63 protein-coding genes and 1 pseudogene (2 of these 64 cut by a window edge) are annotated in these 54,452 nt (G+C 65.3%); 32 read left to right on the top strand and 32 right to left on the bottom strand.

Going from position 1 to position 54,452, the window contains the following annotated elements; translation table 11 throughout:
• Both IWX64_RS09945 and IWX64_RS09950 read left to right on the top strand, forming a co-directional pair.
• Window positions 1–243, top strand: the final stretch of a protein-coding gene (locus tag IWX64_RS09945) for a nucleoside deaminase (protein WP_245345508.1). It extends 249 nt beyond the left edge of the window; 243 of the gene's 492 nt are visible here — the last part of the coding sequence; the start codon falls outside the window, past its left edge; it ends in the stop codon at window positions 241–243.
• A gap of 233 nt (window positions 244–476) precedes the next feature.
• Window positions 477–1,322 carry a hypothetical protein gene (locus tag IWX64_RS09950; RefSeq protein WP_196866974.1) on the top strand — a complete coding sequence of 282 codons (846 nt, stop codon included), beginning with the start codon at window positions 477–479 and terminating at the stop codon, window positions 1,320–1,322.
• Window position 1,323: 1 nt separating this feature from the next.
• Here IWX64_RS09950 and IWX64_RS09955 read toward each other — a convergent pair whose 3' ends face one another.
• Window positions 1,324–2,127, bottom strand: coding sequence for an MBL fold metallo-hydrolase (locus tag IWX64_RS09955; protein ID WP_196866975.1), 804 nt, complete (start codon window positions 2,125–2,127; stop codon window positions 1,324–1,326).
• A 59-nt stretch (window positions 2,128–2,186) separates the two neighbouring features.
• On the opposite strand from IWX64_RS09955, the gene IWX64_RS09960 reads away from it, so the two are divergent.
• From IWX64_RS09960 to IWX64_RS09995, 8 genes are all read left to right on the top strand, one after another.
• Entirely contained in the window at window positions 2,187–2,828 is a 642-nt protein-coding gene (locus IWX64_RS09960) for an NUDIX hydrolase (protein ID WP_196866976.1), read from the top strand.
• A 109-nt stretch (window positions 2,829–2,937) separates the two neighbouring features.
• Complete coding sequence (locus tag IWX64_RS09965; RefSeq protein ID WP_196866977.1) at window positions 2,938–3,192, top strand: hypothetical protein; 255 nt, start codon at window positions 2,938–2,940, stop codon at window positions 3,190–3,192.
• The gene (locus IWX64_RS09970; RefSeq protein ID WP_196866978.1) at window positions 3,189–3,488 is read left to right on the top strand and encodes a hypothetical protein; all 300 of its coding nucleotides are present in this window, start codon (window positions 3,189–3,191) and stop codon (window positions 3,486–3,488) included. Before IWX64_RS09965 ends, IWX64_RS09970 begins: the two co-directional genes overlap by 4 nt.
• 16 nt (window positions 3,489–3,504) lie before the next feature.
• On the top strand, window positions 3,505–3,747 hold the full coding sequence (locus tag IWX64_RS09975; protein ID WP_196866979.1) for a hypothetical protein: 243 nt from the start codon (window positions 3,505–3,507) through the stop codon (window positions 3,745–3,747).
• Between the two features lie 8 nt (window positions 3,748–3,755).
• The gene (locus IWX64_RS09980; RefSeq protein WP_196866980.1) at window positions 3,756–3,923 is read left to right on the top strand and encodes a hypothetical protein; all 168 of its coding nucleotides are present in this window, start codon (window positions 3,756–3,758) and stop codon (window positions 3,921–3,923) included.
• A gap of 187 nt (window positions 3,924–4,110) precedes the next feature.
• Complete coding sequence (locus tag IWX64_RS09985) at window positions 4,111–5,286, top strand: LolA family protein (protein ID WP_196866981.1); 1,176 nt, start codon at window positions 4,111–4,113, stop codon at window positions 5,284–5,286.
• 14 nt (window positions 5,287–5,300) lie between these two features.
• Window positions 5,301–6,263 carry an ABC transporter ATP-binding protein gene (locus IWX64_RS09990; RefSeq protein ID WP_196867045.1) on the top strand — a complete coding sequence of 321 codons (963 nt, stop codon included), beginning with the start codon at window positions 5,301–5,303 and terminating at the stop codon, window positions 6,261–6,263.
• On the top strand, window positions 6,253–7,110 hold the full coding sequence (locus IWX64_RS09995) for an ABC transporter permease (protein ID WP_442859047.1): 858 nt from the start codon (window positions 6,253–6,255) through the stop codon (window positions 7,108–7,110). Before IWX64_RS09990 ends, IWX64_RS09995 begins: the two co-directional genes overlap by 11 nt.
• Before the next feature lie 74 nt (window positions 7,111–7,184).
• Here the strand turns inward: IWX64_RS09995 and IWX64_RS10000 are convergent.
• Window positions 7,185–7,483 (bottom strand): annotated as a pseudogene (locus tag IWX64_RS10000) (malate synthase A); the annotation flags it as partial.
• Window positions 7,484–7,581: 98 nt separating this feature from the next.
• Between IWX64_RS10000 and IWX64_RS10005 the strand changes: the two are divergent.
• The 5 genes from IWX64_RS10005 (at window position 7,582) to IWX64_RS10025 (ending at window position 11,850) form a co-directional block, all read left to right on the top strand.
• Window positions 7,582–8,343: an IclR family transcriptional regulator gene (locus IWX64_RS10005; RefSeq protein ID WP_196866983.1), complete on the top strand. Its 762-nt coding sequence runs from the start codon at window positions 7,582–7,584 to the stop codon at window positions 8,341–8,343.
• Window positions 8,344–8,406: 63 nt separating this feature from the next.
• On the top strand, window positions 8,407–9,009 hold the full coding sequence (locus IWX64_RS10010; protein WP_196866984.1) for a GNAT family N-acetyltransferase: 603 nt from the start codon (window positions 8,407–8,409) through the stop codon (window positions 9,007–9,009).
• A gap of 187 nt (window positions 9,010–9,196) precedes the next feature.
• Window positions 9,197–10,216 carry a PHP domain-containing protein gene (locus tag IWX64_RS10015; RefSeq protein WP_196866985.1) on the top strand — a complete coding sequence of 340 codons (1,020 nt, stop codon included), beginning with the start codon at window positions 9,197–9,199 and terminating at the stop codon, window positions 10,214–10,216.
• Window positions 10,217–10,261: 45 nt separating this feature from the next.
• Complete coding sequence (locus IWX64_RS10020) at window positions 10,262–11,023, top strand: SDR family oxidoreductase (RefSeq protein ID WP_196866986.1); 762 nt, start codon at window positions 10,262–10,264, stop codon at window positions 11,021–11,023.
• 419 nt (window positions 11,024–11,442) lie between these two features.
• Window positions 11,443–11,850, top strand: a complete 408-nt coding sequence (locus IWX64_RS10025; protein ID WP_196866987.1) for a helix-turn-helix domain-containing protein — start codon at window positions 11,443–11,445, stop codon at window positions 11,848–11,850.
• A 12-nt stretch (window positions 11,851–11,862) separates the two neighbouring features.
• Here the strand turns inward: IWX64_RS10025 and IWX64_RS10030 are convergent, their stop codons facing one another.
• Window positions 11,863–13,074 (bottom strand): PucR family transcriptional regulator, encoded by a 1,212-nt coding sequence (locus IWX64_RS10030; protein ID WP_196866988.1) that lies wholly within the window; start codon window positions 13,072–13,074, stop codon window positions 11,863–11,865.
• Window positions 13,075–13,354: 280 nt separating this feature from the next.
• Here IWX64_RS10030 and ald point away from each other — a divergent pair, with 280 nt between their 5' ends.
• Window positions 13,355–14,467, top strand: a complete 1,113-nt coding sequence (gene ald / locus IWX64_RS10035) for an alanine dehydrogenase (protein WP_196866989.1) — start codon at window positions 13,355–13,357, stop codon at window positions 14,465–14,467.
• Window position 14,468: 1 nt separating this feature from the next.
• Here the strand turns inward: ald and IWX64_RS10040 are convergent, their stop codons facing one another.
• From IWX64_RS10040 to IWX64_RS10055, 4 genes are all read right to left on the bottom strand, one after another.
• On the bottom strand, window positions 14,469–15,488 hold the full coding sequence (locus IWX64_RS10040; protein WP_196866990.1) for a Gfo/Idh/MocA family protein: 1,020 nt from the start codon (window positions 15,486–15,488) through the stop codon (window positions 14,469–14,471).
• 66 nt (window positions 15,489–15,554) lie between these two features.
• The gene (locus IWX64_RS10045) at window positions 15,555–15,746 is read right to left on the bottom strand and encodes a hypothetical protein (protein ID WP_171584765.1); all 192 of its coding nucleotides are present in this window, start codon (window positions 15,744–15,746) and stop codon (window positions 15,555–15,557) included.
• Window positions 15,747–15,797: 51 nt separating this feature from the next.
• A complete protein-coding gene (locus tag IWX64_RS10050) occupies window positions 15,798–16,832 on the bottom strand; it encodes a lantibiotic dehydratase C-terminal domain-containing protein (RefSeq protein ID WP_196866991.1) in 1,035 nt (344 codons plus the stop codon).
• 87 nt (window positions 16,833–16,919) lie between these two features.
• Complete coding sequence (locus IWX64_RS10055) at window positions 16,920–17,123, bottom strand: hypothetical protein (RefSeq protein ID WP_196866992.1); 204 nt, start codon at window positions 17,121–17,123, stop codon at window positions 16,920–16,922.
• 380 nt (window positions 17,124–17,503) lie between these two features.
• Here IWX64_RS10055 and IWX64_RS10060 point away from each other — a divergent pair, with 380 nt between their 5' ends.
• Both IWX64_RS10060 and IWX64_RS10065 read left to right on the top strand, forming a co-directional pair.
• Window positions 17,504–18,472: a helix-turn-helix transcriptional regulator gene (locus tag IWX64_RS10060; protein WP_196866993.1), complete on the top strand. Its 969-nt coding sequence runs from the start codon at window positions 17,504–17,506 to the stop codon at window positions 18,470–18,472.
• Window positions 18,473–18,519: 47 nt separating this feature from the next.
• Window positions 18,520–19,815: an aminotransferase-like domain-containing protein gene (locus IWX64_RS10065; protein WP_312883892.1), complete on the top strand. Its 1,296-nt coding sequence runs from the start codon at window positions 18,520–18,522 to the stop codon at window positions 19,813–19,815.
• A gap of 7 nt (window positions 19,816–19,822) precedes the next feature.
• On the opposite strand, the gene IWX64_RS10070 is transcribed toward IWX64_RS10065, so the two are convergent.
• From IWX64_RS10070 to IWX64_RS10090, 5 genes are all read right to left on the bottom strand, one after another.
• On the bottom strand, window positions 19,823–20,059 hold the full coding sequence (locus IWX64_RS10070) for a hypothetical protein (RefSeq protein WP_196866994.1): 237 nt from the start codon (window positions 20,057–20,059) through the stop codon (window positions 19,823–19,825).
• A gap of 28 nt (window positions 20,060–20,087) precedes the next feature.
• The gene (locus IWX64_RS10075) at window positions 20,088–21,440 is read right to left on the bottom strand and encodes a dihydrolipoamide acetyltransferase family protein (RefSeq protein WP_196866995.1); all 1,353 of its coding nucleotides are present in this window, start codon (window positions 21,438–21,440) and stop codon (window positions 20,088–20,090) included.
• 9 nt (window positions 21,441–21,449) lie between these two features.
• Complete coding sequence (locus IWX64_RS10080) at window positions 21,450–22,424, bottom strand: alpha-ketoacid dehydrogenase subunit beta (protein WP_196866996.1); 975 nt, start codon at window positions 22,422–22,424, stop codon at window positions 21,450–21,452.
• Window positions 22,425–23,597, bottom strand: coding sequence for a thiamine pyrophosphate-dependent dehydrogenase E1 component subunit alpha (locus IWX64_RS10085; RefSeq protein ID WP_196866997.1), 1,173 nt, complete (start codon window positions 23,595–23,597; stop codon window positions 22,425–22,427).
• A 118-nt stretch (window positions 23,598–23,715) separates the two neighbouring features.
• The gene (locus IWX64_RS10090; protein WP_196866998.1) at window positions 23,716–24,855 is read right to left on the bottom strand and encodes a histidinol-phosphate transaminase; all 1,140 of its coding nucleotides are present in this window, start codon (window positions 24,853–24,855) and stop codon (window positions 23,716–23,718) included.
• A 51-nt stretch (window positions 24,856–24,906) separates the two neighbouring features.
• Between IWX64_RS10090 and IWX64_RS10095 the strand changes: the two genes are divergently transcribed.
• Entirely contained in the window at window positions 24,907–25,299 is a 393-nt protein-coding gene (locus IWX64_RS10095; protein WP_196866999.1) for a phage holin family protein, read from the top strand.
• A gap of 35 nt (window positions 25,300–25,334) precedes the next feature.
• On the opposite strand, the gene IWX64_RS10100 is transcribed toward IWX64_RS10095, so the two are convergent.
• Window positions 25,335–26,585, bottom strand: a complete 1,251-nt coding sequence (locus IWX64_RS10100) for a hypothetical protein (protein WP_196867000.1) — start codon at window positions 26,583–26,585, stop codon at window positions 25,335–25,337.
• Between the two features lie 8 nt (window positions 26,586–26,593).
• Window positions 26,594–26,890, bottom strand: a complete 297-nt coding sequence (locus IWX64_RS10105; protein WP_196867001.1) for a hypothetical protein — start codon at window positions 26,888–26,890, stop codon at window positions 26,594–26,596.
• Between the two features lie 175 nt (window positions 26,891–27,065).
• Between IWX64_RS10105 and purB the strand changes: the two genes are divergently transcribed.
• Entirely contained in the window at window positions 27,066–28,496 is a 1,431-nt protein-coding gene (gene purB, locus IWX64_RS10110; protein ID WP_196867002.1) for an adenylosuccinate lyase, read from the top strand.
• Between the two features lie 102 nt (window positions 28,497–28,598).
• Window positions 28,599–29,519 carry an AEC family transporter gene (locus IWX64_RS10115; RefSeq protein ID WP_196867003.1) on the top strand — a complete coding sequence of 307 codons (921 nt, stop codon included), beginning with the start codon at window positions 28,599–28,601 and terminating at the stop codon, window positions 29,517–29,519.
• Window positions 29,520–29,527: 8 nt separating this feature from the next.
• On the opposite strand, the gene IWX64_RS10120 is transcribed toward IWX64_RS10115, so the two are convergent.
• The 6 genes from IWX64_RS10120 to IWX64_RS10145 all read right to left on the bottom strand — a co-directional run bounded on the left by IWX64_RS10120 (window position 29,528) and on the right by IWX64_RS10145 (window position 35,149).
• A complete protein-coding gene (locus IWX64_RS10120) occupies window positions 29,528–30,037 on the bottom strand; it encodes a 2'-5' RNA ligase family protein (RefSeq protein WP_196867004.1) in 510 nt (169 codons plus the stop codon).
• A gap of 9 nt (window positions 30,038–30,046) precedes the next feature.
• Window positions 30,047–30,961 carry an FHA domain-containing protein gene (locus IWX64_RS10125; RefSeq protein ID WP_196867005.1) on the bottom strand — a complete coding sequence of 305 codons (915 nt, stop codon included), beginning with the start codon at window positions 30,959–30,961 and terminating at the stop codon, window positions 30,047–30,049.
• Window positions 30,962–30,964: 3 nt separating this feature from the next.
• Window positions 30,965–31,216 (bottom strand): hypothetical protein, encoded by a 252-nt coding sequence (locus tag IWX64_RS10130; protein ID WP_196867006.1) that lies wholly within the window; start codon window positions 31,214–31,216, stop codon window positions 30,965–30,967.
• 157 nt (window positions 31,217–31,373) lie between these two features.
• On the bottom strand, window positions 31,374–31,769 hold the full coding sequence (locus tag IWX64_RS10135) for a phage holin family protein (RefSeq protein ID WP_196867007.1): 396 nt from the start codon (window positions 31,767–31,769) through the stop codon (window positions 31,374–31,376).
• A gap of 113 nt (window positions 31,770–31,882) precedes the next feature.
• The gene (locus IWX64_RS10140) at window positions 31,883–33,601 is read right to left on the bottom strand and encodes an alpha/beta-hydrolase family protein (protein WP_196867008.1); all 1,719 of its coding nucleotides are present in this window, start codon (window positions 33,599–33,601) and stop codon (window positions 31,883–31,885) included.
• 90 nt (window positions 33,602–33,691) lie between these two features.
• On the bottom strand, window positions 33,692–35,149 hold the full coding sequence (locus IWX64_RS10145) for a cryptochrome/photolyase family protein (protein WP_196867009.1): 1,458 nt from the start codon (window positions 35,147–35,149) through the stop codon (window positions 33,692–33,694).
• 93 nt (window positions 35,150–35,242) lie between these two features.
• On the opposite strand from IWX64_RS10145, the gene IWX64_RS10150 reads away from it, so the two are divergent.
• A complete protein-coding gene (locus IWX64_RS10150; protein ID WP_196867010.1) occupies window positions 35,243–36,298 on the top strand; it encodes a lactonase family protein in 1,056 nt (351 codons plus the stop codon).
• A gap of 87 nt (window positions 36,299–36,385) precedes the next feature.
• Here the strand turns inward: IWX64_RS10150 and IWX64_RS10155 are convergent, their stop codons facing one another.
• Window positions 36,386–36,940: a dihydrofolate reductase family protein gene (locus tag IWX64_RS10155; protein WP_196867011.1), complete on the bottom strand. Its 555-nt coding sequence runs from the start codon at window positions 36,938–36,940 to the stop codon at window positions 36,386–36,388.
• 53 nt (window positions 36,941–36,993) lie between these two features.
• Complete coding sequence (locus IWX64_RS10160; RefSeq protein ID WP_196867012.1) at window positions 36,994–37,362, bottom strand: ArsR/SmtB family transcription factor; 369 nt, start codon at window positions 37,360–37,362, stop codon at window positions 36,994–36,996.
• A 109-nt stretch (window positions 37,363–37,471) separates the two neighbouring features.
• Between IWX64_RS10160 and arsB the strand changes: the two genes are divergently transcribed.
• Genes arsB through IWX64_RS10180 form a run of 4 tightly spaced genes read left to right on the top strand, consistent with a single transcriptional unit; the run spans window position 37,472 to window position 41,033 of the window.
• A complete protein-coding gene (arsB, locus tag IWX64_RS10165) occupies window positions 37,472–38,572 on the top strand; it encodes an ACR3 family arsenite efflux transporter (RefSeq protein ID WP_196867013.1) in 1,101 nt (366 codons plus the stop codon).
• Window positions 38,565–38,978, top strand: a complete 414-nt coding sequence (locus IWX64_RS10170) for an arsenate reductase ArsC (RefSeq protein WP_196867014.1) — start codon at window positions 38,565–38,567, stop codon at window positions 38,976–38,978. Before arsB ends, IWX64_RS10170 begins: the two co-directional genes overlap by 8 nt.
• The gene (locus IWX64_RS10175; RefSeq protein WP_196867015.1) at window positions 38,975–40,339 is read left to right on the top strand and encodes an NAD(P)-binding domain-containing protein; all 1,365 of its coding nucleotides are present in this window, start codon (window positions 38,975–38,977) and stop codon (window positions 40,337–40,339) included. The genes IWX64_RS10170 and IWX64_RS10175 overlap by 4 nt, the downstream gene beginning before the upstream one ends.
• A 46-nt stretch (window positions 40,340–40,385) precedes the next feature.
• Window positions 40,386–41,033, top strand: coding sequence for an arsenate reductase ArsC (locus tag IWX64_RS10180; RefSeq protein WP_196867016.1), 648 nt, complete (start codon window positions 40,386–40,388; stop codon window positions 41,031–41,033).
• 5 nt (window positions 41,034–41,038) lie between these two features.
• Here IWX64_RS10180 and IWX64_RS10185 read toward each other — a convergent pair whose 3' ends face one another.
• Window positions 41,039–41,587: a TetR/AcrR family transcriptional regulator gene (locus IWX64_RS10185; protein WP_196867017.1), complete on the bottom strand. Its 549-nt coding sequence runs from the start codon at window positions 41,585–41,587 to the stop codon at window positions 41,039–41,041.
• A gap of 61 nt (window positions 41,588–41,648) precedes the next feature.
• On the opposite strand from IWX64_RS10185, the gene IWX64_RS10190 reads away from it, so the two are divergent.
• Window positions 41,649–43,196, top strand: coding sequence for an MFS transporter (locus IWX64_RS10190; RefSeq protein WP_196867018.1), 1,548 nt, complete (start codon window positions 41,649–41,651; stop codon window positions 43,194–43,196).
• A gap of 54 nt (window positions 43,197–43,250) precedes the next feature.
• Here IWX64_RS10190 and IWX64_RS10195 read toward each other — a convergent pair whose 3' ends face one another.
• Both IWX64_RS10195 and IWX64_RS10200 read right to left on the bottom strand, forming a co-directional pair.
• A complete protein-coding gene (locus IWX64_RS10195; RefSeq protein ID WP_196867019.1) occupies window positions 43,251–43,895 on the bottom strand; it encodes a DUF3105 domain-containing protein in 645 nt (214 codons plus the stop codon).
• Between the two features lie 52 nt (window positions 43,896–43,947).
• Window positions 43,948–44,586, bottom strand: coding sequence for a DUF305 domain-containing protein (locus IWX64_RS10200; RefSeq protein WP_196867020.1), 639 nt, complete (start codon window positions 44,584–44,586; stop codon window positions 43,948–43,950).
• A 150-nt stretch (window positions 44,587–44,736) separates the two neighbouring features.
• On the opposite strand from IWX64_RS10200, the gene IWX64_RS10205 reads away from it, so the two are divergent.
• The 3 genes from IWX64_RS10205 to IWX64_RS10215 are packed head-to-tail and all read left to right on the top strand — an operon-like array spanning window position 44,737 to window position 47,630.
• On the top strand, window positions 44,737–45,048 hold the full coding sequence (locus tag IWX64_RS10205) for a metal-sensitive transcriptional regulator (protein ID WP_196867021.1): 312 nt from the start codon (window positions 44,737–44,739) through the stop codon (window positions 45,046–45,048).
• A 29-nt stretch (window positions 45,049–45,077) separates the two neighbouring features.
• A complete protein-coding gene (locus IWX64_RS10210) occupies window positions 45,078–45,302 on the top strand; it encodes a heavy-metal-associated domain-containing protein (RefSeq protein WP_196867022.1) in 225 nt (74 codons plus the stop codon).
• 36 nt (window positions 45,303–45,338) lie between these two features.
• Window positions 45,339–47,630 carry a heavy metal translocating P-type ATPase gene (locus tag IWX64_RS10215; RefSeq protein WP_196867023.1) on the top strand — a complete coding sequence of 764 codons (2,292 nt, stop codon included), beginning with the start codon at window positions 45,339–45,341 and terminating at the stop codon, window positions 47,628–47,630.
• Window positions 47,631–47,634: 4 nt separating this feature from the next.
• On the opposite strand, the gene IWX64_RS10220 is transcribed toward IWX64_RS10215, so the two are convergent.
• Window positions 47,635–48,225, bottom strand: coding sequence for a hypothetical protein (locus tag IWX64_RS10220; RefSeq protein ID WP_196867024.1), 591 nt, complete (start codon window positions 48,223–48,225; stop codon window positions 47,635–47,637).
• Between the two features lie 57 nt (window positions 48,226–48,282).
• Complete coding sequence (locus IWX64_RS10225) at window positions 48,283–49,251, bottom strand: EamA family transporter (protein ID WP_196867025.1); 969 nt, start codon at window positions 49,249–49,251, stop codon at window positions 48,283–48,285.
• A gap of 86 nt (window positions 49,252–49,337) precedes the next feature.
• Here IWX64_RS10225 and IWX64_RS10230 point away from each other — a divergent pair, with 86 nt between their 5' ends.
• Window positions 49,338–49,883 carry a CGNR zinc finger domain-containing protein gene (locus IWX64_RS10230; RefSeq protein WP_196867026.1) on the top strand — a complete coding sequence of 182 codons (546 nt, stop codon included), beginning with the start codon at window positions 49,338–49,340 and terminating at the stop codon, window positions 49,881–49,883.
• Window positions 49,884–50,073: 190 nt separating this feature from the next.
• Here the strand turns inward: IWX64_RS10230 and IWX64_RS10235 are convergent, their stop codons facing one another.
• The 3 genes from IWX64_RS10235 to IWX64_RS10245 all read right to left on the bottom strand — a co-directional run bounded on the left by IWX64_RS10235 (window position 50,074) and on the right by IWX64_RS10245 (window position 52,538).
• On the bottom strand, window positions 50,074–50,412 hold the full coding sequence (locus tag IWX64_RS10235) for a hypothetical protein (protein WP_196867027.1): 339 nt from the start codon (window positions 50,410–50,412) through the stop codon (window positions 50,074–50,076).
• 60 nt (window positions 50,413–50,472) lie between these two features.
• Window positions 50,473–51,087 carry a hypothetical protein gene (locus IWX64_RS10240; protein ID WP_196867028.1) on the bottom strand — a complete coding sequence of 205 codons (615 nt, stop codon included), beginning with the start codon at window positions 51,085–51,087 and terminating at the stop codon, window positions 50,473–50,475.
• A gap of 113 nt (window positions 51,088–51,200) precedes the next feature.
• On the bottom strand, window positions 51,201–52,538 hold the full coding sequence (locus IWX64_RS10245) for an MATE family efflux transporter (RefSeq protein WP_196867029.1): 1,338 nt from the start codon (window positions 52,536–52,538) through the stop codon (window positions 51,201–51,203).
• A 124-nt stretch (window positions 52,539–52,662) separates the two neighbouring features.
• On the opposite strand from IWX64_RS10245, the gene IWX64_RS10250 reads away from it, so the two are divergent.
• Window positions 52,663–53,019 (top strand): hypothetical protein, encoded by a 357-nt coding sequence (locus IWX64_RS10250; RefSeq protein WP_196867030.1) that lies wholly within the window; start codon window positions 52,663–52,665, stop codon window positions 53,017–53,019.
• On the opposite strand, the gene IWX64_RS10255 is transcribed toward IWX64_RS10250, so the two are convergent.
• Both IWX64_RS10255 and IWX64_RS10260 read right to left on the bottom strand, forming a co-directional pair.
• Complete coding sequence (locus IWX64_RS10255) at window positions 53,016–53,663, bottom strand: TetR/AcrR family transcriptional regulator (protein WP_196867031.1); 648 nt, start codon at window positions 53,661–53,663, stop codon at window positions 53,016–53,018. The genes IWX64_RS10250 and IWX64_RS10255 overlap by 4 nt on opposite strands.
• 43 nt (window positions 53,664–53,706) lie before the next feature.
• On the bottom strand, window positions 53,707–54,452 hold the 3' portion of the coding sequence (locus IWX64_RS10260) for a DUF4031 domain-containing protein (protein WP_196867032.1). The gene runs 166 nt beyond the window's last position; the window shows 746 of its 912 coding nt (coding positions 167–912); its start codon lies beyond the right edge, outside the window; it ends in the stop codon at window positions 53,707–53,709.

Raw genomic sequence — 54,452 nt, forward strand, 5'->3', positions numbered from 1 at the left:
CCATGCCCGATGTGCCTGTCGGCGGCCCTCTGGGCGCGGGTGGGGACGGTCGTCTACGCGGCGGACCGATTCGATGCGGAACAGGCCGGCTTCGACGACGCAATTTTCTACAACTTCTTTGCCACTCCCGTGGAGGAACGATCAATGCCGGTGCGGCACTTCGTTCCGGCAACGGGATCATCGATTCCCGCAACGGCGCCGTTCGATGCGTGGCGGAGCCTCACCGCACGGGTGGACTACTGACCCGTGGGCTGCTGGTCATGATCGGCAGGGTGGTGTTTTATGCGGCGCGGAAGGGACTGAGCAGAAGACCCTAGTCCCAGCCGGTCGCGGACCCTATCCGCGCGTCTGCACCCGCGCGGGGCACCATAACGTGTCGTCAGGTCGATGGTGGGCGGGTTCTCATGTCTGTCTCATCCAAGGTCATTACGCTGGTTTTGGCGCAACACGGCGTATTACCGGAGCGGAGAGAAGCTATGAGTCGTTCCCTGGACAGGACCAGACCCACCGGGATGGATGAACCGGCCGATTCAGACGTCTCAGCCGATACTTCCCAGCCGACCGGCACGTCGCCGGACAATGCCTGGGTCCGCATCCGGCTCATCAAGTCGACGCTGATCCTTGCGATCCCCGTAGCCACCCTGAGTTTCCTTAGCGGTGTGCTTTGGCTCGCAATCCACCGGTCGACCCCCGAGAACTTCGACCGGATCCATTTCTGGTTCTACTTCTTCGATGTGGGCAGGGAAATCAACGTACCCACCTGGTTCAGTGCAGGGCTCTGGATTCTTACCGGGGTGGTGGCCGGGTACTTCGCGCGGAAAGCATCGAGATTCCGGAAGTCCTGGTGGCTGTTCGCCAGCGTCTGCGTCTTCTTCTCCGTCGACGAGACCCTTGAACTCCACGAGCGGCTGGATCTGATCGGTGGTCGCATCGCCCTGTTGCTGCCGTTCGAGGTGGGCTTCACCTGGGTGATTCCCGGGATCGTGATTGCCGCAGTGCTTGTCCTTCTCCTCCTTCGCCTCGTGCTGTCCCTCCCACCGGCCGTCTGTAACGGCATCATTGGTGCCGGCGTCACCTTCGTCGCCGGTGCCGTTGTTGTCGAAACCCTGGGCGGCTATTGGCTGGATGCGAACGGCATGACCTGGCACTTTTTCCTTCTGGTGCTTGTCGAGGAAACGCTGGAAATGGCCGGGGTGGCACTGTGCCTCGCCTCGCTCTTGCACCTGCTGGAGTACCGGCGGGTGGACGGTGGCACCGCCTACCGCATGGCGGAGCGCATCCCTGACCCGACCCGACCTCGGACACGCGCCGTCCGGGAGTGAGCTAGCCCGTGGTCTGCAGGTAATCCAGTTGGGCAGCCACCGAAGCCTCAGCGGCACGCCGCACCGAGCTGTCGACGTCGGCATAGACCAGGTCGGTGACCTGCTCCACCGATGCATCAGCCCCGACCGCCGTGAGGGCGGCACGGATCTGGTCCAGCCGCTCCCGCCGATGCAGCACATACGCCCGCGAGATCACTGCCAGGTCCGGGAGCATCGGTCCGTGACCGGGAAGCACCGCGGCAGGGCCCAACCCGGCGAGCCGCTCCAAGGAGGCCAGATAGGGACCAAGGCGCCCGTCGGGGTAGTCAATAATGGTGGTTCCCCGGCCCAGGATCGTGTCACCGGTGAGGACGGAACCGGCGTCGCCGTCGTCGGGCAGGAAAAAGCACACAGAGTCCGAGGTGTGGCCCGGAGTGGCAATCACCCGGAGCCGCACACCCGCGGCGAGGATCTCCTCGCCATCGGCCAGCGGAGGTCCACCATGGCAGTGCACGGGGTCCAGCGCCCGCACCGGCGCACCGGTCAACTGGTGAAAGCGTTCGCTCGACGCCGTGTGATCGTGGTGCCGGTGCGTGATCAGGACCAGTTCCACCCGACCGGTGCCGGCGAGCCCAGCCAGATGGTCGTCGTCCAACGGGCCTGGGTCCACCACCACGACGGGCCGCTCAGCCGGGTGATCTACCGCCGTCGCCGCGATGAGATAGGAATTGGTGCCCTCCAGGCTCATGGGGCCGGGGTTGGGCGCCAGCCGGTATCGGGTCTGTGGGCTGCTGGAAACCAGTCCGGAGGGTGTGGGGTTGGGCATGGGTCTACCCTAGCGAGGTGTTCCGTCCCCTGGCGGCCCGGTCGGATAGAGTGCGCAGCATGAGCAGTCCCTACCGCGGCACATTCGCAGTTCCACGACTGGCGGTCAGCGTCCTGATGGTGCGCGGGAAGGAGATCTTCATCCAGAACCGTTCGCACACCATGGATTTTGCCGCCGGTGCCGTGGTGTTTCCCGGTGGCCGGGTGGACGACGTCGACCGCGTCACCGCGCAGGCCAGGCCCGCGCCGTCGTCGCTCCTGTCAGCCCACGCCCGGTGCTGGGCGGAAACCAGTATCGCTGCCGATGGCAGCGGCGACCCGGCTGCCGGGGCGGGGGTGCTGTTGGCGGCCGCGGTCCGGGAAGTGTGGGAGGAAACCGGGGCCGTCTTGTCCCCCCAGGACCTGACGCCGTGGGCCAACTGGATCACGCCCGCCAGTTACGGCAAGCGTTTCGACACTTACTTTTACCTGGCCGTGCTCGCGCCCTCGCTAGTTCCCCAGCATCAGACCACTGAGGCGGATTCGTCCCACTGGTCGTCGGTGGAAAGTATTCTTGTGGGTGCTGCCGCGGGGACGCTGGAGCTGATGCGGCCCACCGAAGCGTTGCTGCAGGAGTTGGCCGACCTCCCCGGAAGCCTGTCACAGGCACTTGGGCCGATCCTGCGGGCGCCCCGCCGGATCACGCCGGTGGGAACGCTCTAACGCTGTCCATCGAGCGGTCCTACTCGGCAGTCCCACCAATGTCTGGCGTGCAGGCAGTACTCTCTGAGGAAGGTCGCCGTCTGAAACGGCGCTTTAATGGGGGAAATCAATGAACTGGATCCGCACACACCGGTGGTTCACGGGAGGGCTGGGTGCCGCCGTCGTCGGGCTGGCCCTGTTGGTCACCGCCGCGATGACCCAACCACCGGTGGAGTTTGGCTGGTTTGCGTATGCACCGCTGGCTGATGGGGTGTTTCTGCCGGGCCCCACTGCCGGGGAAATTTTCGGTATCGGCCTGGCGTCGCTGGGACTCATCGTCATCGCCGGGTCGCTGGGATACCTTCGCGGGCGGCGGACGCCATGACCTCGATCACCCTCCGTCCAGTGGCCGTATGGCTCCTCGGCCTGTCGGCTGTGCTGATCCTCGGAGGTGTGTCGCTGCTGGTCGGTACCCACCCGATCACGCTGGCACTCCCGACGTCCGACGATGTTGCGGTGAGCATCGCGTACTCGTCAGACCTGGAGATAGCGTTCGACGGCGAATCGTGGGTAACTGATCAGCTCGCCGTGTGGGGCGGGGTGCTGCTGGTCGGAGGGCTCATGGTAAGCGCGGCGGCCGCCGGGCTTCGGTGGGGACGGACGGCATCCGGTCATGGGTGAGGTGAAACGTGCCCGGATGAATCAACCGTTAGCAGTCCTGCTGGTGGGGGTTGGCTTGTTGGTGGCCGGGTTGCTCCTTGCGGGCATGCCTGGCCTGATGGTGGCCGATGCTGCTCCACCTCCAGGCAGTCTTGGCCACACTGCTGGTGGGCTGGCCCTCGGGCCGCTTGGCATTGCACTGCTCACCAGCGGGGTCGCACTTGGCGGGGGCGTGGTGGGCTATTTGTTCGGATCACGGCAGCGGACCGCTGAGGGGTAGGGTCCCCCGTGAGTTGGGGTGAGGTCAGACGTCGGGCCGCCGGCGGTGCTGACACCGGCGTCGCGATGAGCCCAGTCGAAAAAACGGGTGCAACGCTTCCCCTGACGCTGGGCGCTGTTGGCGCCGTTGCCGTTGGTGCAGTCATGCTGGCGCGGTCCCGCACGCGGACGGCCTGACCGCACCTGACGGCCTAACCAGGCGCCGCCCAGGAATGGGTCGGTGTCCCTCGGAACGCTGGGTCCTGCGGGGCGCGTCCGCTCATGCGCCATTTACGCAATTGCGCCGGGAAACTCAGATCAAATTCTCAGGAAACCGGAGTAGCCTCCAGATATAGCCGCGTGAGCTGAATCAGGGAGATAGACGATGAACCGTACCTGGCGAAACTGGGCACCAGCCGTAGCGATCACCGCCGTCGTCGGAGCGGGGGCTCTGGTTGTCCCCCTGACCGCAAACGCGGCCGTGGACCTCCCTGATCTCACTGCTGCCGAAGTCCTTGAACTTGCGGCCAGCACATCGGTTGACACACTCTCCGGCACCATCGAGCAAACCTCCGATCTTGGTCTCCCCGATCTGTCCCTTCTGGGTGGGGCCGGCGGCGGCGCGAACGGGGCCATGGGCGGCACCAGTCCTGCGCCCGGGTCCACAGCTGACGTCGACACCCCGTCAACGCCCGAGGCCTCAGTCCTGGAGTTGCTCACCGCCCCCCACACTGCCCGCATCTACCAGGCTGGCCCGTCGAAGGTCCGCATCCAGGTGCTCGACGACATGGCCGAGCGGAATGTGATCCTCAACGGCACCGACCTGTGGTTCTACGACTCCGAAGACAACGCGGCCGTCCACGCCTCGCTGCCTGACCGGACGCTCACCAGCGAGGACCTCGAATATCTCGAAGGCCTTCCGGACGTTCCGACTCCGGATGAGCTAGCTGCACAGTTCCTGGAGAAGGCGGACCCGACCACGAAGGTTTCGGTCGGACCGGACCGGTCGGTGGCAGGCCGTGCGGCATACCAACTGATCCTGACACCCAGCGCCAGTGACACCCTGATCGAGTCCATCACCGTAGACGTCGACGGCGAGACGGGCCTTGTGCTGGCGATTAGTGTCGCTGCGGCTGACAGTACCGCGCCGGCGTTCAGCGTGTCCTATACCGACATCAGCTTTGACTCCCCACCCGCCGGAATCTTCGATTTCACACCGCCGGCCGGGGCCACCGTCACCGAGGCTCCGGAACACACCACGGAAGGTCGTCACGGTGCCGCGGAATCCACCGCTGTGGCCCCCGTGAAAGACCCGGCGAAGAACCCGGCCGAACCCACGGTCACCGGCACCGGCTGGGGGTCAGTGCTGGAGTTCCCGGCAGAAAGTTTCCCGGCGGACGGCGGTGAGCTGACCACCATGATCGACCAGTTGGGTACTCCCGTCGAGGGCGGTCTCCTGCTACAAACCCGCCTACTGAACGTCCTGATCACCGACGACGGGAGGGTCCTGGTCGGGTCGGTTCCCGCCGACCGGCTCCAGGCAGTTGCCCACGGCGAGTGAGCGAACCAACGCTGATGGAGGGCCCGGTCGTTCAGACCCGGGGGCTCACCAAACGATTCGGTGGGCAGAACGTTCTGGACGGTATCGACCTGACCGTCCCGCGGGGCTCAGTCTTCGGTTTCCTCGGACCCAACGGGTCAGGAAAGACCACCACCATCCGCATCCTATTGGGCTTGGCCACTGCCACGTCGGGTGAGGTAGAGGTGCTGGGGCGCAGCATTCCCAAGCACCTCCCCGAGGTCCTCCCCCGGGTTGGGGCGCTGGTGGAGGGCCCTGGCTTCTACCCCTTCCTGTCGGGACGGGCCAACCTGCACCGTCTCGACGCAGCGGACCGCTTCGTTGACCCGTCGACCCGCCGCTCCCGGACCGACCGGGCCCTCGAACGAGTGGGGCTATCCCAGGCGGCGGACAAGAAGGTGGGGGCCTATTCGCTGGGGATGAAGCAGCGTCTCGGCATCGCCAATGCACTCCTGACCCACCGTGACCTCATTGTGCTCGATGAACCCACCAATGGTCTCGATCCACAGGGCACCCGCGAGGTACGCCACCTGGTGCACTCCCTAACCGCTGAGGGCACCACCGTCTTCGTGTCGAGTCATCTGCTGGCGGAGGTGGAACAGATTTGCTCGCATGTGGCGGTCCTCCGGGCGGGCCGGCTGGTCGCGCAGGGAGCACTCAGCGAACTGCGGGCCACCGGGCAGACCCGGGTTGAGGTTCTCACCCCCGACGTCGATAGCTGCCTCGCTGTCCTGAAGCGCCTGGGGTTGGCGCCGCAAAGATCGGCGCCGGTCCACTACACGCCGCACGCCGGAACTGAAGCAGTCAGCGCACCGCTCCCGGACCAGATGCCCCCACACACCATCGTTGCGGCCCTGGTTGCCGCGGAGGTGCGGGTGACAGGGTTCACCGTCGACCAGATGGGGCTCGAGGAACTCTTCGTGGCCCTCACCGGAGAGGGTTTTGATGTTGTCCAATGACACAGAAGTGCGCAGCACCGGGCGGGGACCGGCGTCCGGGTTAGTATTTCTGGCGTCGGAACTTTCCCTGCTCTTCCGCCGACGACGGACCTGGGCGCTGCTGCTTGCCCTCGCCGCAATTCCGGTTTTGATTGCCGTGGCGGTGCGGCTGACATCAGGTCCACCCAGCGGCCGTGGGCCCGCCTTCCTTGACCAGATCACCCAAAACGGGCTGTTCGTAGCGGTCGCGGCGATCACCGTCGCCATCCCTCTGTTCCTGCCGCTGACGGTGGGCGTGGTGGCGGGAGATACCGTCGCCGGCGAAGCCAGTACCGGCACCCTGCGCTACCTCCTGGTCGCGCCGGTGGGGCGCGGGCGGCTCTTGCTGGTGAAATTCGTGGGGACGGTGGTGTTCTGTCTCGCAGCAACCCTCGCCGTCGTTCTCGCGGGTACCCTCATCGGGGCAGCGCTCTTCCCGGTCGGTCCCGTGACCCTGCTCTCGGGGGACACCGTTGGTGTTGCAGAATCGCTCCTGCGGTCAGCCCTGATCTGCGCGTACGTCACGGTTTCCCTGACCGGATTGTGCGCCGTCGGACTGTTCATCTCCACGCTCACCGATGTGCCAGTGGGGGCGATGGCGGCGACGGTGGTGATCTCGGTTGTTTCCCAGGTGATGGGACAGCTTCCCCAGCTGGAATGGCTTCACCCTTGGCTTCTGAGCCAGTATTGGTTCGGATTTGCGGACCTGCTTCGGCAACCGATCGAATGGTCTTCCTTCGCTTCCAACGCCCTCCTCCAGTCGGGCTACGTGCTGGTCTTCGGTGCACTCGCCTACGGCCGGTTCACTACGCGTGACGTTCTCGCCTGAGCAACCCATGGCGCACGAAACAGGCGGCGCCTGCAGCAATTTTGCTGCCGGCGCCGCCTGTTCGGCTTGGTCGGTTAGTCCACCAGTTCGTAGGCCGGCAGGGTGAGGAAGTCCGTGTACTCCTCGGAGATGCAGATGTCGGCGATCAGGCGGCTCGCTGGCTCGTAGAACCTGGCGAACGCCTCCTCACCGACCTCACCGCGAAGCCGCTCGGTCTCCTCAGCGAGGATGCCGGTGACCAGCTCGGGGGTCACAGTGTTCCCGGTGTCGCTCAGGTGCACCTTGTTGCGGATCTGCTGCCAGACCTGGGACCGCGAGATCTCCGCTGTTGCTGCGTCCTCCATCTGACAGATGGAATCGCAACCTTATTGGATTCCTGATTCCACTCAGTGGAAAATGAGATAATCAGAGAAATGTTTCCACCTCGAGCGTCAAGCCTGCTGATGGAACCTCGAGAGCTGGGAGTGTTGCATGGCCGAGAAAGCGACTGGCGGCGGCGTACAGTCCGTGGAGCGGGTCTTCGAACTGCTCGAACTCATCACTGACGCCGGTGGCGAGGTATCCCTGAGCGAACTCTCCTCCTCCACGGACCTCCCACTGCCAACCATCCACCGCCTCCTGCGCACCCTGGTCTCCAAGGGGTATGCCCGCCAGCTCCCGAACCGCCGGTACGCGCTGGGCCCCCGACTCATCCGACTTGGTGAAGGGGCCAACAAACAGCTCGGCGCCCTGGCCCGGCCGCAACTGAAGCACCTCGTCGACAGCCTGGGAGAGACCTCCAACATGGCGGTCCTTGACTCGGATATGGTCATCTACATTGCCCAGGTGCCTTCACCGCACTCCATGCGCATGTTCACTGAGGTCGGCCGTCGCGCCCACACCCATGACACCGGCGTCGGGAAGGCAATCCTGGCGCAACTGAGCAACGACGCCGTCCGGAGCATCGTTGCCCGCGCCGGGATGCCGACCCCCACCGAGAAGAGCATCAAGACCATCGACGACCTGCTCAAGGAGTTGGACCTCATCCGCGAACGCGGCTACTCGATCGATGAGCAGGAGCAGGAACTCGGTGTCAGGTGTTTCGCGATGGCCGTGCCCAACGCCCCGACCCCGAGCGCCATCTCGGTGTCCGGACCGGTCTCCCGCGTTGATGAGCGTTTTGCCGAGAAGGCAGTGCCACTGCTGCGCGAAGCGGTCCGCTCCATTGCCGAAGAGCTCAACCTCACCTCCTGATCCGTATCGCGGCCCGCAGCCGCACAGTACCCGGGGAATCCGCCCGGGAGTATCATCCTCGGCATGGACCTTGAGGTGCACCCCGCAACGGCTGAACGTTTCGACGACGTCGCGTCCCTGCTCCGCCCGCGTCGTAAGGACGCAGCAGCCTGCTGGTGCCTCGCCTTCCGGCTGACCTCCGGCGAGTTCAACTCCCTGACTCCGGCACAGCAACCCGAGCGGTTGCGGGAACTTTGCCGTCACACCCCACCACCGGGGGTCATCGCCTATCTGGAGGACAAGCCCGTCGGCTGGTGCGGACTGGGTCCGCGGTCCGGGATGGAACGCCTGATGCGCTCCCGCACCATTCCGCTGGTGGACGAGGTTCCGGTGTGGAGCATCGTGTGCTTCGTGGTGAAAACTGGCCACCGCCGCCAGGGGATCGGGCACGCACTCCTGGCGGGGGTAATTGACTATGCCAGGGCCAGCGGCGCACCATCGCTGGAGGCCTACCCGGTCGATCCCGTGGGTGCGCGTATCAGCCCCACCCTTGCGTTCGTCGGCACCACCGGCATGTTCGAAAGCGCCGGGTTCCAGCGCATCCTCAAGACCGAGGCACGCAGCGGCGGTTTGCCGCGGTGGCTGATGCGCCTCGACCTGCGGTCGGCCATCGAAGGGGCAGGCTAACAACCCGGGCCGGTCCCCAAGGAGCTGGTCAACGATCAGGCAGAACGGGCAGCCCACCGGGTCGAGGTGGATCGGAGCCGTGGGTGTGAACCGCATGGTGCCTCCTGTCGTCGGAGGTTTTGGTGCAGATCCTCGCCGGTTTCCGCCCCCATCGGCTCTTCCCTCCGGGATGAAAGTAAGGTGAAGTATGGATGCCGTCGAAGCACTCAACGAAATTGCCTTCTGGCTCGAACGCGAGACCGCGCCCACGTTCAAGGTCAAGGCGTTCCGCAACGCAGCCGCCATCCTGATCGACCTCTCCCCCGACGAGCTTGCAGTCAGGGCCAAGGATGGCCGGCTCAAGCGGATGAAAGGCATCGGAGCCCGCACCTTCGAAGTGGTCTCCCAAGCCGTCGATGGGCAAGTTCCTGACTACCTCGCCGAACTCCGCGAGCACGCTGCCCAGCCCCTCGCGACGGGTGGCCAGGAGCTCCTGAAGGCGCTCCGCGGCGACCTGCACAGCCATAGCAACTGGTCCGACGGCGGCAGCCCCATCCCACTGATGGTGCAGGCCGCCCGCACGCTGGGCCACCAGTACCTGGCCCTGACCGACCACTCCCCCAACCTCACCATCGCCAATGGGTTGAGCGCCGGACGGCTCGTGGAGCAGTTGGAGGTGGTCGCGAAGATCAATGACGACGGCGGCGATGGCTTCACGCTCCTGGCCGGCATCGAGGTCGACATCCTCGAGGACGGCACCCTCGACCAGGCCCCCGAACTGCTCGGCCGGCTCGACGTCGTCGTCGCGAGTGTGCACTCCAAGCTCCGCGCGGACCGGGCCACGATGACCCGTCGGATGCTGGGCGGCGTTCGCCAGCCACAGACGAACATCCTGGGACACTGCACCGGCCGCCTGGTGCAGGGGGCGAGGGGGACGCGGCCACCGTCGGACTTTGACGCCGCCGCTGTCTTCGCCGCCTGCGTCGAGAACGACGTCGCGGTGGAGATCAACTCTCGGCCCGAGCGTCAGGATCCCCCCGATGACCTGATCCGGCTGGCCCTGGACGCGGGCTGCCTGTTCAGCATCGACAGCGACGCCCACGCACCGGGTCAGCTGGACTTCCTGCAGTATGGAGCTGAGCGGGCCGCCGCGAACGGCGTTCCGACCGACCGGATCATCACCACCTGGCCCAAAGACCAGTTGCTCAGCTGGCTGCAGGGCAGCTGAGGTGACCATGCCGCCCCAGACCAGACACGACAGCAGGGAACCGAAATGAATGCAGCACCGAACCCACCGGCCGCCGCGGTGGTGACGGGTGCCGGCTCAGGGATTGGTCGTGCCGTCACCCACCAGTTCCTGGCGGCGGGGTTCGACGTCGTCCTCGCGGGTAGGAGGCGGGAAGCGCTTGAGGCCACCGCCGGCGATCACCCTCGCGCCCACGTTGTCCCCACCGATGTGACCCAACCCGCCGACGTCGAGCGCTTGTTCGCGTTTGTGGGCAACGAACTGGGCTCCTTGGGCGTGCTCTTCAACAATGCAGGGGTGTTTGGGCCGGCCGGTGCGGTCGACGAAGTGTCGCCGGCGGACTGGGCGGACACGGTGGCGGTCAACCTCACCGGGGCGTTCCTGTGCGCTGCCGCTGCCGTCCGCCTGATGAAAAGCCAGCAGCCGCAAGGCGGACGCATCATCAACAACGGGTCGGTCTCCGCGCACTCGCCGCGTCCCCTCTCGGCCGCGTACACCACCACCAAACACGCGATCACCGGCCTGACGAAGTCGATCGAACTGGACGGACGGCCCTTCCGCATTACCTGCGGTCAGATCGACATCGGGAACGCCCACACGCAGCTCATGGAGACCATCGGCGTCAACGGCGGGGCCCTGCAAGCAGATGGATCCCGGCGCCCGGAACCGACATTTCCGGTAGAGGAAGCAGCCCGCGCGGTGCTCATGATGGCCCAACTGCCCTCATCGGCGTCAGTTGGCTCCCTGCTGATCACTGCCAGCGGCATGCCTTTCATCGGGCGAGGCTGATCCGGGCGGACGAGGAGCTCAGGTGTACCAGAACCAGTTCGGCGGGCTCCAGAACGACGGAACCTCGTGCCCGTTGAACCTGCCGCACACCGAGCAGGAGTAATTTACCGACGCCGCAAGTTGTTCGTTGGCCCCCGCTGGAATCCTGGCAGGAACGAAGTCCTCATAGATGAGGTACTCGTCTGTATCGCAGGCGCTGCACCACGGCGAGCCTGGTTGAGGTCGTACGGATCGAAGATTGCCATCGAAATCACCACTCCAGCCAGCTGTTTGTGCAGCTTATTTTTTCAGTTTCCCTTGTGAGTGCCCCCCACCCTAGTCCTGTCCCGCGAAACAGGGAAGGGAATCAATTAGCCGCCGCTAACATATTGAATTCGGTTGAAACTTCCACTGTGGGCAGTTCTTGGCACAATAGGAGAATGCATAACCGGATTCCACTTTTCACACCTGCCCTCGCCAGCGTCGAGGCCGCGACGCTCCGGCGTGCACTGACCGACCGTGAAGACGTCACCGTCTTTGTCGACGGCACCGCGATGAGGCTGCCCGCCGGGGCCCGGGACGCGGTGGTCGGTCTTCTGCGGCGACTGGCCGACGGCGACGCCGTCACCGTCAGCTCGGCCGTCGAAACCCTGACCACCTCCCAGGCCGCGGCCGCAGCCGGAATTTCACCTACCTACCTACGGAATCTCACTGACGCGGGTGTTATTCCAGTGGAATATCGCGGCACTCACCGGAGGATTAGGTCACAGGATGTGGCCACGTGGCTCGCCTCGCAAAAAAGGGAAGACAAAATCGATTCAGCCGATAAAGGGAAGATTGCAGAATAGTTCCGGCAATAGTTAGATTCGTGGCCGTCTGGCCCATTTTCTGGCTTTCAGCGCCAGGTGAAGTTCCAGTCGCACATGGCCGGTGAGTGGGTCGGCGCCAATAATGGCCCGGATCCGCGCCAGCCGGTTGTACACACTGCTGCGGTGCAGGTGGAGCTGCGAGGCAACGTCCTGGACGGAGCCATTCTTGTCATACAGCAGTTCCAGCACCGGCAGCAGCTCTGCGTTGCGGTCCTGCTCCTCGATCTCGGCGAAGTACACCGAATTGGCTGCCGTGACTTTCCAGCCGCCCGCGGCAAGGAACTGATAGCTGCCGGTGGCCCGGTAGTGGGTGACGGGGCCGAGTCCCTCGTCCACCGCCGATGCCTGGACGGCATGACGGGCCTGGCCGAACGCCTTCGGGAGGTCCCGCAGATCGAGGAACTGCTCGCTCAACCCCAGGAGCGCGACGCCGGCCCGGTCGCCCTCGCGTTTGGCGTGTTCGCTGTCATACCGCCGGAGGATATCGGTGTAACCCCCGCCCGCCAGGCCACCGGTGAGGAGAAGTACGGCGGCCACCGGGGTGCCGGCGCTGAACAGCACCGAACCAACCCCCACCGTGGCCTGGAGAGCGGCACTCCGGTGTGTGAGCATGCTCGCCTGCGGGTCGGCTGGTTCCGGGATGTCTTTCCGCGCGAACAGCACCGCAACCTGCCAGGGCGCCGTGTTGTGCAGCTCAGCCCACCCCGCAAGGTCGTCGGTGGCCGCTGAGGTTCCGTCGCAGGCGGCGAGAAAGATGCCCTCCCGCTTTCTGCGATGTTCAGACGCGGCGGTATTGCCCTCCAGGAGCAGCGTGGCGAGGTGGTCCAGATCCCCGCGCACCTTCGGGAGCTGCCGCAGGATGTCGTCGGGCAGCTCTTCGTTCGCCTCCTGCTGCACCCACAGGTAGCCCACCCGGAATCCCCGGACCAGCAGTGGAACGCACACCCGCCCGAGCATCCCCAGCGAGGGGTTGGCAGGGAGGACCACCGGGCGCACGGCCGATGAGATCCCGTGCTGCAATTGCCACTGGCTGACGTCGTCCGGCACCTTCTTGCTGAGCAGGAAGTTCACGCGCACCCGGTCGGCCGCCGACTGGTGGCTGCTGTAGGCCAGCAGCACACCGTCAAGATCTTCCAGCGACAGGCCCCGCCCCAGCCGCGACGCAATTGCCTCTACGGCTGAATCCACTCCGCCTGATTGCATCGCTCCATGCTACGGGTGACGCTCTCGGGACGACAATTGATGCGCAAAGGGTCGACAGTTGTCGACTTCGAGGTTACCGGGTCATGTGCTAGTGAACTGGGTCACAACCGCCCAATGGTCGCGCAGGCGCCGGATACGGCCGCCACGGGGCTCTCCGGCAGGAGGCTCGGCGATGCAGAACCATGCCCTGTCCCCTGTCCAGGGACCGGGCAGCGTCCGTAGGCTAGGGGCAGGTCCGACAGGGCCCCACCCGCACCATCGAAAGTGAACGGAGAATCCCGTGATCGTCGGCGTTCCAAAAGAAGTCAAGAACAACGAGTTCCGCGTAGCCATCACCGCTTCCGGGGTGCATGAGTTACGCACTACCGGTCACACTGTCCTGGTGGAGCAGGACGCAGGGGTGGGCTCAAACATCACCGACGACGAGTACGTGGCAGCGGGCGCCGAGATTGTCTCCTCAGCTGATGAACTGTGGTCCCGCTCGGACATGGTGCTCAAGGTCAAGGAGCCGATCGCCGAGGAATACCACCGGTTCCGCGACGGGCTGATCCTCTTCACCTACCTGCATCTTGCCGCCGAACCAGAACTAACCAGGGCCCTGCTGGATACCGGCGTCACCGCGATCGCCTATGAAACCGTGCAGGAGGGCCGCTCCCTTCCGCTCCTCGCCCCCATGTCCGAGGTTGCCGGCCGCCTGTCCGTCCAGGTGGGTGCGCAGGTGATGACTGCCCCTGCGGGTGGGCCGGGACTGCTTTTGGGCGGGGTTCCCGGGGTTCGTCCCGCGAAGGTAGTGGTACTCGGTGCCGGGGTTGCTGGAACGAATGCCGCCGCTATGGCCGTTGGAACGGGAGCCGAGGTCACCGTCCTGGACATCAACATCGGGCGGCTTCGCGAGCTCGATGCGCTTTATGCCGGACGGATCAAGACGATCGCGTCGAACGCGTTCGAGATTGAGCGGGCAGTCCTCGATGCTGACCTGGTGATTGGCTCGGTGCTGATTCCCGGAGCCAGGGCGCCCAAGCTGGTGACCAACCAGCTGGTTTCGCGGATGAAGCCGGGAAGCGTGCTGGTCGACATCGCCGTCGACCAGGGCGGTTGCTTTGAGGATTCCCACGTCACAACCCATCAGGATCCGACCTTCACCGTGCACAATTCGTTGTTCTACTGTGTCGGAAATATGCCCGGTGCGGTGCCCAACACCTCAACCTACGCGCTGACCAACGTTACGCTGCGCTATGCGGTGGCACTTGCCAACCGGGGCGTGCGCGGCGCCTTCGAAGCCGATGCCGCGCTGGCACAGGGACTGAACATTGCGGGGGGACAGGTGGCTCACCACTCAGTCTCCGAAGCGCATGGGCTAGCCCTGACTGCCGACTGGCGGGACCTGGTCTAGCTCATTCCTGGTGGGTGGCTTCAATGATCCGCAGGGCGGCGAGGCTGTCCTGCGGATCTACCGGCACCGGAGATCCGTGGAGCACCGCGGAGGCCATCAGCTCATAGAACGTGGGGTATTGACCCTTCTCGGTGCGCACCTTGGTGGCGTCGGCGTCGAAGCCGAGCAGCCCCCACGCCAGCTCATCCTCCACCCCAAACAAAGGGTCGGAGGGCAGCATCCCCGCGACGACTGACGGCTCCTGCACGTCCACTCCCCATTTGGAGTACGCCGACTGTGATCCGACCACCCTGAAGCGTGGCGCCGCCTGAGGCGCCAGCGCGTTCATCCACAGGTGGCTGATGGTCCCGTTGGTGTGGCGCAGGGCGAGGAAGGCGTCGTCGTCCGGGCCGCCGTCGCCCCGGTGGGCGGCGAGTTCCGCGTACTGCAGTTCCGCCGGGCCAAACAGTGCCAGTGCCTGGTCGATCAGGTGTGGCCCCAGATCGTAGAGAATCCCCCCGCCGTCGCTCGCTGGGGCACCCTTCCACGGTTTGGAGAGCACCGGTTTGAAGGATTCCATCCGGGATTCGAACCGGCGGATGCTGCCCAGCAGACCCTCATCGATCAGTTTTTGGACAGTCAGGAAATCCCCGTCCCAGCGTCGGTTCTGGAAGACTGTCAGGACGCTCCCGCGCGATCGGGCCAATTCGATCAACCGGACGCCGTCCGCGGCGTCAATCACAAAAGGTTTGTCGACGACGACGGCGAGGCCGGCGTTCAACGCCTCAGTCGCCAGGAGGGCATGGGTTCCGGGTGGTGTGCTGATCACCGCCAGCTCAAGTTCGCCGGCCCGGGCGAACGCCTCCTGCGCTGTCGACACCACCAGGACGCCCGGATACAGCACCTCGGCCTCAGCCTTCCTGGCGGGGTTGGACGTGACGATGACGTCAAGAGAGTAGTTCGGATCGGCGTGGATGAAAGGGGCGTGGAATGCGCGCCCTCCGAGACCGTAGCCGAACACTGCAGTGCGGATTGTCGTCATGCGCCCAGCATACTGGTCACCGCATGGGGGCTGCCGCCGAGGCGGGCCCCATGCGGGGGTGTTTCCTCAGGCCCAGAGACTGTCAGCCCAGGCAGCGTCGCGCAGGTAGTCACGGGCAGGGCCAACCTCCCACAGTTCCCCCCGTGAGGCGAGAACGCCCAGATCCCGCATGTCCTCGAGGGTGTCCGGCGAACATCCCAAGGCTTCGCTGAGTTCCCGTTCGTCTGTGGCCAAGATGACATCGTTGCTTGCCGCCATGGTGTTCAAATCCTTCCTCGGTAACCTTGGGTGGTTGGGTACTCATCGCGCCTAGTTCTGGTCGTAGGAAGAGGCCTCCCGCTCGATGCTCCAGGAGCGGGCGTACAGACCGAGCACTCCCTCTTCGCGGGTGGTGAAACCCAGCCGGTTCAGGGTCGTATGCGCCTGGTAGACGGTGAGGTGTTGTGCGCTGCGGCTGACCCGCATCTTGTCGGCACGGTACAGGTAATTGTCGATTGCCCGAGCGTATCGGCGACGCCAGTTCTGTGCTGCCGACTCCGAGGCCGTCGCCGCCATCAGGCCGTGGAACGCGGGCACCCGGGCTGCAACCTGTGCCGACAACGCGTCCCTGACACCGCCCGCACGCGGCCCCAGGTCATTGGTGCACGTCCGTAGATGGCTGTCCCAGTAGAAGTCCCACGAGATGCGGCGGCGATCGGGCCACCCAGCCGACCGGGGACCCTTCATCATGGCGCGTGCCGAATCGAACAGGATCAGTGCCCCGAACGCTGAGCGGCTCTGCATCTTGGGGAAGCGTTTCGTGGCCCAGGCGGCGAGTTCCGAGGACAGCTCGAAGACTTCTTCGGCCAAGTGGAGCCCGTCGACACCCCCGTATTTCACCAGCTCGGCTTCGAGCCGCGGCTCGACGTCGATGGCTGCGACCTGCGAGGGAAGGGTTCCGGCGGGGCGGGAAAAGTGCTGGCGAACCCTCAGCTCAGATAGGACGCCGGCTGGGCCGGGCCCCGGGTGGCTGCGCAGTGGCCCATTGTCCGGTGCGTGGTTCACGCGGCCATCGGTACCCGCGGGCCTGCCATGCTGCAGTGCGGTGAGGAAGGACTGAAGTTGTGCGGTGACCGCGGGGCAGGCAAGGACGTGAAACTTCACCTGGGCACCGGCTGGTTCCTCACAGCGTGTGAAGAACCAGCGACTGGCACCCAGTTTTTGAGCCTGCGCCGCCAGTGGGGTAACCAGGTCTCCAATGATGCCGTCCGCTACATCGAAGCCACCGGTAAAAACGGAAAGGTGCCACCATTGAGCGCTGTCTGCTGTTCGTGAGGCGATGCGAACTGCTGTCAGCTGGCTCATGGCCCTTTCCTTCCGGATATATGGTCACCGCCACTGGGGCGAGTCTGTTGTGCTGTCGCGCCGATCAGATCCGGCGTGAACAGCGAGCTATTTGGGCCACTCCCAGTTGCTGGCCACCACGGTTTTGGGCCATTCCCAGTTGGCTGCGACGACCGTCTTCGGCCATTCCCAGTTGGCCGCGACGACCGTCTTCGGCCATTCCCAGTTGGCCGCACTCAGTGTTGGGCTTGCGGGCGCGACGACGCCGATGATGACAAGAAGTCCAGCTGCGGTCCCGATAATCTTCTTCACGAGATTCCCCTCCGAGTGGCTGCAAATGGTGCTGAACCGGCAAGGTGTAGCCGGTATCCCTACAATGCGGCGATCGCTCCGTCCCTGTCCAGCCGGATAACCACCCTGTTCCGGACATGGCCTAAAGCGGACTGGACGCGGTCTGGAGGCTTTGGCCTGCCGTCTCCGAAGGCTCCTGGAAACCGGCTCCGACATGGGAATCCGTTACATTTCACCGGTTTTCACGACAGCACGGAGCAATGATGTCATTAAGTGGACATGGCATGATTTACCCGGGTCATTTTTGGGTAAATGAGCCGGCATGGACGACAAATCGTTCGACGGTGAAACGTGTCTGTAGGCTACAGACAGGCGTGCCGCCATGCCGGGGAGGAAAGTTCATGCTTGACGGAATATGCCTGGAACTCTATCGCTACGCCGTCGCCCATCCGGGATGGACACGGCAGCAAGTTTCCGAGGCCCTCGGCTACACCCTGCGGGACATCGACGCAGCCATGGAGCAACTGACCCAGCGCAAGCTGCTCAGTGTCCACGCCTCGGACCCCGACGCCTACGTCGCGGTTTCACCTGATGTTGCGCTGGCTGACCTGGTGGACGCGGACGAGCGCCTGGTACAGGACCTCAGAAGCAGGATCAGCACCAAACGCCGGGAGCTATCCGGTTTGGTCCCGCTCTATCTGGAAGCCCGCAAGGAAGTGATTTCCAGCGCTTCGGTGGAGGTCCTGGAAGATCCGCATCTGATCCAGCGCGTCCTCATCGAGTACGGTCGAGACGTTTCGGAGCAGGTCCTGATGGCCGTTCCGGGCCAGGGCGCCAATGCGGACTTCCAGGAGGAGAACGTCCGGAAAGATCTCGACCTGCTGAAGCAGGGGGTAAGCCGGAGAAATCTCTACGATCTCAGTACCCGCGACCACATGCCGACCCGCAAGGCCGTCAAGCTGATCGCGGCAGCGGGTGGCCAGTTCAGGACACTCCCCTCCGTCCCTTTCCGGATGCTGATCTTCGACCGGAAGCTGGCTGTCGTGGCACGCCAGCTGAACAGCACTGACAAGGCGGCGATGATGATCCGGGATCCCAGCCTGGTCAGTGTTTTCATCAAGGTGTTCAATTCGACCTGGGAGTTCGCTGACCCGTTTGTGGCCGAGGAAGCAACCACCTCGGCGCTCAGTGGAACCCAGCAGGCCATCATCGTAGGACTGGCTGCCGGGTATTCGGACGAAGTCATTGCCCGACGGTTGGATCTCAGTGTGCGGACCTGTCGACGGCACATCGCGTGGATGCTCGAAACGCTCAAGGCCGACAGCCGCTTCCAGGCTGGGGCCAAAGCAAGGGACGCGGGCTGGATCTAAGGCAACACTCGTTGCTCATTGGTTAACCGCTGGCTTAGACTACGTGAGTGAACTCACAGGCAAAACTTGATCCGTCGTCCCTGCCCGCCGAAACCGAGGCGGCGCTCGTTCGTGCAGTCGACTCGGCTCACCGCCACGAGGCGTTGTTCTCCGATCGGGCTGCCAACATCAAGCAGTCGGCGGTGCGGGATGTCTTCGACATTTCCATCCGGCCGGGCCTGGTATCGCTTGCCGGAGGCAGCCCTTACCTGCGGTCCCTGCCACTGCAGGAGCTGGGCAACACGGCCCAGCGGATCATCGCCGAGCAGGGCCTCGAAGCCCTGCAGTACGGCGGCGGGCAGGGGATGGAGAAACTCCGCCAACAGATCTGCGAGGTCATGGCCGCGGAGGGGATCACTGGTGCTGACCCCGACGACGTGGTCATCACTACCGGATCGCAGTCGGCGCAAGACGTCGCCGCCAAGGTCTTCTGCAATCCCGGCGACGTCATCCTCTGCGAGGATCCCACCTACGTGGGTGCGCTGAACACCTTCGAGGCGTACCAGGTGGACGTCCAGGCGGTCGCGATGGACGACGACGGGCTGGTCCCCGAGGAACTGCAGAAACGGATTGCCGAGCTCCAGGCCGAGGGCCGCAAAATCAAGGCGCTTTACACGATCCCCAGCTTCAACAACCCCAGTGGCATCACCCTCGCGGCAGACCGCCGGCAGGTCATTGTCGACATCTGTACCGCCAACAACATCCTGATCCTGGAAGACAATCCCTACGGGATGTTGCGCTTTGACGGGAAACCGTTGACTCCCCTGCGGGAGGGAAACCCTGACGACGTCATCTACCTGGGGTCCTTCTCCAAGATTTTCGCGCCGGGTGTTCGGCTGGGATGGGCGCTGGTGCCCAAGCATTTGCACCGACGTTTCTATCTGGCCTGCGAGGCAGTCGTGTTGTGCCCGTCTCCCCTGACCCAGATGCTGGTCTCGGCCTACCTCAGCGACTACGACTGGCTGGGACACCTGGAAAACACGCGGGCGCTCTACAGCGAGCGGTGCTCCACGATGCTGGCCGCCCTGGAGCAGCACCTGCCCGAATCGGTGACGTGGACCCGCCCGGACGGTGGATTCTTCATCTGGGTCACCCTCCCCGAGGGCATCGACACCTACCCACTGCTCTACAAGGCGATCGATGCAGGAGTGGTGTTTATCCCCGGTGCCGCGTTCACGCCCTCCGATGAGCCGTCCAACAAGCTGCGGCTCGCCTTCAGCGCCGTTTCCAGCGAGGACATCGTCACGGGGATCGACAGGCTTGCCCCGATCCTGCAGGAAGCAATCGAGGCGAACCGTGCGTAAACGGAAGCTAGCGGTCCCGGGAACGCAGGCGATCCAGGACCACCGAGACGGCCAACAACAGGACGGCAAGAATCAGCAGCCGGACAACAAAATTCAGTTCGGGGAAGAGGAACTGCAGCAGGGTTGACCCAAGGAAGGCTGCCAGCAGCATCGGCAGCAACCGCTTCAGGTAGGAGCCGGTGGATGTCGGGGCGCTGGCGCGGTCGTGGTCGGGGCGCCGACTCGGTCTGGGATTATTTGTCATCAGGGTTTCCAGCCTAGGTGACAAAACGTCAGTCGAGCAGCAATGCGGGCTCCTCCAGGATGGATGCGACGTCGGCCATGAACCGCGCGCTGAGATCGCCGTCGACCACCCGATGGTCGAATGACCCGCCCAGCGTGGTGATCCACCGCGGGATGACCTCGCCGTCGAGCACCCAGGGTTTCTGTTTGATCGTCCCGAACGCCACGATGGCAACCTCGCCGGGATTGATGATCGGCGTCCCGGTGTCGATGCCGAGGGCTCCGATGTTCGTGACCGTCAGTGACCCACCCTGCATCTGCGCCGGCTGGGTTTTCCCCGCCCGGGCCGTAGTGGCCAGCTCGTTGAGCGCCACGGCGAGCTCCTTCAGGGTCAGATCCTGGGCGTCCTTGATGTTCGGGACCATCAGACCCCGGGGGGTCGCGGCGGCAATGCCCAGGTTCATGAAGTGCTTGACCAGGATTTCGTCACCAGCCCAGGTGGCGTTGACCGACGGGTTGCGGGCGGCGGCCCAGATCACCGCCTTGCAGAGAATGAGGAGGGGCGAGACCTTGATGCCCTCGAAGTCGCGTGATGCCTTGAGCCGTTTCACGAATTCCATGGTGCGGGAAGCGTCGACATCCACGAAGATACTGACGTGGGGTGCCGAGAAGGCGCTCTCCACCATTGCTTTCGCTGTTGCCTTGCGGACCCCCTTCACCGGCAGCCGTTCGATCCGCTGGTCCTGTGGTTTCTGCGGCGCACCCCAGAACGTGTTGGCACCATCCTGTTCGGCGTCGCGCTGCGCCTGATAGCTCAGGAGGTCACGCTTGGTCACCTCGCCGGAGCGCCCGGTCCCCTCAACATCGGCAAGATTGATGCCCAGGTCACGGGCGGCCTTCCGGACCGGCGGTTTGGCGAGGACCCGCGGGGTCGGGCCCACTTCGGCAGCTGGCGCGGTCGACGCCCGCTGAGGTGCCGCAGCAGGTTCGGTTGCGGGCCGTCGCGACCTCCGCTTCACCGAGTCGGCCTTCGGGCCGGTTCCGACGAGCGGGCCAGCAGCAGGTGCTTCCCGGGAGTCCAGGGGCTCGTCGGCGGTCGACGGGTTGGTGGCCGGCGGGGTGGCGAGCTCACCGGGCATCTGGGGCGCTGGGACGTCGTCGTCACCGTCGGCGACGGAGATGATCGGCGTGCCGACCTCAATGGTCTCCCCCTCGGCGACGAGCAATTCGGCGACGACGCCGGCGTAGGGAGACGAGAGCTCAACCAGTGACTTGGCGGTCTCGATCTCCACAATGATGTCGTTGACCGCAACTACAGTGCCGGTCCGGACCACCCAGCGCACAATCTCCGCTTCGGTGAGACCCTCTCCGACGTCGGGGAGGTTGAATGTGTTCAGTGTCATGGGGTTCCTCTAGTAGGCCAGGGCTCGGTCGAGGGATTCGAGGATGCGGTCGATATCCGGAAGGTAGTGATCTTCCATCCGGGCGACCGGGTAGGGCAGGTGGAATCCACCCACGCGCATGACGGGAGCCTGCAGCGACAGGAAGGCCCGTTCCGACACCCGTGCGGCCAGCTCACCGCCGATTCCCCCGAAGGTAGGTGCCTCATGAGCGATGATCAATCGTCCGGTCTTCTGCACCGACGCAGTCACGGTGTCGAAGTCCATGGGAGAGACCGACCGGAGGTCAATGACCTCGACACTGGTGCCGTCCTCGGCGGCAGCGTTCGCGGCCGCAAGGGCAACCGGTACGAGTGGTCCGTACGCCACCAGGGTGGCGTCAGTGCCTGCGCGGAGCACGTGGGCGGTGAACGGATTGCCCGGGGGTGTGGTGAGATCGACCTCGCCCTTCAGCCAGTAACGCCGTTTGGGCTCGAAAACGATGACGGGGTCGTCACAGTCGATGGCCTGCTGGATCATCCAGTAGGCATCCTGAGGGTTGGAGGGGGTGATGATGCGCAGCCCGGCCGTATGGGCGAACAACGCTTCAGGGGATTCGGAGTGGTGCTCGACGCTTCCGATGCCACCCCCATACGGGATCCTGATCACGACCGGAACCCGCAGCATTCCGTCGCTGCGGGCGTGCATCTTCGCCAGCTGGGTGGTGATCTGGTTGAAGCCGGGAAAGACGAACCCGTCGAACTGGATCTCACAGACTGGCCGGTAACCTCGCAGGGCCAAGCCGATGGCCGTCCCGATAATGCCTGACTCGCCGAGCGGTGTGTCGACAACGCGGTCGGCGCCGAATTCCGCCTTCAGCCCCTCGGTGACCCGATAGACACCGCCGAGCGCGCCGATGTCCTCACCCATCAGCAAGGTGGCGGGTGAGTCCTTCAGCGCGGCTCGGAGGCCCGCATTGATCGCCTTGGCGATGGTCATCACCGGCATCTATTTGCCCCCTTCGTCCGCCGGTACAAAACCGGCCTCATAATCCTGCCACTGCCGCAGCTCCTCCTGGACCAGCGGATGGGGCTCGGCATAGGCGGTGCCGAACCGGTGACTCAGATCCGGGGCCTCCATCGCCAGCACAGCCTTCCGGAGCCGGCCCGCCTGCTCCGTCGCCTCCCCTTCCAGGTCGGTGAAGAAGGAATCTGGGATCCCGGTGGCCCTGAGGTGGCTCTCCAGCCTGCGCAGCGGATCGCGGGGCGCCCAGGACTCCTCCTCAGCGGAGGCCCGGTACTTGGTGGGGTCATCGGCGGTGGTGTGGGCGCTCATGCGATAGGTGAAGGCCTCGATCAGCACCGGGCCGTTGCCGCGCCGGGCATGGTCCAGCGCCCACGCGGTGACAGCGTTGACGGCCAGGATGTCGTTGCCGTCGACGCGGATACCCGGAAAGCCGTAACCCGCCGCCCGCTCGGAGAGGGGTACCCGGGTCTGGACCTCCGAAGGCACCGAAATGGCCCAGTGGTTGTTCTGGCAGAAGAACACCACCGGCGCGTTGAATGAGGCAGCGAACACCATTGCCTCGTGGACGTCGCCTTCCGAGCTGGCACCGTCGCCGAAGTAGGCGACCGTCGCTGCTGCCTCGGCCCCCGGGTCGGTGGCGCGGTCACGCTGGATGCCCATCGCGTAGCCGACCGCGTGGAGGGTCTGCGCGGCAAGGACCAGGGTGTAGAGCTGGAAGTTGTGTTCCCGCGGGTCCCAACCTCCATTGGTGGTCCCCCGGAAGAGACGCAGGATGTCGGGGAGGTCAACCCCCCGGGTCAGGGCGACGCCGTGTTCCCGGTAGGTGGGGAAAGCGTAGTCTGCGGCTTGCATCGCCCGCCCGGACCCAATCTGGGCGGCCTCCTGGCCGGTGAGGGGCACCCAGAGGGCGAGCTGCCCCTGACGCTGCAGGGCTGTGGACTCCTGGTCAAAACGCCGGATCAGGAACATGTCCCGATACAGACTGGGGTAGATTTCCGGGTGCGGGGCGAAGTCGCTGAAACGATCATCCGGGACGAGGTGCCCGTCCTCGGTGAGCAACTGGACCATCGCCGGCTGATCCCGCCGGGATCCGGTCACTGCCCCCGGGGCCCGCCCGGGCTCAAGCCCGGCGGCTGTTGATCGCGCAACGTCCATATGTGCTCCCTCAGCGTCTTTATATACCTCAAATGGAATGTTTCCGGGCACATGCCATCCTGCGCATGTACCTCGTCCACCCTAGCGACGTGATCGTGCGCAACCCATTTATGACGTTCTACGAAACCCCTGGGCCGAACGGATAGGTGGCACACAGCTGGAGGAAGCGGGTGTTTGCCTCCGGCTCGCCGATGCTCACCCGGGCGCCTTCGGCGCCGAAGGCCCGCACCGAAAGCGCCTGCTGCTCCGCCAGCGCCCCAAATCCGGCGGTATTCTCCCCCAGGGCGAGCCAGACGAAGTTCCCCTCAGCGTTCGGGACCGTCCACCCCAGTGAACGTAGGCCGTCGACGACCCGCGTACGTTCATCGACAATTCCCTGCACGCGGTCCTTGACCTCGTCGAAGTGCTCGAGGGAGGTGACCGCTGCCTGTTCGGCGATCTGGGACACCGCGAACGGCACGGCACTGACCCTCAGGTGCTGGGTCAGCTCTGGCTGCGAGACGGAGTAGCCCACGCGCAGACCGGCAAGGCCGTGTGCCTTCGAGAAGGTGCGCAAAACCACCACGTTCTGATACTCCCGGTACATCGCCAGCCCGTCCACGGCCTCCGGATCGCGGACAAACTCCTGGTAAGCCTCATCGATGACCACAACGATGTGTCCGGGCACCCGACGCAGGAAGTCGCTCACGTCGGCCTGCAAGAGGGCCGGCCCGGTGGGATTATTGGGGGTGCAAAGCAGGATTACCCGCGTCCGGTCGGTGATTGCCGCCAGCATCGCGTCGAGGTCGTGGGTGCTGTCCTGCCGCAGCGGGATCTGGACCCCGACTGCCCCGGCCAGGCCCACGCAGATGGGGTAGGCCTCAAAGGACCGCCAGGGGTAAATCACTTCGTCAGCGGCGTCGTAGTCATTCTGCCCGGCGAAGGTGGCGAGGATCTGGTTGAGTGCCCCCAGGCTGCCGGCGCCCGTCACGATGTCCTCGGCGGGAACCGAGAGGAATTCGGCAAGTGCGGTGCGCAGGGCCGTCGTCATCGGGTCCGGATACCGGTTGATGTGGGTCTGGGAGGCAATGGTCGCCAACACCGAGGGCAGAGGCGGCAGCGGGTTTTCGTTGGAGGACAGTTTGTAGCTCTGCAGGCCCTCCACCACAACGGGTGGCTTGCCGGCGGCGTACCGGGGGAGGCGTCCCAGCACACTGCGGGGATGGACGGAAAGTTCCTGTGCCCCGGCGTCGTCGCCCTGGCGCTCTGGTGTTGTCATGGTCCCAGCTTATCGCTGGGCTTGCATCACGCCGTATGACAGCATGGGGTGATGCTGAAGTTCGTTGTCCGGATTCTGATCAATGCGCTGGCACTTTTTGTCGCGGCCTGGCTCCTCCCGGGGATTGCGGTCGGTTCCACGACCGCCGGTGAAGACACCACGGCGGTAGTCCTTTCCTACCTGTTTGTCGGCCTGGTGTTCGGAATCGTGAATGCACTCGTGCGTCCGATCGTCGCCCTCCTGTCCCTGCCCCTCACCATCCTCACCCTGGGTCTGTTTACCATCGTGATCAACGCTGGCATGCTGATGCTCACGGCGTGGCTGACCTCCTTCACGCCGATCCAGTTCTCGGTTGATGACTTCTTCTGGTCTGCCATCCTCGGGTCGCTCATCATCAGCGTGGTATCGATGGTCGCCGGATCACTCACGGGAACACGGCGGTAGGCGCCAGGGCTCCGCTTACCCCTCAGCGGGCCCAGTCATTCCTGCACCCGCTGGTCTGGCGGAGCAGTCTGATCACGGCGCGGCACTCGCCGTACCCGGAACACGTGGCGCTGAGCTGATGCCCGCCCGCCTACCGTACTTCCCAATACACCCAGGGTCGCGACAAGGGATGGGTGCACGCTGGCATCTGCAGTCTCAGCGCCGGCGAGGTAGGTCGAGAGCTTGTGCGCCGGGCCGAGCCCCTTTTCGCTGGCAGGAACCTCGTCGGCGGGCTCTGCCAGCGTTACGGTAACCCTGTTGCGCTCGTCGGGGTTGGCTGTGCCGTCCACCTGATGGACCCAGTCATCCGCATGTTCAAGGTGCAGGTATGTGCCGTCACCACTGGCTTCCCGTCCGGTGGGTGAGCCGGCGGTAAGAACCAGCTCCATCGAGTAGTCCTCGGCCACCTGCGGATGCCGGGCAATGTTGGCGGCATGCATTCCCCCCTGGCTGTACCCGACCATCATGACCCGATCCCCGTGGGAGGCGCCCGACTCCGCGAGCGCCCGATGGACAGCATCGGCGACGAACGTGCTGTCGTAGTGGACCGCCTCGACGATGCCGGTCGGATCGAACGGGTTGTCAGTGGCGGCAGCCGTTGTTCCCTGGGTGCCCGGGAGTACCACCACGAAGACCGGACCGTCGGGGCGTTGCACCTTGAGCACCTCGAAGACACCGGGGCCCTCTGCGTCCAGCGAACCGATCCGCTGCAGCATACCGGCTGCGGTCCCGTCCACGGTGGCGGTTGTGCCTGCAGGGACCCGGTCCAGACTAAGCGGCACGGGTTCCGCGAAATGGCCGGCATTGGCGGTCCCGATGAGCCTGCGCAGGTCATGTTCGATCAATCCTGCCCCCGCATGCGCGGCAGCGGCCGCCACCTGAGCCATCGCCTCGGCTGCCTCGTAGGCCAATCTGCAGTAGTCGATCCGGTGGGCAGAGTCCCGTAATTCGGCGTCGCAGCGGGAAAGCGCGGAGCGCGCCCCGTCGAGGGCGTCCACGGCGGCATGCCCGGCGCCATCGGCCGCCGCCTCGAATGACTTGAGGAGCATCTGCAGCCGCCATTGCAATTCGCCACACTGGTGCAGGATCTCGCGCAGTTCATCCGCCAGGGCCCCGAGAAGGTCCGCCCCGTGGCCAAGTTCGCTCCACTGGAAGCGGATGCTTCCCACCCCACCGCGCACCGCAATACCTCCGGGGCCGTGACCCGGGGGAAAGGGGATAGGGGTCAGATCAGGGGTCGCGGTCATGGGCTGTGTTACTCAAGAAACTGGCGGTACTCGTGAGTGCGGAGGGTCACGGCGAACGCGGCGACCCTCGCTGCGGACTCCCGGAGCTGCTCGCTGGCCAGCCGCACGCCGCCCACCTGCCCCGTCAGGTAGGCGCTGAAGTTCCGGCCAGCTGGCGACTCCCAGTCGAGGGTGGTCACCGTGGCCATGCGTGACGCCACCTCATCGACAGCCTCTGCATATAACAGCACCTGTGAGCTGATCGAGGCGGCGGCCGAGCTGTCCACAGCCCAGGGTTCGCACGACCAGTCCGCCGGGTAACTCACCGGTCCGTCCTCCCTCTCCCCTGATGCCCCATCGCTTCCTTCGCACGGTAGTGCCCGGTGGGCGCGACCGGCACCAGCAGAGTGCCCATTGTGGGCAGGGACAGTGCCGCCTGCGGTTGGGGAGGAGTTGTCACACGGGAGACCGATTCCCACGGATCATGGAATGATCGATGGTATGGCTGATACCGCACCCCCAAGGGTGAACCTCGCGTCGACATCCACCCCGTCGGGCCTTCCCCTGGCACTCGGCCCACTGGACGGCCGGTACAGCGGTGCAGTCGCCCCGCTGGTCGACTACCTCTCGGAAGCCGCCCTCAACCGGGACCGCGTCCATGTGGAGGTGGAGTGGCTGATTCACCTGAGCCGTCACGCCGTGCTGCCAGGGACAACTGCGCTGAGCGAGGACCAGGAAACGGCTCTGCGCACCATCGTCACCGCATTTGACGGCGGGTCGGTGGCGGAACTGGCGGAGCTTGAACGCGTCACCGTCCACGACGTCAAGGCGGTCGAATACTTCATTGGACGCCGGCTCTCCGAGATCGGCATCGCCCAGCTGAAACCGCTGGTGCACTTCGGGTGCACCTCGGAGGACATCAACAACCTGTCCTACGCGGTGGGCGTGAAGGGCGCCGTCGAGAAGGTCTGGCTTCCAGCCGCCCGCTCACTGACCCAACAGATCTCGGACATGGCCCGTGAGTCCGCGGCCGTACCGATGCTGTCACGGACCCACGGACAGCCGGCCACCCCCACCACGCTCGGCAAGGAACTCGCCGTCGTCGCCCACCGGCTGGACCGGCAGCTCCGGCGCATTGAACGCACCGAGTATTTGGGAAAGATTAACGGTGCGACCGGCACCTTCGCCGCCCACTACGCCTCGGTCCCGGATGCCGACTGGCAGAAAGTGTCCCGGGACTTCGTGGAAGGGCTGGGACTGACGTGGAACCCGCTGACGACCCAGATCGAATCGCACGACTGGCAGGCCGAGTTGTACGCCGATATGGCACGGTTCAACCGGATTCTGCATAATTTCTGCACCGATGTTTGGAGCTACATTTCGATAGGGTATTTCGCCCAGGTTCCTGTGGAGGGAGCTACCGGCTCCTCGACCATGCCCCACAAGGTGAATCCGATCCGTTTCGAGAACGCCGAGGCGAACCTGGAGATCTCCTGCTCGCTCCTGGACGTGCTGGGTGCAACCCTCGTAACCTCGCGGTGGCAGCGTGACCTCACCGATTCGTCGTCGCAGCGCAATATCGGGGTGGCGTTTGGCCACTCACTGTTGGCCCTGTCGAACGTGGCGAAGGGCCTGGAACGGCTCGACGTCGCCGGAGCGGTGCTCGCAGCTGACCTCGACTCGAACTGGGAGGTGCTGGGCGAGGCAGTCCAAATGGTGATGCGGGCGGAGGGGCTAGCCGGTGTGCCGGGGATGGACGATCCCTATGAGCGGCTGAAGGAACTGACCCGCGGGCAACGGGTGGATGCGGCTCGGATGCGCGAGTTCGTTGCTGGCCTGGGGCTCTCCCCGGCTGCTGAGGCACGGCTGATGGCGCTCACACCGTCCACCTATACCGGAATTGCGGAGCGGCTCGTCGACCATCTTGGCTAGCGCGAACGCCACGATCGCCTCACGGACGCGGACGACGACGGCGCGAAGCTCCCGGTTGCGGGGCGTGCGTCACCCGGAATGCATGTGTGGCTGGAGGAAGTGTTGAGCGGCGTACTGGCAGGTTTCGCGATCGTCGGTGCCGTGATCATGGCCGGCTATATCGCTGCCCGCCTGCGGATCGGCGGTCCGGAGACGGTCAAGGCACTCACCCAGACGGCCTTCTTCATCACCAACCCGGCGCTTCTCTTCACCATCCTGGCTCGGGCTGACCTCACCGCCGTCGTGTCCGCGTACCTGCCGATCGCCCTGATTACCGCTGTCTTCGCCGCGCTCCTGTACGTAGTTGTCAGTCGGATCTGGTTCCGCCGTCCTGCCGCGGAGACCGTGATCGGTGCCATGGGCGGGTCGATCGTCAACGCCAACAACATTGGCATTCCCATCGCCGTCTACGCACTCGGCAACGCCACGGCGGTGGCCCCTGTCCTGCTGGTGCAGTTGCTTATCCTCACCCCGCTGTACCTGACCATCCTCGATCTCTCCTCGGGGCGGAAACCATCGGTGGCCAACATCCTCACCCAGCCGTTCCGCAACCCGATGATCATCGCATCGTTCCTCGGCCTGGCCGTGGGCTGGGCCCAGCTCGACGTACCGCAGCTGATCTGGGAACCGTTGGAACTGCTCGGTGGTGCGGCAGTACCCCTGGTGCTGCTGGCGTTTGGCATGTCGTTGCGCGGTAGCCGGCCGTTGCGGGCCAGCGAGGGCCGCACCGAGGTCATCGTGGCCACGGTGATCAAGGTTTTCATCATGCCCGCGTCGGCCTACCTGCTTAGCAAGTTCGCCTTCCGGCTGGATGACGAACTGGTGTTCGGTGCCGTGGTGATGGCGGCACTGCCGGCAGCCCAAAACGTGTTCCTGTTCGCCGGCCGCTACAACCGGGGGCTTACGGTCGCCCGGGACGTGATCCTGATTTCCTCGATGTTGTCGGTGCCGGCCCTGATCGTCATCGCCTGGCTCCTCACCTAGGGGGCCGATCAGCCCAGCGCCGTGACAGTTTTTGCGCGGCTGTCCCACCGCCGCATCGCCACCAGCTGCCCCTCCAACATCGTCGTGGACAGGACCGCGAGCGCGTCGGCGAGGCGCTCCGGCGGCACAGCGTTGGCGAGGGTGATGTGCGGGACCCATACGTCCGGCAGTGTGGTGCCTGCGGGAGCATCGATCTGGCCGACGTCGTGCACGCGGCGGTGCAGCGCCAACAGGTCAGCGCCGCACACCACCTGGCGGGCCAGGACGTATCCTCTCCGGCCAGCGTTGAAAAGCAGGATACCGGAGCACCCGAAGGTCAGCGGAAACCCCGACCCCTCACCCACCCGGTCATCCCGGTCGGCGGTGATGGCCGGGGCTGCCACCAGGGTGATATGCGGCCGGTTATGCGGGGAGGTGTGGGACGCCCGGCTGGGCAGGCCAGCCGCGAGAAGGGCGTCCCAGTCATGACGGACGAGCTGCTCCGAGGCGTCGTCAAGGAGCAGCTCGATGCTATCCACCGGGCCGGCTCAGCGCGGGCGGCGGCGGAAGTCCCCGACGCCTTCCGAACCGTCCCCCTCGGAGCGTCCGGTCCGTGGATCAAATTGCGGCCGCTGGTACGCCAGCTCGCCACCGCTTCGGCCGCCGAACGGCCGACCATGATCGGCGTACTCCTCGCGGAAGTATGCGAGGCACCAGGGCCCGAGTTGAATCCGCGCGCCGGTCCGGAGCACCGACGGCCCGGCAGGGTTGATCCCGCCGCTGACGGGTCCGTGCGGAATCAGCACGTACTCGTCGTCGTCGTTGTGGACCACCTCGGCGTGCAGTTCCTCCAGCCCGGGCAGAAGCAGGTCGACGTCATCGGCGCTGCCGATCCTGGTGGTAGCGGGCAGGAGATTGAACTCGCGGGGCACCTGGCCGTTCCAGCTCGCGGAGTCCTGAACGAAGATCAGCCGGGCCCGCCCACTCCCGGGGGTGTGGTGGGTGGTGGTGACCTTCCGACGGATCATCCGGTTGACAGTGGGCACCAGCGGAAACGGTGTCGACGGCGGCACCAGGCCCGATGACGCCGACGACGAGGAGCTGCGGATGCTTTTCGCCAGCGGCGCGAGGGCACCGACGGATCCCAGCCGGATGTGCGGGGAGCGGGTCAGGAGCCGCTGCACCCGTGACACGTCGACCGCACCCAGGCTCACCAGGTTTCCCTTCGGACCCGTGACCGACACCGCGACACCCCTGCTAGCGAGGGACTTCGCGAGTTCCCGGACAGCTTCGAGGGTGGGCGCGGTGGTCCCACCAAACGCCTCGGGCTTGTCGAGGTAGACCTCCACCGTTGAACCGTTGGCTGTCACGGTTCCCGAGACGGTGGTTGAGTCCTGGTCGGCAGTTGTTGGATCGGTCACCGAAAACTGGAGATCAATCTCCAGCCGGATTTTCGCTCCCATGACTCAGCTGCGGTGGGTATCGGAACCCGCGGCGTCGTTGTCACTGGTGGTGACCCGCAGGGTTCCGTTCAACTTCCAGGTGGCGCGGGGCGCGTCCGGACCGATGTCCCGGGGCACTTCAACAGTCATATCGATGAAGCTGTAGTTCACCGCTGCGCCCTTGCCGGTGAGGTAGCTCCACATTTCCTCGGCGAGATCCGCCCAATCCCGGATGTTGTGGTTTCCCTGAACTTCTGGGGAGGTGTTTTCAGTCATGAGTGATTCCTTTAATGAATTCTGCACATTGACAGACGCCCTCTACCCGTCTGACGCTAACCATTCCACCTTAGTACGCAGTTGATCCGGCGACCAGCGGATCGGACTACTTTCATCAGGTCTCATTTGCGCAAGGACTACTTCGCTGGGCCGGACGCTAGTGTGCTTGTGCCTTGCGTTGCTCGCTTCTCTTCTCGAGGAAGATGGCGCCGAGGATCCACCCGCCGAGGGCGGTGACAATCCATACGATCAGGGTTCCAAGCACCCAGGCTGAGACTCCCCGAATCTGGAGGCCGCCGTCAAAGAACGAGGCAATGAACAGGGCGATCAGCGTGGTGACGAGCCCGATCCCTCCCAGGATGGGCGATGCGTATTGCCGCGCCATGTTGAACACGAATGGCCCCAAGATGCCCTGCGCGACTGCGAACACCAGGACGGCGACAATGAAGCCCGCTGGCTGCAGGATTACCCCGGGGACAATCCAGCTGGCGATGAGAAGACCGATGGCCGCAGTCACCAGATTGATGAGGGTATGGAAGAGAAACCGGATCATGAGGACCTCACTCGCTGGGACTTGCTTGCCGCTTGATGCGTCAATCGTTCCACCTCCGTCGCGGTCAAGGCTCACCCGTAGCGGGTGGTCTCAGGCGCTTGGGCACCCAGTGACTACTCCCAGATCGGATCGTGGGTGTCGATCCGTTCAATGACGGACTGGATTACTGCCAGCTGCTCGGAACTGCGGCCATGACCCGGTAGTACTTGCGCCCACCCATCGACTGCAACATCGCCAAAATTGTGGCCGTGGTTGGGCGGAACCGCTTCGCTGACCAGCATGTCGGTCACCAGGTGCAGGAAGGTCACCCCCGGAATCCACCGCATCGAATCGCTCACGTCAGCACCGCGACCTCCCGTCGCAGCAGGTCCGGCCAGCCACTCGGGCCGCTGAATCATCACCGCGGGATCAAGCCAGGTAATGGGGTCGGTGGCGTGCTGCAGGTATCCGAGCCGAGGTTGCCGCCATTCTCCACCGAGCTGCCCGAAGTCCCCCGGCTTGGACTGCCAGCGCACATCCCTGCCCTGTTGGTAGGTGGGTTGCCAGACGGGACTTCCCGCATCGCGGTTTTCCTGCAGGGTGCGCCACGGTTGTGAGTTTGCTGGTGGACCGGTGAACAGGGCGGCGTCGGTGCGGGAGAGCAGATCAGCCAGACCCGCGAAGCTGCCCTGCATTCCCTGCGCACCCAGGCTGAGTCCATACACCGCGAGGCGGGGCCTGGTGTCCTCAGGGAGTCCCTCCCAGCGCTCATACACAGCGTCGAAGAGGGCACGGCTGGAATCGGCGGCCAGTTCCGGATCGAACAGGAAGGACACCCAGCTGGGTTGAAAGGAGTACTGCATCGACGCTGTTGCCGTATCACCGCCGTACAGATACTCCAGTGAGGCGATGGCCTGCGGTTCGAGCCACCCGGACCCGGTGGGCGTCGCCACCAGCAACACCTCGCGGTCGAACCCGCCAGCACGCTCCAGTTCCTCGACAACCAGATCGGCTCGTTCCACCACACTCGCACCCTGCGAAAGTCCAGCGTAGACGCGAACAGGCTCGACGGCGGAGGTCCCCGTCACCGCCCCGATATTCGCTGCACTGGGTCCGCCACCGGCAAATGCACGCCCCTGGCGGCCCAGGCCATCCCACTCGAGCGCCGACTGGGGCGACCCCGATCTGGTAGCCACTGTCGGCTGTCCACTACCGGCGAGGGTCTGCGCATCGCGCCCCTCGTAGATCTGGCCGACGGCGACCAGTCCTGCACCCACCAGGACAGCCACCAGGACAACCGTCACTGCGAGTCCCGCACCCCGCCCGACCCAGCGGGCGGCCCGCGGCGACGCCCCGCGCCGGGCCACCACCCGTGACACCAGAGCGCGGACCCCGGAAATCCCACGGAAAATCCCGAAGCACAGGGCGCCCGTAGCCAGCATGCTCAGGAAGGCGGCCAGGTACCCGGGCCCATCAATCGGCTCCATCTCCACCAGCGCACGGACCTCGTTCTGCCATGACATCACCAGCGCCCCGTACCCGACCGCATAGGCGACCACACCGGCGCCCACCATGAGCCCCAGCCGCACCGCGGATCGCGGCGGTACGGTCGCCCTGGGCTGTCGACGGGGCGCGACGGGCCCGAATCTCCGGGCTGCAACGCGGCCCAGGCCACGGAGGGCGAACCCCAGCTGGAAGCCGAGCATGAGCCACAGTCCCGCAAGGAATCCCTGGAACACGGTGGGCCGGGGCACCAGCGACGGGGTCAACGCCAAGGACGCCAGGGCCAGGGCACACAGCAGGTTGATCCAGTTGTCCCGGAGGTAGACGGCGCCGCTCTGAAGAAGCCTCACGCCCCTGATTATGCCGCTAGGTGAGGGTCAGTGGGTGAAAGGTCGCGAGCCTGGCTGCTGTAACAACCGGTGGGGATGCACTCCGTTGCCTCACAACCACCGCCCTGCTTCCGCCCGCAGGCGGGCCTTCTTCTCGTCGTCGAACTTGTCGTAGAGGCTCACCATCATCGACGAACGGGGGTTGCGGCTGAACACTTCGCGGTGGTCGCTGACGAACTGCCAGTACAGCGCGTCCCAGCTGTCCTGCCAGGGGCCGGCCGGGAAGTTGCTCATTTTCTTCAGGTAGTTGCTGCCGCTCACGTAGGGCTTGGTGGTGATCATGCTCCCGGCCGCGTACTGGCTCATCGCATAGACGTTGGGGACCATCACCCAGTCGTAGGCGTCAATGAACATGGCCATGAACCATTCGTTGACGGCGTCAGGGTCGATCCGGAGCAGTGCCATCGCGTTGCCCAGCACCATCAACCGTTCAATATGGTGCGCGTAGCAGGTGTCCGCGACGCGCCGGATGACGACGTCGACCGGCTCCAGCCCGGTCTCCCCGGTCCACCAGCCGTCGTCGAGGGTGCGATCGAACCCGAGGGTGTTGCTGGTGCGCATTTCTCGGCCCCGCAGCAGATAGGCGGCCCTCATGTACTCGCGCCAGCCGATGACCTGCCGGACGAACCCCTCGACGCTGGCGATCGGCGTGTCATGCCGACCAGCATGGTCCAGGGCCACATCCATCACCTCTAGCGGGCTGAGCAGCCCGAGGTTCAGGCTGGAGCTCAGCGCCGAATGGAACAGGAAGGAATCGGGGGCGGAGATGGCGTCCTCGTAGGGGCCGAAGTTGGAGAACCGGTCGTTCAGGAACGCCTCGAGCGCACCAGCGGCCTGCTGGTGGGTGACCGGCCAGTTGAACTTCCCGGCAGTGCCCGGATTGTCGGGGAACTCCCTGGCCACCCAGTCGATAGCGTCCCGTACCGCGTCGTCGGGGTCGAACCGGGGCAGCTCCGGCACCGTGATCCCCCGGGGGAGCTTCTTCCGGTTCTCGGTATCGAAGCTCCAGCGCCCACCGACCGGGCCGCCGTCGGGCTCAACCAGGATGCCGAGGCGGAGCCGCTGCCACTCGTAGAAGTTCTGCATCCGCCAGCCGTTGTTCCTGAAATATCCCGTGAGATCGTCCGGACTCAGCAGGAATCCCGGGCTGATCTGGATCTCCGGGGACAGTCCACGCTCGCCAAGAGTCGCGGCGAGCCGCTGGCTCAGCCAGTCGTCGACGACGTCGAAGTAGCTACACCCGGTGGCGTCGAATTCGCCGAGCAGGGTACCCAGGCGGTCCTGACTGGAAGCCTCAGCCGAGGACTCCAGGTAGTCCACGGTGTAGCCGGCGTCCCGCAGCCGCTGCGCAAAGAGGCGCATGCTGGCCCGGTGAAGCACCAGCTTCTGTTGATGAAAGCGGTAGTGCCGGAAAAAGAGGTCGTCCTCCACCATGATGAAACGGTCCGACGTGGGCGCCTCGAGGTGCTCCTCGAAGAGCTGATGTGGGAAGACCAATTGGACGTGCACTGCGGCTCCTTCTCCTGCACCCTTGGTGCATCTGCTCCGCTGCAATGCTTGCACACCGGCAACGCCATGCGGGCTGTTGCTAGGGTGTTGAGTATGACTCGATTCGCTGTTCATGTTGCCTGCGCCGATGCCCAGAGCATTGACACCTTCCAGCTGGACACCGGGGCAGGGGCCCTGACGTCCGGCCCGTCCCTGGCGTTGGAGTCAAAGGTTCAGTGCCTCGCGATGCACCCCGAGGGCCGCGTCCTGTATGCCGCGCTGGCCACCAGCCCGCCGACGGTGCGATCCCTGACCATCGGCGGACGGGACGGCGCCCTCACCCCTGGCCCGGACGCGGACCTGCCGGCGGGAATGGCGTACCTCAGTGTCAGCCCGGCGGGCAACGCACTGCTCGGCGCCTCCTACAACGACCACCTGGTCAGTGTGATGAACCTCGACGCCGACGGCGGCATCCTTTCCGACACCACCTCCACCGAGGCACCGGGTGAACATGCCCACGCTGTTGTCACCAGCCCCGACGGCCGGTTTGCCTACGCCACCGCCCTGGGTGATGACCTGATCGTGTGGTGGACCCTGGACCCGGTTACCTCTGCATTGACCAACCGCGGCCAGATTGCCACCCCGACCGGCAGTGGACCGCGGCACCTCCGCTTCTCGCCTGCTGGGGACACCCTGTATGCGCTCCACGAGATGTCGGGGGAAATCGCAGCCTATGCCCGGGATGCCGGGAGCGGGGCCCTGATCGAGCAGCAGCGGATCTCCTCGGTGTCCCCTGAGCTGAACCTCGTGCCGGGTCGGGTCCGGGACGGGTCCGGGCCCGAACCCGCCGCCAACGCCATCTGGTGCGCTGAACTGCAGGTCTCGCCCGACGGTCGCTTCCTGTACAGCACCGAACGTTCCAGCAGCACGATCGCCGTCGTCGCGGTTGGTGCCGATGGAACACTGGCCCTTGTCGACACCGTTCCGACCCAGGCGCAACCCCGCGGGATGAACATCGATCCGACGGGTGGGTTCCTTCTGGCGTGCGGGGAGGCTTCGGGTGGACTGACTCTCTACGCGATCGACCCGGAGAGCGGCGGGCTGCGCGAACGCGAGAGCCTGGACTGCTCGGCGGGGCCGCGGTGGATCGAGTTTTCGCCGCTTACCTAGGTTCCACCGGTCCGGAAAAGTGGCGGAGCAGCAGCCTAGTGGTAACTCCACCACTGGTATGCGGCCCCGCCACTTTCCTGTGGCGCTCTAGCCAGTTTTGACCCGGTAACGGGTCTGGACGGCGCCTCCGGCGAGCACCTTCGTTTCCTCGTGGGTCAGCGGGATATCGGCCGGTAGGGAACCGAAGAGGGGTTTGCCGTCGCCGATCAGCACCGGCACCCTGGTGAGGGTCAGCGTGTTGATGAGGCCCTTTGCCAGGAACGTCCGGACTGTCCGGCCGCCGTCGACGTAGACGTGCCGGGCGCCGTCCTCGTCGAGCCGGGCCAGTGCCTCCGCAAGGGACTTGACCACCACGATCCGGGGGTCGGCGGACTCCAGGGTGGTGCTGAGCACCAGAACCGGGGTGTCCCCGTAGGGCCATTCGCCGAAGGATTTCACGATCTCGTAGGTGCTGCGTCCCATTACCAGGTGGTCAACCAGCTGCATGAACTCGGTGAACCCTGCCGCCTCGGGATCATTTGCGCCGTCAGCCGGAGTGTCGGCGCTCCCGGTAAGCCAGTCGAGGGCATTGTCGGCGCGGGCAATCATCCCATCGACGCTCATCCCGATAAAGACGTGCCCCTGCCAGACACTGTTCTCCATGGGGTACTCCTTCCAGCGGTAACCCGCCGTATTTTCCGCAGTCCAGCCCCGGGTCAGGGTACCAGAGGCCAGGGGCGGCCGGTGAGCGCTCCGGCGAGGCTGTCCAGAGCGCCGGGAACCAGCGAATAGTAGGCCCAGACGCCGCGCTTCTCCCGGGTCAGGACACCCGCGTCAACGAGGATCTTCAGGTGGTGCGAGACGGTCGATTGCCCGAGATTCAGTGGTTCGGTGATGTCGCAGACGCAGGCCTCGGAGTTCTCGCTGGAGGAGATAATCGACACCATCCGCAGCCGGTTGGGGTCAGCGATGGCCTTGAACTGTGCAGCCAACGACGACGCCGTCTCCTTCGACATCGCCGGCTCGCCCGTGGGGGTGCAGCAGGCGGTCAGGGTGTCGGGGTGTCCAGTCACTGCGGTAGTCATCCATCCATTATGCACCGACATTGACATTCGTCGATGTGTTGGGAAATACTTCAGGCATCGACGACCATCGATTTATTGATGGTCATCCCACGAAGTTCATCGGAGCCCCTTGAGTACCCAAACCCTTCCTGCTGCCGAACCGGCCGGCAGATTGTCCACACTCGATCGGCTACTCCCGGCCTGGATCATCGCCGCCATGGTGCTGGGCATCGCCCTCGGTCAGTTCGTTCCCGGCATGGCCGGCGCCCTTGACTCACTGGCCATCGGCTCGGTGTCCCTGCCCATCGCCGTCGGCCTGCTGGTGATGATGTACCCGGTACTTGCCAAAGTCCGCTACGACCAGACCGGCGCGGTGATCAAGGACCGGAAGCTCATGATCACCTCGCTGGTGATCAACTGGGTCGCCGCGCCGGCGTTCATGTTTGTTCTGGCGTGGGTCTTTGTCCCTGACCTGCCCGAGTACCGCACCGGCCTGATCATCGTGGGGCTCGCCCGCTGCATCGCCATGGTGATGATCTGGAACGATCTTGCCTGCGGCGACCGTGAGGCGGCAGCGGTGCTCGTCGCCATCAACTCGGTTTTCCAGGTCTTCGCCTTCGGCGCGCTGGGCTGGTTCTACCTGCAGGGACTCCCCAGCCTGCTGGGACTGCCAACCAGCAGTGCTGACTTCTCCTTCTGGGCCATCACCCTCAGCGTCCTCATTTTCCTGGGCATACCGCTGCTGGCCGGCTTCCTGACCCGGACCATCGGCGAGCGCGCCAAGGGGCGTGACTGGTACGAAGAACGGTTCCTTCCCAGGCTTGGGCCCTGGGCCCTCTACGGACTGCTGTTCACCATCGTGATCCTCTTCGCCCTCCAGGGCGATGAGATCCTCGCCCGCCCGCTCGACGTCGCCCGCATCGCCCTGCCCCTCCTGATCTACTTCCTGGTGGTCTTCGCCGCGGGCATGGTGATCGGCAAGCTGATGAACCTCGGGTACGCCAAAACCACCACGCTGGCGTTCACGGCAGCCGGAAACAACTTCGAATTGGCCATCGCGGTCGCCATCGGCACCTACGGGGTGACGAGCGGCCAGGCGCTGGCCGGTGTCGTTGGGCCCTTGATTGAGGTTCCGGTCCTTGTTGCACTGGTCTATGTAGCCCTGTGGGCGCGGAAGCGCTTCTTCGCCACCGAACCCCTGACACCCGCAAAGGAAAGCTCACATGTCTGATTCTCTGACCAAACCCTCGGTCCTCTTTGTCTGCGTCCACAACGCTGGCCGTTCACAGATGGCCGCCGCCTTCCTGACCACCCTGTCCGAGGGCAGGATCGAGGTGCGCTCCGCCGGATCACAGCCGGCCGACTCCATCAACCCGTCGGCGGTGGAGGCGATGCGCGAAGTCGGCATCGACATGTCCGCCGAGATCCCCAAGGTTCTGACGGCCGACGCCGTGAAGGACTCCGACGTCGTGGTCACCATGGGCTGCGGCGATGAGTGCCCCTATTTTCCGGGCAAACGTTACGAGGACTGGGTGCTCGAGGACCCGGCGGGCAAGGGCGTCGACTCTGTGCGCCCGATCCGCGACACCATCAAAGGCCGCGTGGAGGCCCTGATCGCAGAGCTGCTCCCCGCATGAGCGCTCTCCCAGTCGTCATCATCGGTGCGGGTCCAATCGGTCTCGCCGCCGCGGCCCACACCCTTGAGCGCGGGTTGCAGCCGCTGATCTTCGAGGCCGGCCCGACGGCGGGAGCCGCCATCAGCGACTGGGGCCATATCCGCCTGTTTTCCCCCTGGCAGTTCAACGTTGACGCCGCCGCACGCCGCCTGCTGGAGCCCACGGGCTGGACTTCGCCGCGGGGCACAGCGCTCCCCTACGGCTCCGAACTGGTGGCCGACTACGTGGAGCCACTCGCCGCCGTGCCAGCGATCGCCGAGAAACTGCACCTCAACACCCGGGTCATCGCCGTGACCCGCCAAGGCATGGACAAGACCCGCATCAAGGGCCGCGACACCCAACCGTTCCTGGTCCGGGTCGAAGGCCCCCACGGCGTCGAGGACCATCTGGCCCAGGCGGTCATCGATGCCTCCGGGACCTGGCACCGGCCAAACCCCCTCGGCCAGGGTGGACTCCCCGCCCATGGGGAAACCGCTGCGCGGCAGTTCATCACCCGACCGCTGCCGGACGTCACCGGTGCGGACCGGGAGAAGTTCGAAGGCAAGCGGGTGATGGTGGTGGGCGCCGGGCACTCGGCCGCGAATACCCTGATTGCGCTGGGCCAGGTAGCCAGGGCTTCCGGCGCCACGTCCATTATCTGGGCCGTCCGCGGCACCGGATCCGCGGAACGGCTCTATGGAGGCGGCGACCTCGACGGGCTGCCAGCACGGGGCCAGCTTGGCGCCCGGCTGCGCAAACTGGTCGACGACGGCGTGGTGGAACTCAGGACATCCTTCACCATTACCGGCTTCACGGCGGGCGACGCGCTCACCGTCCACACCGCCGATGACGCCGTCGAGGTGGACGTCCTGATTCCAGCTACAGGCTTCCGCCCGGACCTGGACATCCTGCGCGAACTCCGTCTGGAGCTGGACCCGGCAGTGGAAGCTCCGCGTGCGCTCGGACCGCTCATCGACCCCGAGTTCCACAGTTGCGGCACCGTGCCTGCCCACGGCGCGAAAGAACTCGCCCACCCCGACAAGGATTTCTACCTGGTCGGGATGAAGAGCTACGGCCGGGCCCCCACGTTCCTGCTCGCCACCGGCTATGAGCAGGTGCGGTCGGTGGTGGCGGAGATCGCCGGCGACACAGCCGCCGCCGACGACGTCCAGTTGGACCTCCCGGAAACGGGAGTCTGCAGCACCGATCTGGGCGGCTCCTGCGACGCTCCCGCACCGTCTACGGAAGCCGGGACCGACAGCTGCTGTGGTGCCGACCAACTGGTGACCATTGGCGTCCCGACTGGAACGCTGCACGGTCGATCGAACGACCCCGACTACTGATAACCCGCCGGACACCACACCGACGATTCGCCCCAAGGAGCAGCTGATGTCCACCCGACCCAACCCGATGCCCGGCTTGATCAACGACGATCATGTGCTGCACCGGATCAGCGCCGAACTGGCCAAGAAGTTCGACGGCGTATTCAGCCCGGAGATGGTGGACCGTTACGTTTTTGAGTCGTATGCAGCCCTCGCGCGGACCGCGAAGATCAAGACCTACCTCGCGTCGATCACCAAGCATTTCGCTGAAGACCGGCTGGACGCTCTGGCGCACGCCCAGGGCATCCGTCCCAGCGGTAAGCCTGAGGTCCTTTTTGTTTGCGTCCAGAATGCCGGCCGCTCACAGATGGCGGCAGGCCTCCTCAGGCACTACGCCGAGGGTCGCGTCAACGTTCGCTCAGCCGGCTCGATGCCAGCAGAGACACTCAATACGAATGTCGTGGAGTCCATGAACGAACTCGGGATTGATCTTGGAGCGGATTTCCCGAAGCCCCTGACCTACGATGTGGTCCGCGCCGCCGACGTCGTCATCACCATGGGCTGCGGCGACACCTGCCCCATCTATCCGGGAAAGCGCTACGAGGACTGGCAGGTTGAGGACCCAGCCGACTTGGACCCTGCCGGAGTCCACCGGGTGCAAAACAACCTGGACGATCGGATCCGTAGGCTGGCGGCCGAGCTGTTGGATCAGTAGCGGGGTCAGGCGCCGCCGCGGTCCGAAGACCGCAGTAGATCCACCAGCTCGAGGAGTTGCTCCATTTCATCGGCACCCTGCTGGTTCGCGCCGCTGACGGCAAAGAAGGCAGCCTCATAGTAGAGCCCGTCGCCCATCAGCTTCACCGCGCGGGCCACCGTATGGCTACCCAGCGCCGCTTCGAGGGCCGCCAGCCAGAGGGCCTGAATCTGGGCGAAGTTCTGCTGCGCCTTGGGGTGGCCCTGCTGCGCCAACCGGGCCATCGCCACCAGCGCCCGGTCCAGGGCGCTGTCCTCATACACCGAGGTTCGAACGTAGTAGCGGGCCGCCCCGTCGGGGTCAGCGGCCATCAGCCCCCGGTCCCGCGCTGATAGCGAGAGCAGCCGTTCCCCCAGCGCATCCACCAGCGCCTCCTTCGACGGGAAGTGATACAGCAGGCCCCCCTTGGAGACATCGGCTGCGGCCGCCACTGCTTCCATGGTGGCGGCCCGCTCCCCGTCGCGGATAAGGATGTTCTCGAAACTGTCGAGGATGCGCTCTTTGGAACTAGCCATGTGTCCATCGTAACGTTCCATCCGGCTTTACTGTACCGGCTGGACGGTATAGTCTCGATGGATGAGCAACTCGACCCATCTCTCCCAGCCGACTACCGGAGCGGCCGCACTCACACCTCCTGTTGGCCGGGCTGGCCGGCGCGAATGGACAGCCCTGGCTGTCCTCATGCTCCCCGTCCTCCTGGTGGCCGTCGACAACACGGTGCTCGCATTCGCCACCCCGGCCATCTCGCTGGCGTTCAACACCAGCGGGACCACGCTGCTATGGATCATCGACAGTTATCCGCTGGTCCTGGCCGGCCTGCTGGTGGCCATGGGCAGCTTCGGTGACCGGTTCGGCCGTCGTCGGCTCCTCATTATTGGGGCCATCGGCTTTGCTGTCTTCTCGGTCGCCGCGGCCTACTCGCCCACGGCCGAGCTGCTCGTCGCCTCCCGGGTGGGCCTCGGTGTCTTCGGCGCGATGCTGATGCCGTCGACCCTTTCCCTGCTCCGGAACATTTTCACCGACCGCAACCAGCGACGCCTGGCCATTGCCATCTGGGCCTCGGGTTTCTCGGCTGGCGCCGCCATGGGACCACTGGTCGGCGGCGCCCTGCTTGAACACTTCTGGTGGGGGTCGGTGTTCCTGCTGGCCGTTCCGGTGCTGGTGCTGATGTTGGCCCTCACCCCGGCGCTGGTCCCGGAATCCAAAGACCCCAACCCCGGCCGCGTCGATTATGCGAGCATCGTCCTGTCCGTTTCGACAATGCTGCCCATCGTGTTCGCGATCAAGAACTTCGCGAAGGGCGACTCCGTGACGGTGACCGTTGCCGCCGTCGTCATCGGGCTCACCGCGGGCACACTGTTTGTCAGGCGGCAACTCGGACGATCCAACCCCATGCTGGATGTGCGGTTGTTCACGGTGCGTGCATTTACCGGTGCGGTGCTGGTGAACCTGCTGGCGATCTTCTCGCTGGTCGGCTTCATCTACTTCGTCTCCCAGCACCTGCAATTGGTCCTCGGACTCAGCCCACTCAGCGCCGGCCTGATTCTGGTACCCGGGCTGGTGATGACGATCATCGCTGGCCTGGCCGTGGTGCCGGTGGTGCGCCGGGTACCACCACGGATCGTGGTGCCCGTTGCCCTCCTGCTCTCGGCGGCCGCCTACGCCTTCGTCGCGGTCACCGGCCAGGGCGGCTCCGCCGCAATCCTGCTGTTCGCCTTCATGCTGCTCGGCGTGGGGGTCGGGGCCTCCGAAACGGTGTCCAACGACCTGATCCTCGCCACCGTGCCCGCCGAAAAGGCCGGGGCGGCGTCAGCGGTCTCCGAAACGGCGTACGAAGTGGGCTCGGTCTTCGGCACGGCGCTGCTGGGCAGCGTGCTGCTCGCCTCGTACCAGCGCAACCTTGTCCTGCCCACGGGACTCAGCCCTGAGCAGGCCACCACGGCGACCGAAACCCTTGGCGGGGCGGTCAACATTGCCGCTGAACTCCCGGCCGACGGCGGTAGCCAACTGCTGGACTCAGCGTTCCACGCCTTCGACAGCGGGGTGGTGCTGACCTCCGGGATTGGTGCCGCGCTGATGGTGTTTGCGTCGGCGCTGGCTCTCTGGAGCCTGCGGCGCGCCTAGGGATCCGGAATGGCTCCTGCGGCGCGCCGATGCGTTTGGTCGTCTGGCAGGAACCTAGGCCGTCGGGGTGAGGGCACCCGAGCAGGCAGCGCCTGGCTCGCGGGTCTGCTCACCCTGGATGTACCGCTCAAGGAAGACCGCAAGGCGGTCGTCATCGGCGGAATCGACGCCGAGCTGCAGGCCCCAGGCGCTCATCATGACGGGGGATTCCTGATCGGCATAGGGGCTGAGCAGCACGTATCCGCTGGAGCCCACCAGGTCGGTGAGGGCGTCGATCTCGGCCTGGGGGAGGTCCGGCTGGTAGGTGATCCAGACAGCGCCATGCTCCAACGAGTGGACGGTGTTCTCGTTCGGGATCTCAAACGGGTAGACACCACAGTTGGTCCAGGTCGCGTTGTGGTCGCCACCGACAGGAGGGGATTGCTCATATTCGACCGGCGCATCGATGTGGTTGAAGCTGAGGTCCTCAAACTCCTGCAGGCCCTCAATGGGCTGGCTCGCGAGTTCTTCGATCCGCTGGTTCTCCCGGACCTGTCCAACGATCACAATGGTCACCGCAACGATGATGGCCACGACCACCGCACCGATACCACCGAGGATCAAAGTGGTGCGCTTCCGGTCGCTGGCCCGTTGCTTGGACTGGATGGCCGCCAGCCGTGCCTGGCGGTCGGCATTGTCCTGAGCTCGCTTCTTATTCAACGCGTGAATCCTTTTTTCCGTGGGTGGGTCTACAACAAATGTACCGTCGGTGTTACGTCAGCTCGTCCAGCATGTCTTCCATCGCCGTGATCTCGGCGACCTGGGCTTCAGCCATTTTCCCGGCAGCAACCTTGACCCGGGACTCCTCGGCGAGCTCTGCCCCAGCCTGAGCCATCACGGCCCCCGCTTCATGGTGGGTGATCATCAGGGTCAGGAAGATCCGCTCCGCCTCCACCCCCGACGCGTCGGCCAGTTCCTGCATCTGCGCATCGGTGGCCATGCCGGGCATCAGCCCGTCGTCGCGGAGCATGCTGCCTCCACCATGGTGATCCATCGATCCCTCCATCCAGGCCATGTTGGGAGCGGAGGAGCTCTGGGGGAGCCCCCACTCCTGGAGCCAGGCATACATCTGGCCGATCTGGTGCTGCTGGGTCATTGCGATGTCATAGGCGATAACCCGCACCACCTCGTCATCGGTGCGGTCACGCACCAGCCGCGACATTTCGACCGCCTGCGTGTGATGAATCTGCATGTCGCGCGCAAAACCCGCGTCGGCACTGTTCGCTGCGGGATGTTCCACTCCGGTTCCGACCCGGCCTGCCACAAACGCGAGGACAAAAAGGGAGAGCACCAGCGCTCCGGCCAGGGCAATGAGCGCGCGTTTCTGCCACGTCTCGAGGTGCAGGGTCATCTACCTTTTTCCTTGCTCATCAGATCTATCTCGTCTCTCTAACGTATTACATGAGGCTCGACGTTCCCTGAGAAGACAGAAATACCCCCCAAGGGTGCTTGATTTATACGGGTGGGGGGTATACTTTGAGATGGCACCGAGGAGGACCAGATGACCGAAACCACCGTAGAACACGGATACACCGCCGACAAGGACGCCTATCTGCGGCGCTTGCGCCGCATCGAAGGCCAGGTCCGCGGTATCGCGCGGATGATCGAGGAGGACAAGTACTGCATTGACGTCCTCACCCAGGTGTCCGCTATCAACAAGGCACTCCACGCGGTGAGTATCGGCCTGCTGGAGGAGCACATCGCTCATTGCGTGGTGGGCGCCGCCAATGAATCCCAACTCACCGGGAACCCCGAAATTGTCCAGGAAAAAGTACAGGAAGCCTCAGCGGCGATTAGTCGACTGTTGAGGTAAAACCCTCCCACACCCGAAGGAGCACCACCATGAGCATTACCACCGTCAACATCTCCGGAATGACCTGCGGCCACTGCGTCGACGCCGTCAGTGAAGAGATCAGCGCACTCGACGGCGTCGAGAAGGTCACGGTCGACCTGAACAAGGGCGGCATTTCCACTGCCACCGTCACCTCCACCACGGACCTCGACCCAGAGCAGGTTGGCGAGGCGGTAGCCGAGGCCGGCTACCTGGTCGTAGCCAACGACGCCTAGCACCCCACCCCCACCGGAGCCACCCGAAGGACCCCCATGAGCACCGACCAGCTTCCCACCACCCCCACCAGGATTGTCGAGCTCGACATCCAGGGAATGACCTGTGCCTCCTGCGTGGGACGGGTGGAGCGCAAACTCGGGAAACTTGAGGGGGTCCAGGCGAGCGTCAACCTGCCGCTGGAGTCCGCCACCGTCACAGTCCCCGACACCATAACCGATCAGGACATCGTCGACACGGTGCAGGCGACCGGATACACCGCCCAACTTAAAAAGCGGGTCCACAGCGCTCCGGGGCGGGGGCCGGCTGCCGATCCTGCCCTGGAAGGCACCCACCCCGGAGAGTCCGACCACCTCGCCCACGGTGGAACGGCAGCTCAGTTGCGCCCCCGGCTGATCGTCGCTGCCGTGCTGACCCTGCCCATCGCGATCATCTCGATGGTCTCAGCGGCCCAGTTCCCGCACTGGGGCTGGGTGGTCTTCGCCCTGACCCTGCCGGTGGTCACCTGGTCCGCCTGGTCCTTCCACCGGGCCGCCGCCATCAATGCCCGGCATCTGGCGTCGACGATGGACACCCTGGTGTCGATCGGCGTCACCGCAGCCTTCCTCTTCTCTGCCTGGCAATTGCTGGCCGACCCGTCGATCACCGAGCACGCCGGCATGTCGATGAGCGACCACTCCCTCTACTTCGAGGTTGCAGCCGTGGTGGTCACCTTCCTCCTGTTGGGCCGCTATCTGGAAGCCAACGCCAAACAGCGTGCCGGCGAAGCGCTCAAGGCCCTATTGAGCCTCGGAGCCAAGGATGCGACAGTCCTTCGGAATCAGGACGGACGCCGCTCCGAGGTGAGGGTGCCAGCTGATTCCCTGGTCCACGGGGACGAGTTTGTGGTGCGCCCCGGCGAGAAGATCGCTACCGATGGAGTCGTCATCGACGGCTCCAGCTCCGTCGACACCTCCCTGATCACCGGCGAGTCCCTGCCGGTCGAGGTGGACGTTGACGACGTCGTCACGGGTGCCACCATCAACACCTCCGGACGGCTGGTAATCCGCGCTACCCGGGTGGGCAGCGAAACCACTCTGGCGCAGATGGGTCGCCTGGTCAGCCAGGCCCAGAGCGGGAAGGCTCCCATCGCGCGGCTCGCGGACCGGATCAGTGCGGTGTTCGTCCCGATCGTGCTGGCCATTGCCGTCCTGACCTTCATCGCGTGGATGGTGCTGACCGGCGATGTGGAGTCTGCGTTCACGGCGTCCGTCGCCGTCCTCGTGATTGCCTGCCCCTGCGCGCTGGGTCTGGCCACGCCAACGGCGTTGCTCACCGGCTCCGGCCGCGGCGCCCAGATGGGTATCCTCATCCGCGGACCGCAGGTCCTGGAGGACACCCGGACGGTCGACACCATTGTGCTGGACAAGACCGGCACTGTTACCACCGGCAAGCTCGCGGTGACCGACGTCGTCGTCCTGGGCGCCCTCGAACGGGACCGCGTCCTGTCGCTGGCGGCCGCGGTGGAGGCGGCCAGCGAGCACCCCATTGCGCACGCAATTGCTGCCGCAGCTCCCGGGCACCCGGCCGTGACCGACTTCAGGAGCTCAGCCGGCGGCGGAGTGCTCGGCACCGTCGACGACGGCGGCCGTCCGGTCACCGTGGTCGCCGGGCGGTCCGGTTGGCTTCAGGAGAACGCGGTCCCTGTCACCGATGAGCACCTGGCCGCGCTTGAGGACCTGCAGGATGCCGGTTCCACGGCGATCTGGGTGGCTGTGGACGGCCGGGTTGCAGGGTTGATCTCGTTGAAGGACACGGTGAAGGAATCATCGACGGCCGCCATCGCGCGGCTCAAGGAGTTGGGGCTGCGGCCGATCCTCCTGACCGGTGACAACGCGTCGGTGGCCCGCCGGGTGGCGGACCAGGTGGGCATTGCTCCCGACGACGTCCTCGCCGGTGTCCTGCCCGAGGGCAAGGTCGAGGCGATCCGGAAGCTGCAGGCTGAGGGAGCCACCGTGGCCATGGCAGGTGACGGGGTGAACGATGCCGCTGCCCTGGCACAGGCGGATCTGGGCATCGCGATGGGATCCGGCACCGATGTGGCGATCGAGGCAGCTGACCTGACCGTGATGGGCAACAGTCTTGAGCAGGTGGCGCAGGCCATCGAACTCTCCCGGAAGACGCTGGCTACGATCAAGAGCAACCTTTTCTGGGCGTTCTTCTACAATACGATCGGTATTCCGGTGGCAGCCCTCGGCCTCCTGAATCCGATGATCGCGGGTGCGGCGATGGCCGCCAGTTCGGTACTGGTGGTAGCCAACTCGCTGCGGCTGCGCCGCTTCGGCAGGTAGCTGCTCAGTCGAGCCGTGCCAGCAGGTGTTCGGCGATCATGGCCGGACCCTCTCCCACGCCGCGGAACCCGGGGAACGGGTTGACGTCGACGATCACGGGACCAGCCTCCCCCATCAGGAAGTCGACACCAAAGATTTGCAGGGCCAGAGTCCCGGCCAGGACATTCTCACCGCGCCCGTCCGCTCCCTCCACCGTTTTGATCACGCTCAGGGTGGTTGCCGCGGATCGTGCGTCCTGCCAGTGGCGCACCATCACGGTCAGCGGGACGGGGAGCCCGGCCTGACCCAGGAGTGCCATCAGGGCTGGCCGTTTGCGGGTCAGCGCGACGGCGTCGGGCGGGTTGCAGCAGGGGACTCCGGCCTCAGCGAGCTGCGCAACGCTTCGGAGGGCTGACCATTTGAGGCCGCGGTGGACCACCAGGTCAACTCCGGCAACCCAATCGGGTAGCTCCGGCTGGTCATGGGGCAGGTGAACAGCTGTGTCCACCTCCACGGCGTTCAACAGCGCAATGACCTCGGGGAGCAGGGTGCCTGCCCTGGGCGGTTTGCCCAGCAGGAAGGCGACCGATCGCTGACCTGGTCTGTGATCCAGCAACCGCCCCACCTCCCTGTGGGCTCCAGCATAGTGGTCGGTGCGCCCGGTTCGGTGGAGTCAGGGCAGTGGAACCGGCTCGACGTCGTTCGCCCGGTCAAGCGGCGGGGTACCGTCCGCTGGTGCCCGCAATTCATCGACCCGCACCATCACCACTCCCCCGACAATCAGCAGTCCGCCGAGGAGCTGGATCGGGCCGGGCAGTTCGCCGAGCATGAGCCAGGACGCGAGCACCGCGAACATCACCTCGGTGAGCCCTACAAAGGAGGCCACCTTTGATCCGAGTTGGCGGGCGGCGAGGATGCCGGTGAAGTAGGACACCACCGTGGAGATCAGCACCAGGCCAAGCACCGGCACCAGCCAGCTGGTTTCCCACCCCGCGAGGGTCACGTCGCGAAACTCGAAGGCGAAGTCCATGATGCCGGCCAGCCCCATCAAACCGATGGCGACCGCGCCCACCACCATGCCACCGCCGGCCATGACCAGCGGGGGCAGTCCGTCGTCGGCGCGGGCGGACATCAGGAAGAACACCGCGAGGCAGACCGCGGCTGCAAGTCCAAAAAGTACACCGATGGGGTCCAGCCGCTCATCGGCGGTGAGATCGAGCACCAGAAGCAGGCCGAGCATCGCCGTCACCGAGCCGGCGGCGGTGAGGCGTCGCGGCGCCTTGCGGCTGCGGGCCCACAACCAGCCCACGATCAATACCGGTGCCAGATACTCCAGCAGGAGGGACACCCCCACCGACATCCGTTGGACGGCGCTGAAGTAGAAGAACTGGCAGAGGGCAATAGCCGTGACCCCGTAGATGATCAGGGTCAGCGAACTGCCGCGCAGTGCCGTCCATCGTCCACGCAGGGCAAGGAGCACCGGGATCAGCAGGACGAGGGCCGCGCCGCCGATGCGTGCACCCACCGCGGCGCCCGGGCTCCAGCCGATCTCCAGCAGGGACTTGGCAAACGGCCCGGACACGCCGAAGGCCGCCGCTGAGATGACCGCGAACCACAGGCCCGCCGCTGCACCATTCTTCATCCCAAACCTCCGCCGAAACTCTTAGTGTCATGACCAAAATATAGCTATGGTAGTGACAGTAGACCCGAACAATGTCAGGAGTCAACATGGCCTTTGCCAATGACACGGAGATTGCCTTGATCTCTGCGGCCGCCCTCATCAACACCGGGAAAGAGGACCCCGATCAGCTGACCACCCTGGCTGATCTGGACCGGTTCCTCACCGAACAGGACTTCTCCGGTTCGCGGGCGCGGACCGGAGACGAACTCGGTGCGGTGCTGCGTCTGCGCGCGGAGCTGGAAGAGGTCTGGACGTCATCGGAGGACGACGCCGTGGTCCGCGTCAACCGGATTCTCAGCGACGCCAGGGCCCTTCCCCGCCTGGTCCGTCATGATCACTGGGACTGGCACCTGCACGCCACCGGCCCCGAGGCCCCGCTGGAGGACCGGATGGCAACGGAGGCGGCGATGGCACTGATCGACGTCATCCGGACCCACGAAATGGACCGCCTGCGGATCTGCGCGGCCGAGGACTGCAGCGCCGTCGTCCTGGACCTGAGCCGCAACCGTTCCAAACGGTTCTGCGACACCGGGAACTGCGCCAACCGCACCCACGTCAAGGCCTATCGGGCCCGGAAAGCGGTCGCCGGATAGGCCGTGGCGGGATAAGCTGCGGCACTAGCCGCCGCTGATGCCGGACAGCCCACCAACAAGGCCACCACCAGGCTGGCCACGAGCTTATGCCGCACCTTCCCTGCTGGGGCATCTCTCCAGCTGAAAGGGTTTCCCTGGCCCAGCGGTCCGGGCGCTATTGCCCGATGGTCAGGCGGGAAACCGGCGCAGTTCAGTCCTGGGTGGTGCTGTCCGGACCGCCGCGCGGCGTCCCTTTTGGCTGTCCGTCCTTGTCCACATTGCCAGCACCGCCGGGAATCTTCGCCGACGAGCGGTTGATGCCGGTGCCCTTACCGAGGTGATCGGCATTCGGCTTTTCAGTCATCATCAGCATTGCGCAGACCACGAGGGCGGCGATGAAGGCGATTCCCGCCGCCGTGAGCCCGAGATCGACCCGCAACTCCTTGGTACCCCCACCAGTGGAGACGATCATCGCCACGACTCCGGCGACCGCGGCCAGGGCGGCAGAGAAAATGAGGGGGCCTTTGACGCCCCTGCTGGATTTGGACACTGTTACTCCTTGGGAAAATTGCGGCTGACTTTTCTACGAGGAGTAGAAATACTGCCGGTCCTAGTTTACGGGGTGGACGGCACCCGTCGGGGCCGGGTGACGCACATCATGCCGGTACCCCAGCGACGCGATTGCCAGGACGACGGCGATGATCACCGCCCCGCCTCCGGCCACTCCGAGCAGTGCGTGCGCGCCGGCGCCCTGGAAGATGGGCAGCAGGGCCCCCGTGGCGAGGGTCACTGTACCGACCACGATGAGATCCTTCGCGACCACGTTTGTGCGGCGCTGCCTCAGGCCAACGTAGAGGTCGACGACGCCGGCTATCACCAGGACAAGGGCGCCCGCCTGGGCGAACATGGCATCCGTGTGGATCCACAGGTTGAGGAAGGCACCGACAACCAGGAACCCGGGCGCGATGGAGACGAGCCACCGATCCCCGCTGGAGCGCAGGCCGATTGCCCGCTCCAACCAGGCAGCCGAGACGGCGAGCGCCAGCAGATATATCCCGCCGGCCACCGACAGCACCTGGACTGACGGCTGCACCCAGAAGATCGTGAGCGCTCCGAACGCGGCTGACACCACGGCGCGGAACAGCAGGGGCTGCCACACGGCTGCGGCCTGCTCGCGAGGTTCCCGTGGTGGCTGAGCCATGACATCGTGCTGTGCGGCACCCATGCGTAGACCTCCGGTTCGATGTCGGACCGATCGGTTCAGTCCCGGACACCCCAGTTTATCCCCGTCACGGCTCCCCGGATGCTTCAGGACGACCAGCACCGGGGCCGACGCCCCTAGCTCGCGCCCGTGACCATCCAGCGATCATTCCGGACCCGCCATGCCAGCGTCCCGGCACGCGCCGCCATGTAACCGACACCAAACGCCAGCCACAGCCAGACGATGCCGGCCGGCCCGGAAAGTCCGGCATTGAACACCCAGACCAGCAGCGGCAGGTACAGCAGCAGATTCACCACCCCGGCAATCGCCAGGTACCGTGCATCTCCAGCACCGATGAGAACCCCGTCGAGCACAAACACCAGCCCACAGATTGGTTGCGAGGCCGCGAGGACGAACAGGCCCGCGGCGAGCGCAGCCTGCACCGACTGGTCGGTGGTGAAGATCCAGCCGACAAACGGCGCTGCCAACGCCAGGACCGCACCGGTGATGACGCCGAACCCCAGCCCCCACAGGATCATTCGCCGGGTCAGCGCCTGTGCCAGGGGCGTGTCACCGGCACCCAGCTCCTTGCCGATCAGTGCCTGCGCCGCGATGGCGAGCGCGTCGAGGGCAAACGCCAGGAAAATGAAGATGGTCATCACCAACTGGTGGGCTGCGAGGGAGACCGAGCCCTGCGCCGTCGCGACGAACACCGTCGCCAGGATGGCGATCCGCAGGCTCATGGTGCGGAGCATCAGCCAGGATCCAACCCGCGCCGTCGCCCGCAGTCCGTGCCAGGACAGCCGAAGCGGAACATGGTTCGTCCTAGAGAGGCGATAGACGATGGTCAGGTAGACCGCCGCCATCCCCCACTGGGTGATGCTGGTTCCCAGTGCCGATCCCGCGACTGAAAGGCCCATCCCGTAGACCAGCAGAAAGTTCAATCCGATATTCACGGTGAACCCGACGCCCGCCACCAGCAGCGGGGTCTTGGTGTCCTGCAGCCCGCGGAGCACACCGGTTGCTGCGAGCACCACCAGCATCGCGGTCAGGCCGGGCATTGAGTAGCGCAGGTAATCGACGGCAAAGTCGTGCACCTGCCCTTGGGCACCCATCAGCGAGGACAACCCGGGGGCAAGGATCCAGCCCGCGGTGGAGAGGAGAACGCCGAGCACCAGGGCCAGGCCGATACCGTCCCGGCCAGCAGCTACCGCATCCTGGAGCCGGCCCGCCCCCAGGAAGCGGGCCACGGCCGGCGTGGTGGAGTATGCAAGGAAGACCATCAGGCCGACGGCGGTGTGCAGCACCGTGGACGCCAGACCCACGCCAGCCAGTTCATTGACCCCCAGATGCCCCACGATGGCAGAGTCGGCCAGCAGGAAGAGTGGCTCAGCGATCAACGCACCGAGGGCAGGCACAGCAAGGTGCAGGATGCGTCGGCTGAGTTCACGCGTATCGGGGAGGGTGGTGCTCACAAGGCCACCCTATGCCTTGCCCCGGACAGTCTGCGCGCCGGTGGTCGGACCCCCTCGTCGGGGCTCAAACGTCAGGGTCGGCTAGGCTGAAGGTAGAGGCACCACCGTCGGACAGGGAGTCCACATGAAAAAAGAAGTCTGGTTCTACATCGGCGGTCTCGTCGCGTTCTTCCTCAGCACCCTCTTCATCCCGCAGGGCATCTCGGACTTCGCACGGGCGGCAGCCCTCAATGAGCCGGTCCCCTCCGGTGCCGGATTGAACCTGGCGGTCGGCGCCGTCCTGGTCGCCACTGCGATTACCCTCCTGGCAAGCGGCTACGTGATCCGTCGGAGACAAGTCACCGCCACCCGGACCTATGGCAGCGACGACCCGGATGAAATCACCCGCCAGCGCCCCACCCAGGGCTATACGAACCGCCCGGAGTGGATGAACCGGCCCACCAACCACATGGGTGATAACACGGGTCATAAGCGGGACTAGATTCCCTTCTCGACCATCTCAAGGAGCCGCTGCGCGGCTACCAGCCGCTGTTCTGTGTCCAGTCCACGCAGAGGGCCATCGATCACCAGCATTGCCAATCCGTGGACGGATGACCACGCCACGAATTCGGCCCCCGCGCGCCGGTCGGCGGCCAGCGCCCCCGCGTCCACCAGCGCATCCAGGGCGTCGGACAGCAGCTGAAAGGGGGTCCGGCCATGCGGCCCCGCGGAATCCCCGGCTGAGGCGTCCCGCAGATCAACGTGGCTGGCGAAGGCCGTCCTGAACAACCCCGGTTCGGTTTGGGCGAAACGAAGGTATCCGGCACCTACGGCACGGAGCCTGGCCCGGGCGAGCGTCGCATCGTTCTGGCGAGCGCCGTCGTCGCCGGCTATCGCGGACAGCTCATCCTCCATGGCCGCCGCCAGCCTTGACTGGGCGGCAAGCGATACAGCCCACAGCAGCGCACCCTTGTCAGTGAAGTGACGGTAGGCGGCGTTTGGAGTGACTCCTGCGCGGCGGGTCACTTCCCGGAGGACGACGGCGTCCGGCCCGCCCGCACGTGCCAGATCGGTGCCCGCGTCGATCAGGGCCCGGCGAAGGTCGCCATGCCGGTAGGTGGTGCGCGGGCTGGACTGCTCGGTCACGGGGTCTTTGGCCTTACCTCGGATGACTGTAAGTGAACACTGTCTACAAGTTTGTCATGGAGCCCACTGGACTGGTCAAGGACCGCAGTTCATCCGCCAGGTTCGCCAGCGCGGCTTCCTGCCACAGCCGTTGGGCCGGGGCGGTGCGGTACAGCTGGTCCATGACGAGGAGCCGGCGCACGACGTCGACCCTCCCTACCGCGAAGTCCGTGTCGGACACGTGGGCATATTCCTGTCGCACTGCGGCAACGTACCGCCCGTAGCCGTTTACGGACCTCCCGAGTACGGCCAGGTCCGCATCGCACAGTAGCTCACCCGCCCGGTCACCCCGAGCCGGGTTGTGCGACGCCGTGAGTCGGATCAGGCGGACCACCTCCGCCACCTCGGCTGCAGGTATCCGGCCCGTCAGCCACTCTTCGGCCAGCGCAGCTGAGGCACGCTCATCCTCCCCAGCCACGCCGTCGTACACGGCGTCATGGAACCAGGCAGCGAGGCGCACCTGGCGGCGAACCGATCCGTCGTCGTCGGGCAGGAAGATCGCATCGAGCGCCTCCAGCACGTCCAGGAGGTGGGAGGGGGTGTGATACCGGCGATGCGCCTCGGACCATCGGTTGACGAGGGACTCGCCGAGCCCCGGGCTGTGCGGGGCGAGCACAGCCCACCGCGCAAGCAGTGCCCGTCGCAGACGCGGCGCGCGCTGCCGGGCAGGGATCCGCAGCCCGCTGGCGATCAGGATGCGCGTCAGGGTGCCGCAGTCCACCTCCTTCGCCCCCAGGGCCACCAGTTTCC

The sequence above is a fragment of the Arthrobacter sp. CAN_A212 genome, assembly GCF_015752345.1.
Lineage (GTDB): Bacteria > Actinomycetota > Actinomycetes > Actinomycetales > Micrococcaceae > Arthrobacter_D.

Coding starts and splice junctions, on each gene's coding strand:
- IWX64_RS09950 (WP_196866974.1), top strand. CDS start 477: ATGAGTCGTTCCCTGGACAGGACCAGACCCACCGGGATGGATGAACCG.
- IWX64_RS09955 (WP_196866975.1), bottom strand. CDS start 2,127: ATGCCCAACCCCACACCCTCCGGACTGGTTTCCAGCAGCCCACAGACC.
- IWX64_RS09960 (WP_196866976.1), top strand. CDS start 2,187: ATGAGCAGTCCCTACCGCGGCACATTCGCAGTTCCACGACTGGCGGTC.
- IWX64_RS09965 (WP_196866977.1), top strand. CDS start 2,938: ATGAACTGGATCCGCACACACCGGTGGTTCACGGGAGGGCTGGGTGCC.
- IWX64_RS09970 (WP_196866978.1), top strand. CDS start 3,189: ATGACCTCGATCACCCTCCGTCCAGTGGCCGTATGGCTCCTCGGCCTG.
- IWX64_RS09975 (WP_196866979.1), top strand. CDS start 3,505: ATGAATCAACCGTTAGCAGTCCTGCTGGTGGGGGTTGGCTTGTTGGTG.
- IWX64_RS09985 (WP_196866981.1), top strand. CDS start 4,111: ATGAACCGTACCTGGCGAAACTGGGCACCAGCCGTAGCGATCACCGCC.
- IWX64_RS09990 (WP_196867045.1), top strand. CDS start 5,301: ATGGAGGGCCCGGTCGTTCAGACCCGGGGGCTCACCAAACGATTCGGT.
- IWX64_RS10005 (WP_196866983.1), top strand. CDS start 7,582: ATGGCCGAGAAAGCGACTGGCGGCGGCGTACAGTCCGTGGAGCGGGTC.
- IWX64_RS10010 (WP_196866984.1), top strand. CDS start 8,407: ATGGACCTTGAGGTGCACCCCGCAACGGCTGAACGTTTCGACGACGTC.
- IWX64_RS10015 (WP_196866985.1), top strand. CDS start 9,197: ATGGATGCCGTCGAAGCACTCAACGAAATTGCCTTCTGGCTCGAACGC.
- IWX64_RS10020 (WP_196866986.1), top strand. CDS start 10,262: ATGAATGCAGCACCGAACCCACCGGCCGCCGCGGTGGTGACGGGTGCC.
- IWX64_RS10025 (WP_196866987.1), top strand. CDS start 11,443: ATGCATAACCGGATTCCACTTTTCACACCTGCCCTCGCCAGCGTCGAG.
- IWX64_RS10030 (WP_196866988.1), bottom strand. CDS start 13,074: ATGCAATCAGGCGGAGTGGATTCAGCCGTAGAGGCAATTGCGTCGCGG.
- IWX64_RS10040 (WP_196866990.1), bottom strand. CDS start 15,488: ATGACGACAATCCGCACTGCAGTGTTCGGCTACGGTCTCGGAGGGCGC.
- IWX64_RS10045 (WP_171584765.1), bottom strand. CDS start 15,746: ATGGCGGCAAGCAACGATGTCATCTTGGCCACAGACGAACGGGAACTC.
- IWX64_RS10050 (WP_196866991.1), bottom strand. CDS start 16,832: ATGAGCCAGCTGACAGCAGTTCGCATCGCCTCACGAACAGCAGACAGC.
- IWX64_RS10060 (WP_196866993.1), top strand. CDS start 17,504: ATGCTTGACGGAATATGCCTGGAACTCTATCGCTACGCCGTCGCCCAT.
- IWX64_RS10070 (WP_196866994.1), bottom strand. CDS start 20,059: ATGACAAATAATCCCAGACCGAGTCGGCGCCCCGACCACGACCGCGCC.
- IWX64_RS10075 (WP_196866995.1), bottom strand. CDS start 21,440: ATGACACTGAACACATTCAACCTCCCCGACGTCGGAGAGGGTCTCACC.
- IWX64_RS10080 (WP_196866996.1), bottom strand. CDS start 22,424: ATGCCGGTGATGACCATCGCCAAGGCGATCAATGCGGGCCTCCGAGCC.
- IWX64_RS10085 (WP_196866997.1), bottom strand. CDS start 23,597: ATGGACGTTGCGCGATCAACAGCCGCCGGGCTTGAGCCCGGGCGGGCC.
- IWX64_RS10090 (WP_196866998.1), bottom strand. CDS start 24,855: ATGACAACACCAGAGCGCCAGGGCGACGACGCCGGGGCACAGGAACTT.
- IWX64_RS10095 (WP_196866999.1), top strand. CDS start 24,907: ATGCTGAAGTTCGTTGTCCGGATTCTGATCAATGCGCTGGCACTTTTT.
- IWX64_RS10100 (WP_196867000.1), bottom strand. CDS start 26,585: ATGACCGCGACCCCTGATCTGACCCCTATCCCCTTTCCCCCGGGTCAC.
- purB (WP_196867002.1), top strand. CDS start 27,066: ATGGCTGATACCGCACCCCCAAGGGTGAACCTCGCGTCGACATCCACC.
- IWX64_RS10125 (WP_196867005.1), bottom strand. CDS start 30,961: ATGGGAGCGAAAATCCGGCTGGAGATTGATCTCCAGTTTTCGGTGACC.
- IWX64_RS10130 (WP_196867006.1), bottom strand. CDS start 31,216: ATGACTGAAAACACCTCCCCAGAAGTTCAGGGAAACCACAACATCCGG.
- IWX64_RS10135 (WP_196867007.1), bottom strand. CDS start 31,769: ATGATCCGGTTTCTCTTCCATACCCTCATCAATCTGGTGACTGCGGCC.
- IWX64_RS10150 (WP_196867010.1), top strand. CDS start 35,243: ATGACTCGATTCGCTGTTCATGTTGCCTGCGCCGATGCCCAGAGCATT.
- IWX64_RS10155 (WP_196867011.1), bottom strand. CDS start 36,940: ATGGAGAACAGTGTCTGGCAGGGGCACGTCTTTATCGGGATGAGCGTC.
- IWX64_RS10160 (WP_196867012.1), bottom strand. CDS start 37,362: ATGACTACCGCAGTGACTGGACACCCCGACACCCTGACCGCCTGCTGC.
- IWX64_RS10170 (WP_196867014.1), top strand. CDS start 38,565: ATGTCTGATTCTCTGACCAAACCCTCGGTCCTCTTTGTCTGCGTCCAC.
- IWX64_RS10175 (WP_196867015.1), top strand. CDS start 38,975: ATGAGCGCTCTCCCAGTCGTCATCATCGGTGCGGGTCCAATCGGTCTC.
- IWX64_RS10180 (WP_196867016.1), top strand. CDS start 40,386: ATGTCCACCCGACCCAACCCGATGCCCGGCTTGATCAACGACGATCAT.
- IWX64_RS10185 (WP_196867017.1), bottom strand. CDS start 41,587: ATGGCTAGTTCCAAAGAGCGCATCCTCGACAGTTTCGAGAACATCCTT.
- IWX64_RS10190 (WP_196867018.1), top strand. CDS start 41,649: ATGAGCAACTCGACCCATCTCTCCCAGCCGACTACCGGAGCGGCCGCA.
- IWX64_RS10200 (WP_196867020.1), bottom strand. CDS start 44,586: ATGACCCTGCACCTCGAGACGTGGCAGAAACGCGCGCTCATTGCCCTG.
- IWX64_RS10205 (WP_196867021.1), top strand. CDS start 44,737: ATGACCGAAACCACCGTAGAACACGGATACACCGCCGACAAGGACGCC.
- IWX64_RS10210 (WP_196867022.1), top strand. CDS start 45,078: ATGAGCATTACCACCGTCAACATCTCCGGAATGACCTGCGGCCACTGC.
- IWX64_RS10215 (WP_196867023.1), top strand. CDS start 45,339: ATGAGCACCGACCAGCTTCCCACCACCCCCACCAGGATTGTCGAGCTC.
- IWX64_RS10225 (WP_196867025.1), bottom strand. CDS start 49,251: ATGAAGAATGGTGCAGCGGCGGGCCTGTGGTTCGCGGTCATCTCAGCG.
- IWX64_RS10230 (WP_196867026.1), top strand. CDS start 49,338: ATGGCCTTTGCCAATGACACGGAGATTGCCTTGATCTCTGCGGCCGCC.
- IWX64_RS10240 (WP_196867028.1), bottom strand. CDS start 51,087: ATGGGTGCCGCACAGCACGATGTCATGGCTCAGCCACCACGGGAACCT.
- IWX64_RS10250 (WP_196867030.1), top strand. CDS start 52,663: ATGAAAAAAGAAGTCTGGTTCTACATCGGCGGTCTCGTCGCGTTCTTC.